Here is a 45,725-nt window from a genome sequence, read left to right as displayed (position 1 = left end):
ACACATTGATGGAATACCTTTCATATCTTGAAGATATAAACCTGGTACATCTTGTCCCCATATTCAGTTATTCATTAAAAAAACAGCAGGTAAATCCCAGGAAAGTTTATTGTATTGACAATGGCCTGCGAAATGCCGTATCATTCATGTTTTCAAAAGATGAGGGCAGACTGGCTGAAAACCTGGTATTCCTTGAACTAAAAAGAAGAAACAAAGAGCCATACTACTGGAAAAACAAAGGTGAAGTTGATTTTATCATCAAGGACAGGGACAGTTCATTGACTGCGATAAATGTTTCATATACTGATGAGATCGATGAAAGGGAAACTAAAGCACTGCTGGAATTTGCAGACGAATTCTTGCCAAAGGTTAAGGAATTGATCTTATTGACAAAAGACCTGGAAAAAACAGAAAACGGAATTAAATTCCTGCCTTTGTGGAAATGGCTTACATGCTGATGTGTTTTATTCATTTCAATTCCACTTCAGCCTTCCCTATCTTCTCAGCCAATTTCGCCAGCACTTTCGTCCTCAACCCGTCAACGAACTTAATACTCCCCACAACCAGGTGCCCGCCGCCATTGATACTGGCCTCGGGAATCTCCTCCTGCAGCTCCCTCACCATCTGCGGAATATTCATCAGCACACCCCGGCTGCGCAGCACAGTAAAATCCGGCCCGTACCCCAGTGTCACAATTGCCTTATCCGAAAACTTGTGGCACAGCCGGTCATGCACCTCACCGCTGGTCTCACCCGGCCGTGGAAATGCTGGAATTAGAACATGAATTCATCAAACTTCCCACTCAGATAGATAGCAGTTCCCTAGCAAAAAGGTAAATTTATAACACTTGAAAACAACTGTAAATTATAATGAAATTAAAGATCATCATAAAAGGTAAAAAAACCCATAATATCGGTTACAGAGTACTTTTAGCAACTAAGGCACTTACTTTCGGGGTAAATAACTTTAACACGTTTAATACAGTTATTGATGGTCTTCAGACGGTCATTACCATGATCGAAGCTGATGATGAAAAAATAGAGGAATTCAAGGCCTTTATACATACTACAAGCCCAAAAAGTGCTGAAGTAGAAAGCATCAATGTTGAAGAATATAAAAATAGTATTCCACCAATTGAACGATTCATGCAGGCTTTCCAGATGGAACAATTGGGTAAGAGTATACCAATTCTATCAGAAATGCGGGATAAACAGGACAGTATGCTAGATAAACAAGACAGTATGCTAGATAAACAAGACAGTATAGTAAAATTACAGAAAGAAACCATTATTACCATCAAAGCAGAAGAGGAAAAAACAAGGGATGTAATATCAAACCGCATAACACAAGATGTTGCAGAACTTAGACATGAGATTGACCATGTAAAATCTATCCTATCAAAAGTAGTAGATAAAGTAGGCATTTCTGAATAAAACAGAATTCAAATCTCCCCAGTATTCACCCCTTCACCCCATCTTAACCTCAGCCTTCCCTATCTTTTCAGCCAGCTTTGCCAGCACCTTCGTCCTCAACCCGCCAACGAACTTGATGCTCCCCACAACCAGGTGCCCGCCGCCGTTGATACTGGCCTCTGGAATCTCCTCTTGCAGCTCCCTTACCATCTGAGGAATATTCATCAGAACACCCCGGCTGCGAAGCACAGTGAAATCCGGGCCGTACCCAAGTGTCACAATTGCCTTATCCGGAAACTTGTGGCACAGCCGGTCATGCACCTCACCGCTGGTCTTGCCCGGCGGAGGGAACGTGAACTTATGCGCAAAATTCTCCACATCCAGCACATGCAGCAGCGCTCCGCTTGGCAGTTTCTGGGTCTTGACCGACGGCAGTGAAGCTTCAAGCTGCCTCTCTATGGCCTCGTTGGCCTGCTTCACCAAAAGCGGCACCAATTCCCTGTGCCTCTTCAGGTTACCCAGGTTCAGGACATCATAGTTAATACCCTTTCCCTCACTGAACCGCAGCCAGAACGCCTCATAATCCAGTGCCAGCGCCATATCCTTCAAATCATCCAGGCTGTACCGCGATGCTACCAGTTCAATATACTTTGTGGCCTCGGGTGCTTCCGAGCGATCACCCACAGCCGAAACCCCTGGCAAGTGTTTTATCTCCTCAGTCACATCAGGATTTATCATCCTGGCAATCTCGGTACCCAGCATGCCAGTAGTAATGCCAAAATCCCCGCCCGCATGGGCCGGGTTCACATGAGCCAGCAGGTACTGGTCTACCACATCGTCGGGATGATGATGGTCCACCACCACCATATCCATACCGTACACCTTGGCCTGCAACATAGCAGGCACATCCTCTTCAGTAGAGCCGTTATCCATTAACAGTACCAGCGGCATTTTCTGCCCGTGCCTCTCATTATCAGACGTGGCAAAGGAAATGTCCCTGGTAATATCCACCATTTCATAGAAAGGTGCCTTACTGGGTGAACGTCTGTAAAAATGATATCCAGCATCCGATCCGCCCACTTCCTGTATCAAAGGTATCACCGCTTTCTCGATAGCAATAGCTGAAGTGATGCCGTCGGCATCTGCATGATGGCGCAATACAATGGGTCGCGAATGAAAAATAGCCCTGCGTATCTCTTTTGCGACCAGGCGCATCTTTGGCCGCAGCGCTTCCAGTATCGGGCTCTCGACCAAGAACTTGGTTTCATGAGGCTCGGAACGCTCATCAAGAGCACTCTCTATCTCCCCCTCAATAGCAGCCGATTCTGCCCCCCACATCTGCCGTATTTCCCTTATCTCGATCTGCAGTTCGCTGTTCCTTACGCTAAGCTCACCCACTACTTTAACGATCATATCTGATTCTATCTCAGGATATGAACGCTGCCCCGCCTTCTCAAAGGCTGCACATGGCACGGTCCCGGTCTCATCTGCCACCGTAAATATTGTCGGGCCGCCTGTCTGCTTTATCTGGATGGCCTCACCTGATATATGCACCAGTTTGCTGATATGATCGCGAAGTCTGGATATCCGGGTGCGGGGGATATCCTTTTCAACCTGGAGCAACTGGTATTCCTTAAGGGTCACAGGCACAAGGTCTATGTTGCCGTTAGATGCAATGTTCTTCACCTGTACAAAGATCGTCTCCCCCACGTCAGGGGTCCTGGTCAGGTGCTTCTCGTGTGCCAGCCCGCGTGTACGCGGGTTCAGGTTCACAAAGGCACCGAAATTGGCCAGGCTGTCCACCACACCCTCATAGGTCATGCCTATCTCCAGATCAGAAGTATCACAGGCAGGACTCAGTTTCTGTACCAGCGGTTTTGTGGCGCAGGAAGCACACATACTACCTTGTGTATCGGCATCAAGGGACTGGCCGCATATTCGGCAGTTGGCCTTTTCACCCCTGCCGCCGCAAACCTCGCATTTCTGCTTCACTGTAATGGTGCCTGAGCCGCCGCACTTCTGGCATTTTCCCCCACCTTCCAGCAGGCTTCCCAGGTCATTTTCTGTCATTTTGGTAAGGTCAAGACTCTTAGGTTTGCCTGATCCCTTGCAGTCAGGACATTCCTGCTCTGAGGTATCAATATATCCTCTGCCCTTGCATGCTTCGCATTGTTTGGTCATCGTACTTGAAACATAATTAAATTATTGTAATCTTTAGTTATTAGAATTATTAAAATTTTCGTTCGATCATATAATCCGCCAAAGCCAGTAATATATCCTTAGCTTCAGTGTCTGGCAAAACGTCCAGTTTTGCCTTACCTTCAGCCACAAATTTTCTGGCAGTGGTCTTGGCATAGTCGACAGAACCCGAATCCTCAAGTGTCTTCAGTGCATGGTCAATCTCTGCCTTGATAGCGTTTCTCTTACCGAACACATCCAGTTCCACATTATTCTCCCTGGCATGAATGGCGATCAGGGTCTGTTTACCTTCCCTCAGGTCGCTACCCCTCATCTTACCCAGTACATCCTCAGGTGTGACCAGGTCAAGCACATCATCAAATATCTGGAAACCCACACCAGCCAGGCGTCCGAAATCCCAGAGTGCATCAGCTTCTTCCTGAGTGCTGCCACCCAGGATCGCACCCAGTTTTGCAGATGCTGCATAGAGTACGGCAGTCTTTTTCTCAACCATTTCCATGTACTCGGATTCGGGGACATGTTTCCTCTTTTCAAAACTAATATCCATCCACTGTCCTTCGCAAATCTCTATACAGGTCATGGACATCACTGTAAGACACTCAACCATGTGGACAGGGTCTGTTTTACACTGGCTCAGGATATGGAATGCCTTGGAATATAACGTATCGCCTGCAAGTATGGCACCTGATAAGCCCCACTTAACATGGACTGACGGCAGTCCCCTTCTTAATTCATCCTGGTCCATGATATCGTCATGTATCAAAGTGAAGTTGTGGACCAGTTCAACAGCAGTTGCAGCCGGAATTACACTGTCCGGATTCCCGCCTACAGCTTCAGTTGCAAGTATAAGGGTTGCAGGCCGCAGTCGTTTTCCGCCGGCATCAAAGAGGTAGCGCATTGCACGGTAAAGTTCGTCAGGACGTCCGATCGGCATTAAATTATGGATAGAACCATTTACCCGTTTTCCACGTTTATCAATCTCCTTGATCAAGTCCATGAAAGTACCTCATTTACCTCATTAATATATTTATTCAATAAGTATCTCTTCGCCATTACGCATAAGGTGGGTATTCTCACCAAAAATGTATCCTGCTTCCTCTGCCATTTCCAAATAATTACTATGCATCATAATGTTACCGTGTGCTGGTATCACGTGCTCGGGATTTATCATCCTTAACAGTTCCCAGTGGTCTTCCCTGTGTGCATGGCCTGAAACATGAACATTATCATATATCCGGGCACCTTTCATCTTCAGTTTGGTCTCAAGTGAATACCGGTTCGCCTGGGTCATTGGATTTGGTATGACATTGGCGGAGAAGATTACCTTATCTCCTTTTTCGATCTTATAATCTGTAGTGTCATTTGATATCCTTGTTAATATGGCACCCGGTTCGCCCTGGTGTCCGGTAATTATTGGCAGGTACTTTTCCTTCCCTTCCATATTAATTCGTTTCAAGGCCTTATCAATGGAATTACGGTGCCCGTATATCTCCAGGTTATCAGGGAATTTCAAATATCCCATTCTTTCGGCAGTACCAACATACCTCTCCATAGAACGGCCCATTAATACAGGTATGCGATCCATCTGCACTGCCGCTTCAATTATGGATTTGATCCTGGCAATATGAGATGAGAACGTGGTAACGATTATTCCGGATTCTGCCTCTTCAGTACCCAGCATCACATCAGAAACCATATCGGCAGCTATTTTTTCAGAAGGTGTTTTACCAGACATGCCCGAGTTAGTACTTTCAGTGAGCATAGCAATAACTCCTTCTTTCCCGATCTGGCGCAGCCGGTCAAAGTCAGGTTTTTCGCCTATAACAGGCGTTCTGTCAAGCTTAAAATCATTAGCATATAGTATGATCCCCTCAGGTGTATGTATGGCCGCAAAAGAAGCATCGATGATACTGTGCTGTACCCGTATCAATTCAATTGAAATATTCGGGCTCACTTTATGTATCTTCCCTGTAGTGAGAGCTTCTACTTTATTCTTTACCTGGTATTTCTTTTCATTCTTTAACTGTTGTTTAATAAGCTCTGATGTATATGGTGTTGAAATGATTGGGGCATCGTACCTGTGGGCCAGTTTTGGTAGGGCACCGATATGGTCAAGATGACCATGTGTACAGACGATTGCCTTTACATTCCCGTCAACCTGTTTCATAACCAGGTCATCAGGGATCACGCCCATTTTAATAAGGTCCCTGGAACTTTTCCTGTCTATCTCGACATCTTCATGTATCTGTACCATGTCAAGCCTAAGTCCCATATCCATTACAACGATCTCATTACCCACTCTTATTGCTGTCATGTTGCGTCCCATTTCATTATAGCCGCCTACAGCTATGATTCCTATATCTGTCATTAAAAATTCTCCATTTAAATATTCATATTTTATACAACTGTTTTTCTCATCTATCTACACGCAAACCGGGTAGTATCAAACCCGCGTTCATTCAAATACTCTTTAGTTTTTCCTGTAATTACTACCTGGGATTGCATAAGCTCCTCAATGGTAGCGCTGCCAGTCAGGAACATGGCAGTCTTCAATTCTTGCAGGAATAAACCAAGCCTGGCCTTCACATCTTCCGGTCCATTTAACGCCGGTACTACCAGCGGCAGTGCTGTAGCACACACACTGGCACCTATTGCCAGGGATTTCGCCATATCTACTCCTGTACGTATTCCTCCGGTTGCGATAACCGGCACTGGAATGTTACTCTCTATCACACTAATGGCTGTGGGTATACCCCAGTCCCAGAACAGGTTACCCAGTTCTTCGCTTTTAGTATCGGACTGCTGCCTGGACCTGTAGACCTCCACACCAGCCCATGTTGTACCGCCCAGGCCCCCTACATCTATGGCAGACACACCGGCATCGCACAACTGTTGCGCAACCTCGCAGCTGATACCTGCTCCCGTCTCCTTGGCTATCACAGGTATCGTAAGGTCGTCACATACCTGTTTAATAAGGCCAAACCCTCCTCTTGCATCTGTATTACCTTCGGGCTGGATTGCCTCCTGCAGGAAGTTCAGGTGTATGGCCATGGCATCTGCATCTATCATTTCGGCAGCCTGCCTGACCCCCTCGACCCCATATTCTTTAAGCTGGGGCAAGCCTATATTTCCGTAAACAAAAGCATCGGGTGCAGTGTCCCTCACTATTCTGAACGAATCCTCCTGTACCGGGTCTTCGATGGCAGCCCTCTGGCTGCCTACACCAATGCCGATTCCCATTTCCTGTGCAGCAAGTGCCAGTGCCTCGTTCACCTTCGCAGTATCGGGATGGCCTCCGGTCATGGAAGCGATCAATAAGGGGAATGCTAACCTTTGACCCAAAAACTCAACAGAAGTATCTATCTCCTGCTTGTTGATCCCTGGCAGTGCATTGTGTACAAGTGTAATTTCCTCGAACCCTGTGCGCCTGAAATTGTGCTCATCCCTGTTTGCTTCCACATTCCGGTTGGCACATAATTCAAGATGTTCGATCTTTCTGTTTGATGTACTCATGTTTCCCTTACCATTATTGTTAAGAACTCACTTATCCTTTTGTATAAGTGTACCAAGTGTCACACCATCCAGGAATGCACGAACATTCCCTGGTATCGATGCATTGAATATACGACTGCTGATACCTGACCTGTCAGCCAGGTCCACCAGTTCGGTTACTTTTCCCAGCATGCCGCCGGTAACATCGGTATGTGAAGACCCGCCAATGTGGATCTTTACCTCATCAAATGATGCAGGTGTTATCACTGGCACTGTACGTCCTTTGTCATCCAGTACACCATCTGTCACACTGGCGATACCGATACTTTCGGCACCCAGCTTTTGAGCAATATACGGGACCACCTGGTCGCCACTTAAAACGGTTGCACCTCTTGTTGCATCCATTACCACATCACCATGAAGTACAGGGACCATACCCCTTTTAAGCATAACAAGGATGTGAGTAGTAAGCATTTCACTGATACGTCCGCAATCAAGCAGGAAACTACTAAAAGGATGTACAGGAACTGCTGGTATTCCAGCCCGGTTCAAGGCATCAACAACCATGTTGTTCAATTTCCTGACACTACGATGTGTCTCGATGACACCTTCCATATCGAATTTTTCAGTGAGGCGGTATTCCCTGGCAAGAGGGTGCCCGAAAGAACCTGCACCATGAATTAATATCAGGTTGCTTTTTTTTGCAGCCTCAACAGCCATGCCCGCAATCTCACCTGCAATACGATCGATCTCACCAGGCAGGGCCTTTGGGGTCTGGCTTGATTTTTCAGTAATAATACTGCCCCCTATCTTCAGTACGGTCAGGTCCTTCATTCAACCTTCACCCCTTCGCGAGTAGGACTTGTAATAATAGCCTCCCCGCCTGCAGAACTTATCGCATCTGCCACTTCATCCGGGTGATCAGTGATAGCGACCATACAGCCCCCTCCTCCTGCACCTGTGGTTTTCGCACCCCATGCACCGGCCTTCCGGGCTGCCCAGACAAGGTTGGAAAGTTCCAGTGAACCTACACCAAGTGCATCGAGCAGACCGTGGTTGATATTCATAAGACTTCCCAGTGCAATATGATCCCTGTCTTCAATTAATACTTCACCGTAACCCGAGAGGCTGCCAATTGTCCTGATGATCGGGTCAATTGTTACAGGGTAATCCTCCTTGAGTGACCTGACATTCGCCACCAGTTCCCTGGTAGATGAAAAACTGCCAGTATAACCAATTACAATGGGACACTCAGGTAGTGATAATTTGTTCCTGCCAGGTAAGCTCACCACACCGCCCATTGTGGACACAAAGGTATCGGTAGGACTTGCCGCACCCTGTACCTTGCCTTCAATTGCATGCCCGATAGCAGCAATCTCATCAAGGGTATGGCCAGTATCGAATTGAACAGACATTGCACGCAGTGTAGCAATGATCACCGCAGCCGACGAACCAAGACCAGAACCCACAGCTAAGTCGGATGTTATATCGACTTTTACGCCATCCGTAATGTATTGTTCCATTTCCCTGATACACTGAGTAACATAGGGGTGTATTACAGTATCAAGGCCGGTCGTACCCAGGCTTGAACTTATAACGTGCCTGCCGGATGGCTGTACACTCACCCGTGTTCGCAGGTTCACTGCACATGCAATGGCCTTCTCACCATATACCACTGCATGTTCGCCAAAAAAATAGATCTTCCCGGGCGCGCTACAGGTAGTTATTGTCATACTAAAATATCATCACTCAATAATGATGCCCGCATATCCCACTACAGCAGATGTGTCGCCAGTTACGTCACCACTGGTAGTATAGTCGAGCAGGGTACCCTTTGAGGCACCCAGTGCTTTAGATGCCGTAAGCATTGCCGAGATGGGACCGTACCCGCAGACTGATGCATTTTTTTCTGCCAGGCGCCTGTAGAACCCATCAACATCCAGTTCCAGGACTGGTTCGATAAGATATTTGTCAGTCTCCTTTGCCACACTATCTTCCACGTAATGGCTAAAGTCACTGGAAGCAATGATAACGATCCTGTTATCACTATCCTTTATAGCCTGTGCCAACTGGTCCCCTACTTCTATGGCAGTCTCCCGGTCCTGCAATCCCATGCATATGGGGACAATACTAAACCCTTGGGAAAAACGATACTGCAGAAAGGGGAGCTGGACCTCAATGGAATGTTCATACTGGTGTGCGCTCTCATCCAGGTCGATTATTCCGCCAAGAAGTTGTTTCACCAGTTCTTTGTTGGCAGGCACATCCCCTAAGGGAGTATTCCATGTTTCCCGGGATACAGCTACTACAGAGCCCAGCCCCGTATGGTTCGGACCCAGCAGCACGTATGTGTCAGCTTCAGGTAAAGCATTATAGACATTAGCGGCAGTTGTACCGGAATAAGGATAGCCTGCATGGGGTACCACAGCTCCGGTAACGTCCCTTACACCTCCGGTTATATTAGTAAAACACCTTTTTAGTTCCCTTTTCAGGTATTTTGGAATACCTGGGTAGAACTGTCCTGATACAGCTGTTCTCCTCAAATCCTGCACCACCTCACATAGTATGTTATTGAAATTACTTATAGCTCTGTTTCAAAATCCTCTAACTTGTAATTAAAGGGGATGCTTTTTAATGCAGTGGTCTGCTTTGCTATCAGGTAATATACCAGTGAAAGGGCCTTTCGCCCTTTATTGTTAGTAGGAATTATCAAGTCAACGTTAGAGGTTGAGTTGTTAGTATCACACAGTGCAACAACCGGAATGCCGATACTCACTGCCTCCTTGATCGCCTGGCTATCTCCATGTGGGTCTGTTACCACCACAATATCCGGTTCCGTATATAAATCCAGGCTCGGATTTGTAAGTGTCCCTGGTATGAACCGGCCTACTATGGCCTTAGCACCGATGGTCTTTGCCAGCATCTTGACAGGATGATGCCCGTACTGTCTTGCAGACACGATCAATATCTTAGTGGGATCATATTTTGCAAGCATTGCTGCTACCAATCGTATTCTTTCATCTGTGGACTGTATGTCCAGCACATAAAGCCCATCTGTCCTTACCCTGTAGACAAACTTCATCATATCCTTTGTCTTCTGCTGGGTACCGATATGGATACCGGCTGCAAGGAATTCGTCCAGAGGGACTATGGAATCGTAACCGGCGTCTTTTACTACTTCAATATCACTTTCCATTTTTACACCTTTGAAATTATATTATACTCATCATCATTATCATTCAATTACTACTTTGTTGCATTATTATCATTTAATATCCTAATTTGATTTCGCTTCGTTCAACCGTTTGACCGTTACCGGGATTGTTCCCATTTTAAGTTCCCGTAATGCAATCTCTATAGGCTCGCCTGAATCATCTTCCAGAAGCACAGGTGCCCCCATTGATATCTGCAAAGCACGTGCGCCTATGATGCGTGCACGTTCATAACGGGTTAATTTATCTTCGTTCAATTGTTTCACCTCAAAAATAAATAGGAGTGACTGCATACTTTGAATGACAGCATAAAACTGATACGTTTAACTGATACGCTCAACTAATACGCTCAACTAATACGTTTAACTAATACCTTACACTAATACCTTACACTAATACATTTGCTCCCGGAGTCCCTCCGGGAATGGTTACATATTCTGTACATTGCATGTTGATTTTCCTTTTGAGGGTTTTGGATAATTATGGAAACCTGAATGGGGTTGCTGAGATTCGAACTCAGGTTGCGGCGTCCCGAACGCCGTAGGATGGTCCAGGCTACCCTACAACCCCTACTGGTATGGGGCGAAGGTTTCCACCAGTTTTATGTGGGAGAGCAGCATCCTGCGGCAGCAATATCTATCGATACCAAGGTCGTCCAGGACTTTTCCCGGATTCTCGAATTCTGACACGCGTCTCTCATACTCTTCCCATGAACTGGCAATGACCTTCCCACATGTGAAACATCTTACCGGAATCATTTTAATGGCTCATCTATATGATTTCTGGGACTTGGCTCTTGCACCTGGTCCACCGAACTTCTTTGTTTCCTTCTGTCTTGAATCATTGACCAGAAGGCTCCTGTCATAAGCAAGCATTGCGTCCTTCACTGCCAGGTCCCCGGTCCATTCAACGATACCCTTTCCAATGGCAGTCCTGACTGCATTTGCCTGACCCATGATACCCCCGCCACGTACATTTACATCAATGTCGATCTTTGAGGTTACATTATCACTCATAAAGGCTACAGCTTCCAGTATCTTGAGTCTTGCTATTTCTGGTTCGTATATTTCTATGGGTTTTTTGTTAACCCTTATGCGGCCTACGCCTTCTGTGATCTTGGCCCTGGCAATGGCAGTCTTATTTTTTCCTGATGTATTGATGATCTTGACCATTCATCTTCCTCCTGATTAGGATTTAGCACCCAGTCGTTTGCTAAGTTCCTCAAGCCTGATATACTTGACAGAGCTCAATTTATTCATATTAGCTTCAGCAATGGATACTTTCTCTTCACTGCTCATTGCATCTGGCACCCCGATAAAGGTTTTCAGTCTTGACATGGCATCCTTGCCTCTTGCTCTTTTATATGGCAGCATACCTCGTATTGTTCTTTTTATTATGTGGTCAGAGCGTCTCGGGAAGTATGGCCCGAATTCTCTATTGCCCCTGTCAACGGCCTGTTTGTATTCACCAAATGTGGCAATCTTTGAACCGGAAATTACAGCTTTCTCGGCATTTACGATGAATATCTCTTCACCTTCAAGAAGCCTTTTGGCTACAACACTGGAAAGCCTGCCCAGTATCATTCCATTTGCGTCTATAATTGTCATTTCACCGCACCTCACTGCATTATCTTCACACCGGAACCATTGGGGTTCTCTTTAACCAGGTCCTCGATGTTAAGGCAGGACCCCCCTTTATTCGTGATCTTTTCCTTTGCACTTTCGCTAAAGTCCAGTGCAGCTACTATTACCTTATGTTCGATGTTACCGGAACTCAATACTTTTCCCGGCACGATAACAGTTTCATCTTCACTGGAATATCTGTTGATCTTGCTAAGGTTCACTTCAGAATAATTCCTTGTGGGGCGTTCAAGACGCCTTGCAATGTCCCGCCATATATTCACTTTATTTTCGCGGGATAAGGCCTTGAGGTCGCTGATAAGGCCTACTATGCGTGGATTTGTTTTTCTGATTATTTTGCTCAATTGTTGTTCCTCCGTATGACCCTGAAAAGGGCCTGACTCACGCAGATTCGCTGCGTTCGGGTCTGTACGGCCCATACGCCATAGGATATTCAAATCCCTACGGTCAGGTTATTTGGAAATTAAAACCAAATTAACTCTGATGCATCTGTGAGTTATATTAATTACTTAATACTACGACGGCTTCATATTACTTGTCAATATAAATAATTTGTTATGTATGGGGTTTTTTCAGTTGAAACCCAAGTTTAATAAATATTGCAATTTTTTTACAAATAAACTTTTTTATATAATCCCATTCAATTCTATAGATGGATTGATCATCAATTCCATCAAAACCCCGACAAACCCTTTATAGTACCCACACACCATGCGCACAAAGCACCCCATACACACCACCCTGAGCACAGAGGCCATGAGCGTCCTCAAACGCTATGAGCAAGAGCTGGGCGCCAAGAACATCGTGCTGGAGCGTGCACTGCTGGGCATGGACAAACTCCGCTTTAATGAAAAAGTCGATACCCAGACTATTAGCAAGGTCATTAAAAGAGTAAAAACAGGGATATACGGTTTTGATGACCTCGTAGAGGGTGTGGCATACCAGAGGGCTTTATTGTTGTAGCAACAGGCACACCAGGCACAGGCAAGACCACATTTTCCATGCAGTTCCTGCTTGAAGGGATAAAGAAAAATGAAAAATGCATTTTTTTCTCGTTCGAAGAAAAGGTCGAGCAGCTTATTAAACAGTCCGTTCGTTATGGGTAGGACATTGGAAAATACCTGGAGAAGGGGTATCTGGAGATATTTGGATTCACCATGCTCTCAACTGAAGAGATTATTGAGATAATTGACACCTTCAAACCAAAACGAATTGTCTTTGATTCGCTGAATATTTTTTCTGATATTACAGACATAAGAAAATCTTCAGAGTTGCGGAATATTATCAAAGTGATCAAAGAGAAAAAGATCACATGCCTTGCAATCACAGAAAAAAAACACGGTCTTGAGGTAAAGGAATTTGATGATTTTGATTTTATGGCTGATGGTATTCTTTTCTTTGATAAAAAATTAACAAATGAACTGGATGTGCAAAAAACCTATTTTGTTGAAATCCAGAAAATGCGATTAACGAAGATCAATGAGACCTCTCAGCATTTTATTTTTACAGACAAGGGAATTGAAATTAAAAGTCCGGGCGGTCTTGCAAAGGCGTTAAAAAAACATTCATCGGTCTATAGCCCCTAAACGATTTTGCATTAAATTTCACTCTGGAATTTTTACTCAGAGCATGAAATTAATCTCGAAAAAATACGATATATACCCCAACCTAATTCCTCCATACCGCACCCGCTTTCCTTCACAACTCACCTCCTCCCCACAGACATAATATACATCGCCCGCTCATCATCCTCCATGTGCAACAGCCTATCTGCCGCATCATCATCAAAGGCCCCTATAACCACAGTCCCCATACCCAGCCAGACCGCCTGCAGGTAAACATTTTACGCCGCATGTCTCACATCTCCATATGTACATACCATACGTTCCTTCCATAGTATCCTTTCCAGTGTCACCAGCATGCGCATGCACTTCCAACGGCCAACTGCGCTCGCACATGTTGATGAGAGGACAGCGGGAAGCCTGGCCAATCCTTGGGCATTTTAGGCGCCTGGATTGCTGTTCGAATCCGCGTTGTCCAACTTGAAGTTTTTGTTTGGCTGTGGTTTGCTTATAAAGAAAATGCTCACTTTTTTCGCATTTTCTAAGCCTACGGGAAAGTATATACTTTACTACACGTTGAAAAAAATTAGGGATTTGGCGGGCTGGAAGGGATTTGAACCCCTGGCCGATGGATTAAGAGTCCATCGCTCTGCCTGTCTAAGCTACCAGCCCGTACTGAAGCTTTCTCATAATTATATTATCATGATATATACGTTTCGTAGACGGTGCATGAAACATTGCTATACGCTATAAAAAATGTAGAAAACGAACTTTTCACAGAAACTTATTAATAACTAATTTATACATCAATATGGAATATATAGCAAACAAAAAATCGGAAAATTAGTGATATGAACAAAGACCTTCTTATGTGGGATGAAACACTTTTCAAGGATCCGGACTTATTTGAGCTTGACCACATACCGGAATACTTCGTCCACCGTGAGTCCCAGATGCAGGCACTCATGTACTGTGTCCGGCCTGCTATGCGCGGCGCAAGACCCGTCAATGCTTTCTGTATAGGTCCTCCTGGCACTGGCAAGACCACGGCAATACACAAACTATTCGAGGAGATCGAGAAATCCACACCAAAGGTAATTCCCGTTCATATCAACTGCCAGACCAATTCCACCCGGTTTACTGTCTACTCACGGATATATAAAAAACTGTTCAATATAGCCCCCCCGTCCTCAGGTGTCTCATTCCAGAAGATCAATGAAAAAATAACCAGTCATCTGGCAGATGAAAAAAAGATACTGGTTGCCGTCCTGGATGATATCAACTACCTTATGCATGAAGGTGAACATGACAAAGTGCTCTATTCGCTGCTGCGCGCCCATGAAACAAATCCCGGTGCCCGCATAGGTGTGATCAACATATTAAGCGATACCGGCATAGGATTTCATTTTGATCCGAAAGTGGAATCAGTCCTCCTGGCAGAAGAGATAAAGTTCCCCAGATATACAGGCGATGAGATACGGGACATCCTTAAAAACAGGAACAAACTGGGGTTCTACAATGACGTGGTCGGCACCGATGTGCTGGAAAAAGTTGTGGAATATACAGAATTGCTTGGCGATCTGAGGGTAGGTATTGACCTGTTCAAACGCTCAGGTCTCAATGCCGAAAGGCGGGCATCCCGTACCATCGAACTTGAAGATGTGGACAAAGCCTACGAGACCTCAAGGCTGGTGCACCTCACATACCTGTTAAAGTCATTAAAAAATGAAGAGAAAACCCTGCTGGAACTTATATGCAAGCACGCCGAGATCAAAACCGGTGAACTGTATAACGAGTTCCACGATAATACAGGCCTTGGTTATACCAGGTATTACGAGACCCTGGAAAAACTGTCAGCCTTAAAATTAATAAATGCCAGTTTCACAGGGAAAGGTACCAGGGGCAGAAGTCGCATCATCACCCTGCGGTACAGTGCAGACGAAATAACAAAAAGACTGTCATAAACATGACCTGTTTGGACATGTCCGGTATTTCCACTGGAAACTATACTAAATAATAAATCAGTGTGAAAAAAATGTGCAATTATTTTTTAAACTCAGTATAATTGCACTTACCGCAGGTCAGTCTATCCTTATGATCGGCAAGAAAGAACCCGTCACCGCAGCGGGGACAGGACTGTCTTAACCTCTTTATCGAATTATCTGAAACCTCGTAATAATTATGTACGGCCATTGTGATCACCTTATCTAATTTTACTCAACGGGTTCTTCTTCTGTCGGTTCTTCGCTTGCTGCTTCTTCTGCTATCGGTTCTTCAGCAACAGCTTCTTCTCCGGTTGATTCTTCCGGTGATTCGGCGGGTTCTTCTTCGCCTACTTCTTCTGCTGATACTATCGGTTCTTCAGCATCAGCTTCTTCCCCGGTTGATTCTTCCGGTGGTTCGGCGGGTTCTTCCTCAGCCTGCTTCTCGGTCTCTTCAATAGGTTTTAGCTCGTTTCGTTTCAGGATATATTTATTCTCTATTTCATTTGCCCTGTCCACATCTGAATATATTTTTGCATATCCAGTGGTACTTTGGGTGCCATATTCTGTCCTGATCTTATTAACGATCACCAGTTCATGCCGGGAGTTGAGTTGCGCAACCAATTTATTCTTGATCTCATCCCTGGAAGGGGTTGCACCAGTATGGGATATGTTGAACGTAATCTCTTTACGGTCTAATAATGTGTTTTCCCAGTCTTTTGTAATATTAATCTCCAAATTGAATCCTCCGTTTCGATATCATAAATATCTTGCTTTCCTTAATTATATCATGAAATATGTATTTTTCTGTCCTTTAACATCTTCAATGGTTTATATCTTTAATCACACTTCATCTTATCAAGCATATCATTTATCCGGTCCTTAACCTCTGGTGTGACAGTGACCATAATGCCCCCTTCATCAGGCAACCCGTAGATCACCACAGATGACACGGGTGCAAGCACTATAGCCGGTAGTGCTGCCAGGTCTTCTTCGCCATGAACCATGATCTGCACCGGGACATCCGCATCCATTGCATCAGATAAAGCCGATACCAGTTCGGGTTCTACGAAGCTTGGCGGGTTTGTAACATTTACATCACGAAAATTCGAGTGCCTGATACCTTCAATTATGTCAACACCAGCAGGCTTCCTGTGTGTTTTTTCATCGATAACAGATATATCTGGCACTGTCCCACACTGGAGTAGGTTGAAAGTGGAAATATCTCCTATGGCAATAAGTTTGGCAGGGCTGCCCATATCAACGAGCATCTGCCTGGTAGTATCTCCTTCATCCCCGCGATACAGGACCCCGAACTGCTTACGCATCTCGACACGCATGGAATCAGGAAGGCAGAATCTCTTGCCAAGGATGGTTTCGGGCATATGGTCACTACCGTACCTTCAGCACATATTTTCCGCGAATGTTGATATTAAGCTTTTTAGCAATGCAGGAGCGGGATGGATCAATGATCACTACAAATCCACTCCAGTCAGTGCTTAATGAATTAGAACCACAAACGCTACAGGTCGAACCGGTTACAATCCTGTGGCACTCACGGCAGGCTTGTTCGGTCAAGTCTACTTAGCCTCCGCAGACTCTTCTTTCTCTTTGACCGTCATGTTCTCTTTGATCCACTCGATTCTACCAAGTGCAGGCTGCCGCATGGTCAGGCCGATCTTACTGTCCCGCGGCTCACGTTCGTTTATGCTTAATGCAACGACCCTGGCACGCACATGGTCTCCTTCAGACAGTGACCTGTTGCTTTCCTTTGTTACAAGACGGGCATTCTTGGAATCAAATGAAATATATTCATCAGTTATCTGGCTCACATGGACAAGCCCGTCCATAGGTCCTATACCTATAAAAGAGCCGAACTCAACAATCTCAACAACACTGCCTTCTATGATCTCCTGCAGTTCAAGCTTAAAAACTATAGCGTCAAAAGTAGCATCATAATAAACTGCACCATCACCGGCAAGAATATGACCGTCACCTACTTCAACCACATCTATAATGGCAACAATGGCACCTAATGTCTTATCGATCTCCCCTTCCAACTTATCGATCAAAGCAATCCGGACTGCATTTTTAACATCATCCCCCAGCAGTTCAGGAGCAATGCGCACTGTATCTGCCAGTCTCACCTTATTGTACATTCAATAATCCTCTGATTTCTATAGTTAATGTGTTTAGTTAATTATGTTTATGGATCTAAAATATGTATCACAACGAACATCTTACATTATTTCAAGATGATCCTTTCCGCGTAAGTACACTATTGTGATGTCCTTACTACATAATCTTTTCTTAAGTTCCGCATCATTGGTAAAAACCGCTGCCTTCTCTTCCATGGCTAATTTCACTATTGCGTCATCTGCATTCCCTTCTGTAATTATCTCACTGCAATCCCGGGCCAGTCCGAGACCAACGTTCGCAGACATTTTATCTTTACCCCTGGCAAACTTCTTTATACCATTCAGTTCCCTGGTCACTGATGAAGGAACAATAAAATCCTTGAAACCAAGACGCCCAAGTTCCTTGAAGATATCCAGACCGAACTGGACCGGGACCATGAATGCATTAGTATCTATTATAACTTTCATATTATATCATCAGGTTCATTCGTTTATGATACCGGAACCGATGAGTCTCCACCTGGCACCGACCCTTCTGCTGATCGCCACATTGTCTTCAAAATCTGCGCAGACCGGTCTTTTCAGTTTGACCTCAACAATATCCTTACGTACACTGGTCACTACGCCAACTGTGGTGGCAGTGCCTATATTGAGCATAAGCGGTTCATTGGAATGAATCGGTTCTATTACCAGTTCATCGGCTGAACCTACAACACGTTCTAACAACCTTACTTTCATGAGGAATTTATCCCGTGTAGGGGGCAGAGTATCAGGCTTGCCTGCCACTTGACCTACAAGACTATCACTTTTTGTGATCGATGGATCAAGTTTGGTTCCTACGCCTACCAAACCGCCTGGCGTGGCCTCTTCTACTTTTTCACTACCTGCCATAATGTTGATAATAGTGGTCAGGATGGATTCCCACCTGACTGTCCCTCCCGATTCTACCTTCCGGCCAGGTCTTATTTCAATATTATCACCGGATTTAAGGGTTCCCAAACTCAGGGTCCCGCCTATAACGCCGCCCGTTATCTTGCCGGGTTTGGAGCCTGGTTTATTAACGTCAAAGGAACGGGCAATAAGCATCCTGGCAGGTTTATCCAGTATCTGTTCCGGGGCGGGGATATGTTCTTCTATAGCCTGTATCAGTATGTCCATATTAACACTCTGCTGGGCAGAAACGGGAATGACAGGCGCACCTTCTGCCACTGTACCTTTTACAAAATCCAATATCTGATGATAGTTCTCTATCACATCGTCCTTGCTTACAAGGTCGATCTTATTCTGGACTATTACAATGTTATTGATCCCGATTATGTCCAGTGCCATCAGGTGTTCCTTGGTCTGGGGTTGCGGGCATTGTTCATTGGCCGCAATTACCAGGACAGCACCGTTCATTATGGCAGCACCTGAGAGCATTGTGGCCATAAGGGTCTCGTGACCGGGTGAGTCTACAAATGATATGGTCCTGATTGGTTCTGTATTTTTACCGCAGTGTTCACATTTTTCAGCAACTGTATAACTATCGGGATGCAGGCATTTCGGGCATTTCATGAATGTGGCATCTGCATAGCCTAAACGGATTGAGATGCCGCGCTTTATTTCCTCACTGTGCTTGTCTGTCCATACGCCGGACAGGGCACTTACAAGGGTGGTCTTGCCGTGGTCAACATGGCCCACGATGCCGATGTTAACGGAAGGTTGTTTCAATTATATGTTTCCTCCAATGATAAATAATTGGGAATGATGATGCCTTATAGTGGTACTCTTCATATTTAATAACTTACATTGTGCTCAATATTCACCATTCGTATGTGTGTAATATGTCATCTGACCTGATTGCAGCTTTTTGTCGACCCAGGCTTTTACGTACTTCTTTACCATGAACCTGCCGGATGGTATCAGTAATATGAACCCTGTAATATCGGTCAGTATACCTGGTGTGAGTAGCAGGATCGACCCAATAAGCACGAGCATGCCGTCGAACAGGACATCCCCGGGCATGTGCCCATAGGATAATTCAGTCCGGATGCGCTGCCATACACCCAGTCCCTGGTGTTTTGCCAGGGCGGCCCCGGCTATGCCTGTTATGACTACAATGCCCAGGGTAGGTAAGGCTCCGATGCTTTTCCCGAGTTCGATGAGTATGTAGAGTTCTACAAAGGGTACTATTACGAACAGGGCCAGTAAGGTTAAGAACATGGTGTGGTGTTTCCTTATATGTGGGTTTATAGTGGATTGGTGTGTATTTGTGGTTCAAGGATAATAAATCCGGCGGCACTTATATGCCTTAATGATTGCCAGATGGGCGGGTAGAATGCAGGGGATATTACTTAATCAAGAAGGATAACTGCCTTTGAATGGGTTGTGATATATGGCTGATAGTATGTATGCCCGCAGGGCGGATGTTCTGGTCCACCAGATCAATCTTTGCATTAATCACGTCACTGCTTATCATATTCCAAGCCTGGCCTTCCTTGCTGTATCATATACTTCGTAATATGGTTTGAAATCATAATATTGTGTAAGGGACGATGTTTCAAATTCTATGCGTTTTTTCTCGTCCCTTGAATAGATAGGTTTTCCATGTTTTATTACCTGACTTTTAAACCTGATGGTAGAGCCGTTAAGGATCCTGAGGTCTACCACTTTTTTTTCAGATAGTGCCTTTTCAATCTTTATTGCAAGTCTGGAGGGATATAGGGGGTCCTCTTCTAAGAGGGATGGGTCCTTTAAATGGACGGCAATGTCTATATCGCTTTTTTTGTGCATTGTGTTCTTTGCATGTGACCCGAAAAGGTAGGCAAAGAGGATGTCAGGTTCTTTTTCCAGTATTTTTGAGATGTTTTCCACATGTGTATATTGTAAAACAGTCTTTATAAAATCTTTGAACATTTCATGTATTTGATTTTAGACTATTCATTTACTTCATATATTATTCATCATTTATTCCGTACTACTGTGAAATGTTGTAACCAAGGCCCCTGGATGGCCTGCCAATTATAGAGCTAAATAAGATCACAGCTATACTGGCAATGAAGATATTCTCCTTCAACCTGGTTGCATGTTTGAAAAAAGATATGAGAAATCAGTAATATTTTTTCTCATTTCTCTCTCCTGTGGGTACACTTTTTAAATATGTAAAAGCAATCCGAATCTGTATATTTAATATCTTTTTAATCCATTCATTATGCATCGACTCATACACAAACGCTGCCCATATACTTTATTATTATTTTAGTATTTTTAAGAAAAACTGACATCATATAGTTCAAAAGTGCCGTTAGTGATGGTCCAGACATCATATACTCCAGGAACATCTCCAAACTCATCAAATACCTTATGTCCTGATGGTCCATTATAATCAATCTGCCTCATGGCCGACTTGATGGCAGTGGCGTTGGTTGTACTGCCCGCCTGTTCCATTGCCATCGCAATAGTTTTAATCATATCATAACCCTCTGCGGCATAGATACCTGGATCTTTATGATATTTAGCATTATAATCTGCCTTAAAGTTACTATATTTTGGATCAGTGGCAGGATAAGTGATCAATATGCCTTCGGCAGCATCTCCCACCAGTTCAATGAATTTATCGGATTTGTGCGTTTCCGAACATAACCATTGTGTTTCAAGTCCAAGTTCCGTTGACTGTTTAAAGATTATGGACGCTTCCTTCACATAACTCACTAACATCACTGCAGGAGGATGTTCTGCTTTCAGGTTAGTAAGTTCTGATCTGAAATCTGTCCTGCTTTCGTCGTGTGGTACCTGAATTAATACCGTGCCTCCCAGGGCTTCGAATTCATCGACAAAAACATCCTTTAATCCAACACCATATTCATTATTGATATACATGACACCCATTTCAGTATAGCCCAAATCTCTGGCAAGTTGTGCCATGACCTTTCCCTGAAAGCTATCAGATACAAGGACCCTGAAGAAATAGCCGTCCTGCCACTGAGAAAGTTTGGGTGACGTGGATATGGAGATTAATACAACCTCCTTTTCCTGGGCCAACGGTGCTATTGCCAGGGTATTAGTACTTACAACAGCGCCCAGTATGACAGGGGCTTTATCCATGTCCGCAAGTTTATGTAAGGCACTTACCGTATCAGCAGCTTCACCCCTGTTATCATCGCATGTGAATATAATCTGCTTCTCGTTTATACCACCTGCAGCATTTATCTCTTCAACCGCCAGTTCTGCGCCATCTTTAACATTTTGACCGTACACTCCCAAATCGCCGGTTAACGGAAGTATACCCCCAATATTTACGGTTTTTTCTTTTTCAGGCTCTTCCACACATCCGGATAATACAATAAACAGTACCATTATGGAAATGATTATCGAAATTGAAAAAACATTCTTTATTGTCATAACAATCCCCCTTTACTTTAAATTCCTTTGTGATGTTTACTATTTAAAATTATCTGATAATGCCAGTATCTTGATATAAATTCTTTAACTTTCTAATGTTTTATGTACTATTGTAGTAATATAGAAGCCATCTGACAATTACTAGCAAGAACCAATTTCTCACTCCTTTTCCGAGATAAAGGGTGAATTAACCTTCTTTTTCTTACGATTTTAAATTATTGAAATGATGTCAACCACCAAGGTAAAGCTTCTTGATTTGTGAATTTGCCAGCAATTCCCCACTTTCTCCCTGGAACTTGTTTTTTCCCATATCCAGAACATACCCCCGGTGGGATATTTTTAATGCTTTATAGGCATTTTGTTCAACAATCAGAATTGGTATACCACCCTGGTTAATTTCGGCGATTTTATCAAATAAAGCTTTTTTATATTTAGGTGAAAGACCCATTGATGGTTCATCCAGTAATAACAATGCTGGTTCAAGCATGAGTGCTATTCCTATTGCCAGTATCTTGCGCTCGCCACCACTTAAGTAACATGCTCGAATATCTCTTCTGTCATATAGGGATGGGAACCGAGAAAAAACCAGTTCTTTACCCTTTTCCACCATATTAGGTCTGGTATATGCTCCCATTGCAAGGTTTTCTTCAACAGTGAGAGAAGGAAATACATTTTTATCCTGAGGAACAAAGGAAATTCCCTTCCTGATTAAACGGTGAGGATCAATTCCTTTTATCTGTTCACCTGCAAAAAAAATAGTACCACCTTTAGGCTTGAGCAGACCAAAAATTGTCTTAAGTACCGTACTCTTACCTGCACCGTTGGGTCCTATTATGCATACAATTTCGCCATTATCCACTTCCATATCCACACCATGGAGGATTTCCAGATTTCCATAACCTGAAATCACTTCCCTCAATTCCAGCAGCATACTACACGCCCAGATAGGCTTCAATTACCCGTTCATTTGTTTTTACTTCATCAGGCGTACCCATGGCAATATTTTTACCATGATCAAGTACATACACCCTATCACATAACCTACTAACAACACTCATATTGTGCTCAATGATCAAAAACGTAATGTTTCTATCTCTCATTTCCTTAATCGATTCAATAATCTTATTGACAAGGACAGGATTTATACCTCCTGTGGGTTCATCAAGTAATAGAATCTCAGGATCTGTCATGAGCGCCCTGGCAAGTTCGAGGAGTTTTTGCTGACCGAAACTTATGCTGCTTGCATATTCATTTCTCAACTGAACAAGATTAAAAAACTCCAGCAGATCCATTGCTTTTTTATAATTCTCATAATCTTGCTGTTTGACACCTAATCCAAACCAGGCACTCCAGATATTTTCACCTTTCTGGGCTTTAGAAGCGATTAGCATATTCTCCATCAAGGTCATTTTTTTAAAAAGATTCGGCAATTGGAAAGTTCGACTTATTCCCATATTGATTATATCATAGGGCGCCATACTTTCGATATGTGTTTCATTATAACTTATTTCACCATTGTCTGCCGGATAATAACCTGTGATCACATTAAACAGCGTACTCTTGCCTGAACCATTAGGGCCGATAAGACCACATATCTCTTTTTTCTCAACATTAATAGTGCAATTGTCCAGTGCTGTAAGTCCACCGAATCTCTTTGTCACATTTAAGACGCTAAGCATTATGTTCAGCCTCTGATTTATGTATGAATCTTTTTTCTCCCAGTAGTCCCTGGGGTCTAATTATAATAAGAACAATAAGTATTAGCCCGATTATAAGCTGCCGGACAGGACCATAGATGTCTGAAGACATACCCGAAAATCGTAAAAGTTCGGGGACCAGTATCAAGATAGCAGCTCCAAGGATGGAACCTTTATTGTTGCCCATACCACCCAGAACCACCATTACCAGTACACTAATGAGTGGTGTTATGCCAAAATCCTTTGGACTTATATACTGGATATAGTGAGCGTACAGACTTCCTGCTAACCCTGCAAAGAAGGAGCAGATCATCATTGTCTGGAGTTTGAATTTAAAGGTATTTTTGCCTAAATTTATTGCTGCGGTCTCATTTTCACGGATGCCCTTAAGCACACGTCCAAAGGGTGATTTAATCAACCGTTCCATGAATAAATAAGTAAACAGGACAAATATCAGGGCAAAGATTGTAAAAGATTCATAGCTACTAAAACTGATCCCAAATATTTCCGGTCTAACTATATTGCTAATACCAAACTGCCCGTGGGTGAGCCAGCGCTCATTATGGGAAACAAGTCTTATAATCTCGGCAAAACCAAGCGTGGCAATAGCAAAATAATCGCCTCTGAGCCTTAATGCAGGAATACCAATAAGCAGTATGAATATTACCGCAGCTAAACCGCTACAGATGAGACCAATGATATATGGCACGCCCATGTCCACTGTCAGCAGCGCAGACGTATATGCACCAATACCGAACATAGCAACATGCGATAGATTGAATAACTTACCATAGCCAAGCTGGATATTAAAACTGATTGCCAGAATTGAATATATCAGAATCAGTATAATGACATGCAGGCAATATGATTCGATCAACCGATCCTCTCCTTATAGCCAAATATGCCTTCAGGTTTAAGCAGAAGCACCAATATCATGATGGTAAACGCCACAGCATCCTTATATTGGGAAGGAAGAGCAATGAGTGCAAAGTTTTCGGTAAGTCCTATCACCATTCCGCCAATGAGTGCACCGCGGATATTACCTACTGAACCAATTATTATGGCGGCAAGTGCTTTAATCAGAATTAACAGCCCCATACCTATCTGCAGGTTGGTATTGATTCCGATAAGTATGCCTCCAATTGCAGCAAATGATGAACTGATTATCCACAGCACCATTAATACCCGGTCATTATCTATTCCTACCACTCTTGCCATTTCCTCATTGTCAGAGGTAGCACGAAGTGCTGTTCCGATACGGGTAAAATTAAGAAAGGCAAAGAGGAGGAACATTGTTATTGCTGCTGTGAATATCATCACTATCTGAACAAGTGTAATACTGGCGCCAAAGAATTCTATGGGTGTTGCCGGCGGCAGGTCAAAAACTTTTATATCACGCCCCCAGCAGAGCTGTGCCAGGCTTTGTAGTACTATTGAAACACCAATGGAAGCTATTAAGAGACTCAGGCTGTCTACCTTCTGATTTCGAAGAGGTTTGAAGACCATAATATCCGTGGTCAAACCTATAAGTACGACCAGAAGTAAAGCGATAGAAATGGCTATGGGAAGGGATAATTCCATAGATATCAGGGCAAAAGTAAAATAGGCACCGATCATCACAAGTTCACCATGTGAAAAGTTAATGAAATGCAATATGCCAAAGACCATAGTAAGACCTATTGCCACCAATGCATAAGTGCTCCCTGCAATAATCCCGTTTACAATCAACTGTGCAACTACACTCATGTGTTTCTCCAGTATAGTTCTGATTGAAAATGTTTGATTGTCTAGATATTTATGTTGTATTGTCAATTAACATTTCGGTTGTATCCCAACATTGGCTAAAGTTTGCCTTTGGAAGTAATTATATTGCTATCATACTTTATATAATTTAAGTTCTAATTCTTCATCATCGGTAAAACAGTTGCATATTAACCTCAAAGTTATGGTGTTAAATATCTATATGATTACTATCTTATAATTTCACATGCTCCCCCCACATCTCAAAGGCTACATCCAGATCGCCACCGCAGGCGTCCTGTTCGGTCTTATCGGTATCTTCGTAAAACTTACCACCCAGATGCCCCTTGGCTCTATCATTTTTTATCGGCTTCTGTTCGGTCTCTTTGCCATTGCTCTATTCTTCGCATGCTGCCGCCGCCTAAGCGAACTTCGGCTCGGCCAAAAAAAACAGTATATCCTCCTGCTGGGCCTGATGCAGGCAGGCACCATGCTCTCCTACTTCTTATCGGTAAAATATACATCAGTCTCAATTGCAGCACTACTACTCTACACAGCTCCTGTCTACGTCATCCTGCTCTCCCCCTTCCTGCTTAAAGAGTACATCAACCGCAGGAGCATCTTTGCACTGGCCATATCTATTACCGGGGTCATCCTGGTCATCCGGCCAGATACACTTTTCCAAGATGTGGATCACACCTACCTCATCGGGCTTGCCGCCGGGCTGGTGTCAGGCCTGTTATACGGTGGGATGATAATTACCTCAAGATACCTGAAGGACTACTACACAGGTACGACCCAGGGTGCATGGGCACTGCTCATAACCTTGCTGATCTTCTCCCCATATTCGGTTGCTATCACAGCAGAAGTACTGCTGGACAACCTGGCCGTACTTGTCCTGTTCGGCCTCATATCTACTGCCCTGGCCCTGGTGCTCTATCTTAGCGGCCTCATGCAGGTACGGGCACAAAACGCCAGCATCGTAGCACTGCTGGAGCCGGCCAGTGCCGTGGTCTTTGCCTACCTCATCCTCAGCGAACCTGTCACCACATCCATGCTGGCAGGCGGGGCACTGATATTACTTGGTGCCGTAATTATTTCCAGGGAGCGACCAGTGGAAATTGCTCATGAGTGAAAATATCTATCCTGGTTGAAATTGAAAAATCAAGAATGAGAAAAATAGGGATGTAACCACAACCCTATGTTTGTTCCGATCCTCCTTTATTCTCGCCACCGAGGTAGTTCTGGCATCATTTCATCAGCCATTTTTTCGGCTTCCTCTCTCGTTTTACCCATAAACTGCATCGCTGCATTTACACTTCCTTCCCTCACCTGTTCTTTAGTCGCCAACTCACTGCTTTGCTGGTCCTGACAGTGGATGCAATACCTATCATCAAATTTGGATGCCGTCTTTTCATCAAGTGGCATCCCGCAACTTTCACATTGTTTCATTTTTGCGTCTTCATCACATTCCCAGAGTCCAAAGGCGTTATTTTCCGTGTCAATACAAACCGCAGCATATCCTATACCGGGTATAGTCGTCTTGGGAACAACTACTTTACCGCCGAGTTTTTCAACTTTGGCAATATGCTCATCCACTGACGGAACATCAACATAGTTGACAATTGTATCTTGTGGTTCTTCTCTTTTTACCAATCCGCCACCAAGACCTTCCTCATCGTTTTCAGCAGTAGTGGTAATCGCATAGTAATCTATTGGTCCTGGAAATTTTTCAATATTCCAGTCAAATAATTCTGCGTAGAACTTCTTCGCTCGTTTCATGTCATCTGCCGGTACTATAAAATGGGTTATTGTTGACATTATTATTTACCCCCTTTTATAACGTAACTTCGTCCTTTAAATAACTTTGTTTTACAAAGGCGGGGGTTCGGAATTTTATTTAACGTTGTGCATCTACATGAAAATTAAGACCACGGGAGCTAATTTGGAAAAACGAAGCGGAGTCGTATAGCTGCTATTGTGCGAAGGAGTGAGCCATTATTTTTCAGCAATAACCAGCATCTCAAAATCTTCAGTTGTAAGTTTATCATTCCTTGAAAAGGCTCCGAGTTTTGCTCCATAAATATCAATCTTTTTAAATTCGAGTGATTTTAATAGCCATGTAATTTCAGAAGGCACATAATATCTTTCATTACATTCCAATTCTTTCTTATTTCCAAAATCATCTTCTACAGTTGTAATATTGAAATCCCGAAATGTCATTAAATCAAAAGTATTCTTACTATTGGTTGCATTTCCCTCTTCTGTTGTTGATGCACAAAATTCCTCAACTGAATGAAACAACGGGAATAATCCATTAAGTGTTGTAAAAATCAGCTTGCCGGCAGCCTTTAAAGAACTGGCTGCATTTCGGAGGATTTTATAATTCAGTTCATCTGTTTCCATTAATGGAAACGCTCCTTCGCAGAGCATTATTGCCAAATCATATTCATTCTTAAATGGCAAATTCCTTGCATCATGTTTTTGAAAATCTATTTGCAGGTTTTGAGCTTTTGCTTTTGCTTTTGCTTGCTCCAATTGTGATTCTGACAAATCAATTCCTATAACCTTGTATCCCCTTTCTGTTAATTCGATCGAGTGTCTGCCAGTTCCACATCCTATATCAATAATGCTTAGCGATTTATTATAATTAATTTCTTTTTCGATGAAATCACACTCACCAATTGTGCCTTGTGTAAAGTTTTCATTATCATATTTTTTACCATAGTCTTCAAATAGTGTTTCATACCATTGTTTCATTTTATTTCTCCATGTCTTAGCTTGCTCTTTCGCATAACTCTGGTATATCTGAGTTCGTATATCCTTACAATTTAGCAGTATATCGGATACTATCTATTTCTTCTCTTATTATTTTATAAAACCGTTTGTTAGCATATTGTTCTTTCCAGGGTGAATGCCCGCATTTTTTAATAAGGTAAAACCGAAAATCTTTTATAACATTCTTTAAAGGTGTATGTATTCCTTCTGCAGGATGTGGATCGTAATCTCCATGGATTGCAACAACAGGACATTTAATTTGTTTTCCAAATTCCAAAAGTGATCCTGTTTTTCTTAATTTTGATGCTTCGTTCCATACTAATTGAAATGTATTTCCTTCAGCCAAAATTCTATCATGCTCTTCTGTTTCAATTTCGATTGTTTTGAAATTGTCTGTTTTTGATACCAGTTCGCCAAGCCTGATAATTTTTTTTTCCTGTTCTTCTGTTTCAGGAGAATTCAATTCATCTGTAATAAATTGGAAATCTTTGTTTTCTTTAGAGTTCAAACGGCTGAATCTTTTTTCTTTTAGACTTTTGACGTATTTCTCTTCAAATGGACCACTGCCGACGAGAATTAGTTTATTTGTCAAAGAAGGATATCTTGCTGTTATGATATATGCTAACCATGCTCCCCAGGAATGTCCAATTAACGTAATGGGTAAGTCTCCAAAGGCCTTTAAGACACCGTATAATTCCAATACTTGCCCTTCGAGAGATGTTTTGGTCTGGATTGGTTCTAATACACCATAATTCTTTGATAATTCTCTTGCAATTGCAGCAACACTACCTGGTGCTCCAGGTCCGCCATGAATTACAGCAACTTGAAATGGTTCTTTTCCATAATATCTAACATTTATCATTCTGGAGTGCACCCATCAGTGAGGAGCTCTACGGCAGACTGGCCGGGGACGGTATGGGCTGGACCTGCGGGATGGCCCGCACTGCCGGGGCTGTGGGTACAGGTGCCTTCTCAAGCACAAGCCGGACTGTTATCTTCTCCTGTCCCCTGAACATCTCAACCTCAATAGGATCACCCACATTATACTTGTTAATAACTTTTATCATGTCCTGGACATTGTTTATCTGGATGTGGTCCATATTGATGAGGATGTCAGCCATCTCAATACCCGCCTTATCAGCCTCACTGCCGCTCACCACGTTGGTAACAACCACACCCTTGTCAGTGGGCAGGTTGTAGAAGTTCATGATTTTCTGGTTAATGTCCACTGCATTAATGCTTATCCACGGGCGCACTATCTCTCCATGCTCTCGCAGTTGTTCAGCAATCCACAATGAGGGCTGGATGGGCAGGGCAAATCCTATACCCTGGGCAAAAGGTATAATTGCACTATTCACACCGATCACCACGCCCTGGCTGTTAATCAGGGGAACGCCACTGTTACCTGGGTTGATGGCCGCATCGGTCTGTATCAGCCCCTCCATGAATGTCATCTCGGTCTGGATGGACCGGTCGATAGCGCTTACCACTCCTGCGGTAACGGTAGGCCCGCCCACAAGCCCCAGCGGACTGCCTATTGCAATAGCCATTTGTCCTATCTTTAAGTTGTTATTCTTTGCCATTTCAGGTACCGGCAGGTCAACGGCCGCAATATTGATCACTGCCAGGTCCATCATTGTGTCCATCCCGCGAAGCTGTGCAGGGAAGGACCTCCCGTCCTCCAGTGTCACTTTGATATCAGAGGAGCCCAGCACCACATGGGCATTGGTCAGGATGCAGCCTTCCGAATCGATTATGAATCCTGAGCCCACGCCCGGTACCGGATGCACATGGAGGTGGGCATCCTTTATCAGCTTGACCTCGCTGATGTTTACCACACTGGGTATAACCTTCTCTACGGCACTGGTTACTGTTTCATCAAATCCCATCATAAAACCAATCCTGAATAATCTATAAAATAACACTGATTCTACGAATATATAATATTATTTTAAAATCTGTGTGTGAAGATACAGAAAAAAAAGATTACTCCACTGGTTGAAAGAAAAAAAGAAAAAAGAGAACTACATTCCCATGTAGCTCTCAGGTCCCGGCATAGCGGGCATTGCCGATGACTCTTCCGGTATATCTGCCACAAGGGCCTCTGTGGTCAGCACCAGGCTGGCTATACTTGCAGCATTCTGCAATGCGCTGCGTACCACCTTCACAGGGTCGATAATGCCAGCTTCAACCATATCCTTATACTCATCTGTCTTGGCATCATACCCTATATTGTGATTAGTCTCTGACTTTATGTGTTCCACCACTACTGACCCTTCCTTACCGGCATTAGTGGCTATCTGTTTCAGCGGCTCCTCAATGGCATTCCTGATAATGTTCAGCCCGATCTCCTGGTCGCCCTCAAGGGATAGGTCATCCAGTGCCCTGGCAGCCCTGATCAATGCAATTCCGCCGCCTGCAACCACGCCTTCCTCTATGGCAGCCTTGGTAGCGTTCAATGCATCATCGATACGCATCTTCTTATCCTTAAGCTCTGTCTCAGTAGCAGCACCAACATTGATCACAGCCACACCACCTGCCAGCTTACCAAGGCGCTTCCTGAGGTTCTTGATCTTATATTCCGAATCTTCCAGCTTGATCTGGCCCTCAATGATGGATACCCTTCTCTCAATATCATCCTTTGAGCCCTGACCTTCGATAATGATGGTCTTCTCCTTGTTCACCCTGACCTTGCGGGCACTGCCCAGGTCAGACAGTGTGGTATTTTCAAGTTTCATACCTTTTTCTTCGCTGATAACCTTTGCACCTGTTACCGCTGCAATGTCCTCCATCATCTCTTTGCGTTCATCGCCAAAACCAGGCGCTTTTACCGCGCATACTTTAAGCGTGCCGCGAATAATGTTCAGTACAGTAGTAGCCAGTGCTTCACCTTCAACATCTTCTGCAATGATCAACAGCGGTTTATTCTCCTTGACCACTGCTTCCAGGACGGGAAGAAAGTCCTTCATTGCACTGATCGTCTTATCAAATAAGAGTATCTTCGGCTCTTCAAGCACGGCCTCCATCTTCTCAGTATCCGTAGACATGTACGGGGAAATATAGCCCTTATCGAACTGCATACCTTCCACCACTTCCAGGTATGTATCCATGGATTTTGCCTCTTCAACGGTAATTACACCATTGGCACCCACTTTATCCATGGCATCAGAGATCAGGTTCCCGATCACTTCATCATTGTTAGCCGAGATCGTAGCAACCTGTGTGACCTTATCCTTACCTTTTACTTCCTCACTCTTGGATTTAATATTTTCAACCACAGTCTCAGTGGCTTTGTCTATGCCTCGTTTTATTTCAATTGGATTGGCTCCTACAGTGATGTTCCTCATGCCCTTGTGGAGGATAGCCTGTGCCAGCAGAGTGGCTGTGGTTGTACCATCACCGGCCACATCCTGGGTTTTGGTGGCCACTTCCTTGACCAGTTTGGCGCCCATGTCTTCATACGGGTCTTCCAGGTCTATTTCCTTAGCTATGGTGACACCGTCATTTGTAATAGTGGGACTGCCAAAAGTTGATGATAACACCACGTTCCTGCCCTTCGGACCCAGTGTGATCTTTACAGTATTGGCAAGCTGGTCCACTCCCCTCATCAGGGCATGCCTTGCCTCATCATCGAAAATTAATTGTTTTGCCATTTATTTTCACCTACTCAAGCTTTGCGATTATATCGCTTATGTTGATTATGAGGTATTCTTCCCCGTCTATTTCCAGATCTTCTGTACTATATCCTGTGTATATTATCAGGTCACCTTTCTGTACAGGCAGTTCTTTATCATCATCGGCAGTGCCTATTTCCACGACTACTCCTTGTTTTTTCTGTTCTTTCGCAGTCTCTGGAATGTAGATCCCACCAGCAGTCTTTTCTTCTTCTTTCATTGGTTTAATTAAAACTCTTTCGCCGATTGGTTTTATATTCATAGATTTACCTCTATCAAAAATTTGTTATAGAATAATATTACGAAGTGCATCTTCATTGTTTGCACTTCTATAAGTACATTACGATACGTTCACCTATAAAGCACACAGTTATTTTTCCCAAAGAAAAAGTTCAACATCACCTACAATACGGCCATTGTAAATAACAGGTATCTTACTTTAACCTTTATTGTGGAGTGCTTCAAACCAGATAAGAGACTCCCTTCTCCTATTACCCCGGAGATATACTACTCCACAAGTATAATTTGGAACTTTATATGACTGCCAGAGAGCTCACAGAGAGCACAGAGTGGAGTTTGGGGCGGAAAAAGCATCTCTATGTTTTCTGTGCTCTCTGTGGCAGAAAGTTACAAAAAATAGATACTGTTTAGTATAAAACCTGAACATACACCCTGTATCACTGCTGCATGGAAGAACAACCTATTAGATACATTAAAGTCAAACTCCTGCATGAAACCTCCCCCCTGCATGCCTGATGCAGCCATTTGATCAGCCGCATTTGCCATTTCAGTAGGGAATAGGCTCATTCTTTAATCTCTTGAAGTCTTCGATATAACGCGCCAGGCGGGTGAGTTCATCGTCTTTCAAAGCTATTCTACTTCTTACTGTATCGAGTTTATTTTCAAGTTATTTAATTCTGACATTCATCAGGTACACCAGGAAAACCGCAATGATCAAGACTAATAAAAGAACTCCTATAATCAAGTTACCCGAATCCATTTTATTTACTCTCGAACAGGACTCTTGCAATCCTTCCTACAAACCCCTCCTCGTTTTCTTCCTCACCTTCCGCGGGTTCAAGGAAATCAGTGTCTGAGACATAAGCTGCTAATCGTTTGAATGCGACGGCTGCAGGAGAGTTTGGTGTTTTGATGACGATTGGTGTTTTAAACGTGGCAGATCGCCGTACATTTGAATCTTCTGGCACCATTTCAATGACATCTACATTTAAAAGGTCTGCTACTTTTTGCTTGTTTATTTCTGTTCGCCCCAGTCCCGCCCGGTTAAGGATAGCCCCGCCAATCTCCCCACCAAGCATTTCGGTTAAGACCTTGGTCTTCAAGGCGTCAGCCATGGATGATAATTCGGGATTAACAACCAGAATAACTTTATCTGCAATGGCCAGAGGTATCACACCATCCTTACTGATACCTGCCGGGGCATCGATCAACATGAAATCCATATCTTCGATAAGTGTGGTCATTACTTCCTGCAGCTTTTCAGGGTCTGAGTTCTGGAATCCCTGGAGTGAGATGCCGCAGGGTATGACATATACGCCACCGGGACCTTCATATACTGCTTCCTTCACGTCTGCTTTTCCACTCAATACTTCGTGCAGGGTGACAGGACTTTTTTCAAGGCCCAGCAAAAGGCCAAGGTTTGCCATACCTATATCTGCATCGATTATAACTGTTTTTTTACCAAGAAGCGCAAGTGCCGTTCCCAGGTTGACGGTGGTTGTAGTTTTTCCGGTACCACCTTTTCCAGATGCAATCGTATACACTTTTGCGATCATTATATATTCCTCCTTTATGATTAACAGAAAATAAATATTACATACTAAATATTATATACGAATAATAAAATATATTTTATTCAAATATTATTGTTTTCCACATATATTTCATTGCCTAATACTTAAATTATCCAATTATCTTGTTATTAATATTCAACATCTGTTGTTTAGGATTAACAAAATAATCAATAATAGTTAGTAAATATCTTAATATTTATTCTTTGTTCACCTCTCAAATTACCAATATCATTATACTAATGATAATGATGATATTAATATATTAGTGATTCCAATATATATAAGTATCGTCGTGTATTGCGAGTCCTTTAAATTTGTTCTGATCTTTTGAACAATAAAGAACCGCAGATACACACAGATGAACGCAGATTTCACATGCAGTATCAGCATTTATCAACGGTTAATATAACTGATTAATAAGTGTAACCAGAATAAATTAAAAAGTCACTCTATTAAAATCTTAATCTGACCGGTATTTTCTGCAGTTAACTTGATGCAACTGGTACGAAATCAAATCCTTACCAAAATCTTACAGACCGATAATATCCAGCAATTCCCTGAAATCTGACAGAATATAATCGGGTTGGGCAGCTAGTATGACCTCCTCTGCATCCTTGGTCCCATAACCTGCCAGCGCCGTAACCATACCAGCCGCCTTTGCACCTTTTATGTCTCGCTCAACACTGTCTCCCACGAACAGCACTTCTTTTGAGGATAGTTTCAATTGCCCAAGCGCATATTCGAATGGAAGTCCTCCCGTTTTCGGTGCACCACTATCATCCCTGGTGATCACATGGTCAAAGAAATGCTGCAGTCTAATGGCACACAGTCGCTGCCATCCCTTAAGCCTGGGCGCATCGGTCAATATACCAATAACAAGCCCCGACTTTATAAGTTTGATAAGGGTAGGCACCACATTGGGATATGGCTCCAGGAAAGAGGGCTTAGTGCGCAGGTATGCATTAACGCCAGCCGCCAGGATGCGCTCATCCACCTGGCCGAACCTTCGTTTCAGGAATTCACTGAATGCGTTGTCTGATTCGATCCCCACCTCATAGTACGTTTCGAAAATACTTCTGAAAGCTTCATCAGGGTCCATGTCAAGCCCCTGGTCGATCATGGCCCTTATGGCCATGTTCACTGCCATATGCTTCATTTCAGAAAAATCCAGCAATGTATTGTCCAGGTCGAACAGGACAGCCTTTATTAACATACTGGATTACTGTATTTCAGGAAACATAAATAAATATTCATTCAAGAACAAATGCTATTACAGATGAATTTAATAATAATATTAATTAGCAAGGATTTGTAAATATGAGGATCGCATGGGGAATTACAGGTGCCGGACATTACCTGTCAGAGAGTTATGAAGTATTCAGGAAACTTAAACAACGAAATCCTGACCTGAAAGTATCGATATTCATATCAGGGGCGGGAGAAGAGGTCCTGAAAATGTACGGCTTGCTCGGATCACTGGATAGTATAGCCCCGGGTGGGTATATGGAAGAGATTTTCCTTGAAAAGGACCAGGGCAAAAGTTATCCAAAGGTCGGAAGGTTCCTTATGGATAAATACGACCATCTCATAATATCGCCTGCCACATCAAATACTGTTGCAAAAATAACCCACGGCATTGCAGACACCCTTGTCACCAACGCAGTGACCCAGGCAGTAAAAGGCAGTGTCCCGGTACATATAGTACCGGTGGATATTGCAGGCGTGGTACGCTCGGAACTGCCATATAATATTGACAGGGATCTATGCCAAAATTGTGAGGATTGTCCTCCTAAGAACGAATGTCCCAACCAGGCTTTTACTGATGAGCCGCAGATAGACCTGTTATTGTGTGACGGTTGTGGTAATTGTATTGATATCTGCACGTATGGGGCAATAAAGGGCGGGGAAGTGGAACTCAGGATTCGGGATATTGACAGCAGGAACGTTCAGATACTCAGGGGATTGGATGAGATAACAGTACTTGATGACCCATATGCCATATTAGAATTAATTTTGTGAAAAACCGGTTCTTTTTTAAATCCGATATGATAAATAGCATAAAAACTGTTTGTAGGCAGAATTAGGAAATAATAATATATCCATTTCAAAAAGTATGGCAAAATGCAAAATTAATATAGACACAGATTTCATAGATTACACTGATTTTTACAACAACTATTAATCAGTGTAATCAGTGTAATCTATGTCTCAAAATTTAGAGCAATATGATCAATTACCATTTAATTTGAAAGGGCTACATAACAATGTTACCTGATATACTGTTATTTATCATTGCTTTCCCTATAATTGTATATTCCAGTGATTTTTTTACAGAGAATGCTGTTAAACTTGCCAGGTCTTTCGGGGTTTCACAATTTCTTATAGGTATAACCATAGTAGGGATAGGGACATCCCTGCCAGAGATCGTTGTGACCGACTATGCATCCTTTTCAGGTGTATCAGGCATTGTGATTGGCAATGTTGTAGGTTCCAATATCACAAATATTGCGCTTGTACTTGGTTTATCTTTTTTTATAAGAAATACTGTCATCTCTGATGACCACATGTTCAAGGAAAGTATCATTCATTTACTTGTGATTAGTTTTGGTATAATCCTAATTCTAACCGATGACAGCATAAGCAGGCTTGAAGGTGTGATACTAACAGGGGTATATATCGTATATATATTATATTCAATAAAATCCCATAAAAAACCTAATGAATCAAAGAACAACGATGATTTCAATATCAAAATAATTTTTTACACGTTGGCCGGACTGGTCGGTGTGCTCATTGGCAGCAAATTGCTGGTTGATTCAGCTGTCAACCTGGCAGACCAAATGGGGATTTCAAGTGCGGTTATCGGTCTTACCGTAATTGCACTGGGGACGTCCCTGCCTGAACTGGCAGTGTCCATTTCTGCAGCACGTCGTGGATTTACCATGTTGATACTTGGAAATGTGATCGGGTCCAATATCACAAACATTGTGCTGGCAATGGGGACCGCTTCAATGATAAGGGAAGTGGTGGTTGAAGACGCCTTCCTGTTCAGGTTCAACCTCGCATATATGCTGTTGTTATCGCTGATTCTGATCCTTGTTGTCAGGAAAAAGGAGATATCCCGCTTGTGGGGTGCCCTATATCTATTGATGTATGTGTTCTTTATATATTCAATTTATACCATCTGATGACCCGGCTTACCCAGAATTGATGACCCAGTAGTTCAGGAATTACATAATGGATTGATCGGTTATTATCCGGAATAATACATAGATCACAAGTATTATAACTCCTCCCAGCCCTGCCATTCTTATTAAGTGAAACAGGATATTTTGTTTTAGTACCTTACCTGAATATATCCCCAGCAAGGCCAGGGCAGTAATACTTGATCCGATGGATACCTCCAGGTGGCGGGTTTCAAGAAAAATAAAAGGCAATATGGGTATCAGTGAACCAACAAAACTTGCACCGCCCATTACAAGGGAACTGATCAGGACATTTTTTACTGTCAGCTTCTTTATCTTGGTATTGTCAAGGCTTCTGAGTAGGGGTTTTTCGAGCCTGGAAAGTTTATCATATTCTTTTGCACTCCTTGTTACATAAGACCCTGTGCAGTTTGCAAGCGCAAGCGCTACTGCTCCTCCAAGTGCAACATTGATAATAAATGATGTATCACCAAAAACCGATGCACCGATTATAACACCCTGGACTGTCAGGATTCCCACAAAGCTTCCCAGGATAATGTGTATTCCATTTTCAATTTTGAGATCCATGTTCTACAATATTAGTAATGATATTCTGATGATGATCTGATAATATTTTAATGATATTCTAATGGTAATCCAACAATATTCCGATAATAGATATCAGTACATAATACTTAAAGTATGGTAATCACATTACCTGATACGATTATGGATGGACTGAAATTCCCAATATATGAAAACTTCCTTTTTAAAGTATTCGCTTATATTGACCACGGTTCTGTAAGAGTGAAAACTTCGGGTCCTTTGCGCTTCCTGATGAATCGCTTTACCGGCCCCCTGGTAAGCATCTTTGAAGGGGAAGTTCCTGTAAGGGTCACTAATGATGCACTGTTTTTTTCTACCTGGATACCTCCCATTCCTTCCCTGGCATTTGACAGGCTGGTGCACAGTCAAATAAAGAATATGATGGCCCGGACCTTTTGGAAACTTGGCATGCCTGCGTCCACCAACCCGGAACAAGTGACTATTTCCATCACAGAAGAGTGTCCGAACAGGTGCATCCACTGTGCCCTTCCGGATACCAAGAATAAGACAAGTCTATCTGTTCCTGCTATCAAGGATATTATTGACCAGTCTGTGGATATGGGGGCCACCCAGATAATTTTTGACGGCGGTGAGCCCATGATATATGAAGGACTTGAGGAACTTGTCTCCTATGTCCCGGATGGGGCCATAGCAACTGTATTCACATCCGGTTCAGGTCTCACAAAAGAAAAAGCCCTGGCGCTGGCAGAAGCTGGCATGTTTAGTGTAAATGTCAGTCTTGACAGCCCTAAGGAGGGCGAACATGACAGGATTCGAGGCAGGGAGGGTGTATTTAGTGAAGCTATGAATGCCATAAGTTACAGCCTGTATGCAGGAATGCTGGTAGACATTTATGTGGTGGTGGCACCCCATAACATCCATGATCTGGATGAGTTCTACGATCTGGCCGAATCGATGGGGGTGCATGAGCTATCTTTCTATGAGATAGTACCTACAGGAAGGTGGATAGACCATAAAAAGGATATACTCTCACCTGAACACCATCAACTGCTGGATGAGTTCGTTGAACGAAGAAGCGGCGGGGCAGTGAAGGTGTTCTGTATACCCCATGTCATGAGTACTACCGGCTGTTTTGCAGGCCGGCGCTGGCTGCATGTGACACCACAAGGTGATGTCCTGCCCTGTGCCTGTATCCCGATAACATACGGCAATGTAAATGATGAGCCGCTAAAAGACCTCTGGCGGCGGATCCAGAAAACCGGGATTTACCGCTCTCCTGACTGCCTTATGAGGGATGAAAAATTCAGGGCAGAGTATATTGAAGGACGGGATTGAACGGCAGACTTTTTTATTTATTCTGGATGAAAAAGATCATGCCAAAGAAAATCAACCACAGAGAGCACATAGAACACAGAGCGTTATTGATTCTCTGTGCTCTCTGTGCTCTCTGTGCCCTCTGTGGTTATAAACCGTTTCAGGAAATAATAAAAAGTCACTTAAACGGCAGAGCAATCTTTATGAGCACAGCCGCTGTTGGTGAGGCAAATGATATTTGAGAAGATACATACCATCCCAACTTCGGAAGAACTTCTGGACAAGGCCTTTCGCAAAGCCAGTCGTGCCCGGAAAGGGAAGACGGTCAGAAGTGAATTTTCCCGCCGCCGGGCTGAAGAGTCCATGTTGTTGACCGCAGCCAACATACTATCGGATAACCTTGCAAATGTGGTGCGGCAGTTTCCAAGTTTTGAAAATATCCCTGAATTCTACAGGGAATTAGCAGACATACTGGTGGGTGTGGATGCATTAAGGACCAATATTGCATCAGTGCAGTGGGCTGGTGAGAAGATACATGAAATTGCACGGCTGCACGTGGGAAAGATGCGGCACAGCGATGACCCTGTGTCTGTTCGTAAGGCTGCTTACGGCAGGATATCTTCTATCACAAGGGATGTGGATAAGAATCTCAGGTTACTGAATGATGCAAGGAATAAACTGAGAAAACTACCTGATGTAGGTATTGAACCTACAGTTGTTATCGCTGGTTATCCTAATGTGGGAAAATCCAGTTTCGTTGCCCTGGTGTCAAGTGCAACTCCAGAGGTTGCCACCTATCCTTTCACCACCAAGGGGCTGGCTGTGGGGCATTTCAAAGTGGGAATTACCAGGTGCCAGATAGTGGACACACCGGGTCTGCTGGACAGGCCGCTGGGACAGCGTAATGAAATTGAACTGCAGGCCATCTCGGCATTGAGGCACCTTGGCGATGTGCTGTTGTTCATTATTGACCCATCTGGTACATGTGGGTATGAGCCGGATGAGCAGATGAGGCTTCTGGATGAAGTGAGGGAGCATATTGATATGCCCTTACTTGTGGCAGCCAATAAGGTTGACCTGCTGGTAGCGGCTGATAAAGTTAACCTGCTGGTGGCAGACAGTAAATTTAACAATCCGGATAAAATGTCAGGGAGTGAATTCGATGCGGTCATGTCAACCCTGACAGGTGAAGGTGTGGACGATGTGATGGGTCGGCTGGTGTCTATGATGGATATTGGGAAGTATGACGGCACAATTGAACAATAATTAAAACTAACTAGTGTCGAGTCAATCATACAATATCGCTAGATATATGATCTGACACTGTTTCATTTCCCAGTTATTTTTAAGACGCAGATTTACGCAGATTTAAGGTTGCATCTGCGTAAATCAGTATAAATCTGCGTCTAGTGTGATTATTGAATAATTTGATTTTAGAATTGTGCCTTATGCCCTTCATAATCTGACACTTGAAGGTTGACTTGACACTAGTTGAGCAGTATGAACTTTACTGGGCACGCCTGTGCGCTATGTGGTTCAAAAACAGTAATCAAGTCCGACAGCAGGGCTTATTCAAGAATTAACACCCAACTCGTACGGATTCTTGAAGGAGAGTTCCTATAAGTTCACTGACAACTATAACTTAAATTTTATATTTTGCATATTGGCAACACCATGTCTTTTCTTTAAAAAAATATACATGCCACTAATCAAATATCAAATCCTTTTCCTTAATCTCCATATTATCCCTCAGTTCCATACTTCCAATAAGTTCCTTTACCTCATCAGGTGTCAGCAGACTAAACTTCCACAACGCCCTCAATATCGAATGTAGATATAACACTTCAATCTCCTCTGAAACAGCAAACTCCAGAGCCTTAGTATCATTAGACGAAAACATATACCCCCTACTCCGGGCAATAATTACAGCCTCAAGTTCTCCACTGTGAACAGTCTTGGCCTTGAGCAGTTTCAATTTAAACTCCTCAACCTCCCCACCTGTCAATTGCACAAGTTCAAACCGTCCGGAATTGAATACCTGATCAGGAAAATCATATCCATATTCCTTTGGTACTTTCAATTCCCTGTAAACAGAAGGAGTAATCAGCAAGCGGTCTTTTGAAAATAATCTTTCAAGGTATAAAATAGCATCAGCCTTGGCAAAGATGGATAATATATCAGTATCAAAAACGATATTCATCATCGGCTTTTTTCCATCTGCTTTATCTGTCTGTTCATCTCTTCCTTAGATGGAGCATTCACTACTGTTTTAATTCTCCTTGCCTTTAGAATCTCACTGAACTCAAAAATAGAAAGACCTGCCAGTTCAGCTGCCCTGCCAAGACTGACATCTTTTGAGCGGTACATTTCAACAGCAGCGTTTATCTTCAAATCTCCCCTGCTAGACAGCATATATTTAATAGCTTCCTCTATGAAACTATCTTTGCTGTTGAAATATCCGCCCTTCACAAGGGCTTTTATTTCGGTTTCAATTATATTTGGCAAGCTGGTAGTTGACATACATTATAGTTTATTAGTTTCATACATTTAAGTATTATCGCTTGATGCGGTAAATGTTTTTAATCGGCCGGAGGCAGGATGCAACGGTACGGACGGTGGGTCAGCACAATTTTAGGTGAGAAAAGCAAAGACCTATTTTAGGGGAATTAAAATGCGATTTCCTTGGACCTTTTACAAATGATGAATGAAAAATCGGAGATCGTTTGAAATCCTTTGATTTAAATTTTTCCATCAAATAAAACCTATTTTACTTAGAATAGCTTTATCAATGGTTTTAATAAATTTATAAATCTTATCTCCAAATCCCAATACATTTAACCAATCATTATCTCCATGATCTCACTTTCCGCAGGTATCTGTAAATTTTAAATAATTTCTCATGATAGTGGTTTACATATTTCTAAAATATTATATTTATATTGTGAATACCTAAAAGATATGTTTTGAATATATGATTTGCCAATTTCGGCAGAAAATATACATGCATTTTTTCAAACCATTTATCTAAATATACAGAAAACCACAATCATTAGGCATCATTCAATGTTTAAAAAAAAGATTTGTTTTCAAAGTATACCTGCGGAATATAAGATGATCCAAACCAGCTCTGCTATATGGGCTTGAATTTATATATGCTCCCTCTTTGATTTCGTAAAAGTTTCTAAAAATCGTTTGGCAACTGGAATAATTATTTGCACCTTCTATTGACTTGAACCGTCGATTGTTGTTATAATTCGCTTCCATTGTTGAATACCAACTTTCTAATTTGTTGTTAGTTTTAGGTATTCGAACATCATCCATGAAATGAGTTAGATGGGGAAAATATGCCTTAGTTTTCATTATTAGTTTATCGATTGCTTCATCTTTACCCAATTCACACTCCATAAGGGAATATAGCTTTTTATCAGCAATTATTCTGCTTTTTGAAGAAAGGATGTAATATATTTCACCCTTCAGCTTTTGATATTTTGTAGGAAGTTCTTTCTTTTTGCCATAATTGAGGCCAGCTGCTATTCGAATGTCATCATCTACAATATCATTAAAATGACCGACACACAACTGATGCTGTACATCTGGAAAATTATTTTTTACAATATCTGGATACTTCGGGTCACAATCCGTAACGATTGCAAGTATAGGCTTATCTTCTAAGGCATCGATAAGAAATGACCCAATCGTTTTACTTTTTTTATTTTTCTTAACGTCTTCTTTGATAGCATAACCATAAATAACATCAAGGACTGACATTTTAACTACATTCTTAACGGTTTTACGTAATATTTTTTCGTCGTAACATACAATTCTGCTGAATTTAATGCCGCTATCGGTCAGTTCTTTGGTTTTTTCGTTAGATTTTATTCCAGTAGCTTGTATCAAGTACCAGAGACGGGAAATATCTATTTCAAGACCAAAGGTGTTTTTCAACCTTCTTTTTGCTTTCCTAAGGGATGATCCATCTTCAATTGTTAGTTCAAGTAGATAACGCTGCCCATCTTTCGTTATTCTGCCATAAGGTATTTTAAGATATTCCAAGCTTGGCAAAAAAACTGTTCGGCACTCTGAACAAATATGCATTTGACGGATAATTTTAGCCTTATCTCCAGTGATGGTTTCCAATATGTTACTGGTCCAACCGTTTTCAGTTATGTATTTAGTTCCATGTATTGGACATGCCGGGTTCGATAGTGCTAACCTACCTTTTGAATTGATCTCATAATCGCCATCAATCTCAAGAGTAGTTGATTTTTTGTTTTGGTCTGGGTTTTTGACCAGTCTCATCAATAAAATTATCTAACACTGACTGAGCAGCTTTCACTTTTGTGGTTAAACTATCGATGATATTAAGCATATTGAGTTAGTATTTGTCAATAAAATATATAAATTTTTCAATTGAACTAAATTGTTATAGTACTTTTTTTGCTTGTGGACTGGGAATAAGGGTTGATATTTAAAAATAAGTAAACATAAATTATTGTTTTTCAAAACAGCTTGATTTTAACTGAGTATAACCAAATCAAATGATTATAAATTATTATAAAATTTTGAAATAAAAATGTTGTACTGCATTGATTAGGTTAATATTTTATATAAAGTTAATCTGTGTATTACTGTTTGTATCGGGTTGAAAATCAAAGACTTTCCAACGAACTCAAATTCTCTACTCACCTTCGCTGCCCTTCCTGCACTCGACCGACCGCCCATCCCTGGCACTGCGGACCTGGTGCGGGTGCTCATGCGCAGAGCGTGGGCCGGGAAGTGGTGTGTGCGTACTGTGGCCTCAGGTGTTGGTGGGTGCTGCCGGCGGGGGCATGGCTGTTGAAATATACAATTAATGATATACTGCACCGCAAAGGACGCAAAGTTAAGGTAACATTGTCTTTGCGAACTTTGCGGTGAAACACTTAGCAGCAAGCTTCAATTTCCGTATATCTGCGGTTAATATTGAAATGATTGCCAGCTCCCATCCATTCTCACACCCTTTTGCTGTCCCAACATCTGTACTGTACCCTGCCACTGCAGCCCGTCAGGGCGGTAGTGTGGCAGCCAGACCTTGCGAATTCTTATGAACTTCGAACGGCAGATAAACGTAGAAATAGCCAACAAAATTAGATTACACTCAAATTTATTTTGTTTAAGGTCTTGTGGATATACAAAGCGCAGCGGCGGCGGGAATAACATCATTGAAAAGAAATGTAAACCTTTCAATTTCAAGTTATTCATTCTTTGGATGGGATATCTTCTCTCAATAACGCTCTGAAACCTGCCTGTATGAAATGCTCATCTGACGTTAACGCATTCGTCAAATTTTGGTCCTCCATTACAATAAATGAGATACAATCTGTTAATCCCCATTCCTTATCTTCCCGTCTGTGATAGAAATCTATAGCTTGACCCAACAATTCACTATCAACAGGAATAACACTGACGTTATAGGTAGTGTATAGACTTTCAATAAAAGCAATTGCCATAGAACGGTTAGAGCGTGCCAGAGAATTACCAATTTCAATAATTACTGTTTCTGTTATACACACTTCATCTGCAATGCTGGTTTTTGGAAGTATCGCTTTGGCCTTTTCGTGATATTTATCATTTTGATTGAGCAATGCCAGCACATATGCAGTGTCCATAAAAAATCGGCTTGTATTCATACTACCTTTTTTTCTGCTTTGGTATGCCGTACAGGTAATGGTCATGTTCTTCAGACCAATCCTCTGGTCCTTCAATTTTTCCGGAAAATTCATCGAGTACTTCCCAAATGCTCTGCTTTGCCGAAGAATCTTCATCTTCAATGGTTATACGATAACGAACATTGGGTTTCAGATCAACTGGCTCATCCGGTCTTAGCACTTTACCATCAAAGTGAGCATGTACTGTTTTTGTTTTGGCTGAATTCATAATTCTATTTGTTTATCTCATGATACTAATATCTTTGTCAAACCTTTTGATAAATACTATTCTCACGGGCAGATTACCTACTCAAAACTTTATGGCAGGTTAATTCCTGAAGAGAAACTGAATCAGGAGCAAGCGGAGCTGGTACGCAAGATGACAGACAAGAAGATCAGAAACTGGAAGTTGTATCTTATGAATATAATTTTATAATGTCAAGCCCTGGTTGAAATAACGAATAAAGGAGGAAGTAGAACCTGCTTCCTCCAGAAGGATATGTCCTGCTTATTCTTGGATATTTTCGATTTCAATAATTCTCAGATACCACACTAGCTTTCAAATCATGCTCACCAGTGGCCGATCGATAAGTGAGACCGCTGACTGATAAGTAATTATTGCTAGTGTCGAGTCAACCATATAATATTGCAACATATATGATCTTACACGGTTATATTTTCCAGTAATTTTCACGACGCTGATTAACGCTGATTTAAGGTTGCATCTACGTTCGTATTGATCTGCTGTCTGCCCCCCCATCCTTACACTCTCACACCGCCCGCCCATCCCTGGCGCCGCGTACCGGGTGTGGGTGCTCATGCGCAGAGCATGGGTCGGCACTCCCGCCGCCATACTGTGGCCTCGGGTGTTGGTGGGTGCTGCCAGCAGTGGGTATGGCTGTTAAAATATAAAACAAAAGTGATTTATAAGATAACCCTGCGACCGCAGCCCGTCAGGGCCGCAGTGTGGCAGCCACCCTTGTAGATTAGTGTGAGATTCGAACCGCATGGAACGTTATGTACCATCCTGTAATTGTTGATAAATAATATGTGCACACATACCGTTGCACTAATTATTCAGTGCAAATTCTTCATTACCATGTTTTCCAGTTCAAACCATTGATCCTGTTAAAATGATTGACATTTCTTGTTACTCACTTTCCGCAGGTATCTGTAAATTTTAAATAATTTCTCATGATAGTGGTTTACATATTTCTAAAATATTATATTTATATTGTGAATACCTAAAAGA

Annotated in this window: 52 protein-coding genes, 2 tRNA genes and 2 pseudogenes; 10 read left to right on the top strand and 46 right to left on the bottom strand. The window is 42.7% G+C overall.

Features of this window, described 5'->3' with window-relative positions; translation table 11 throughout:
* The coding region (locus HF974_02070; GenBank protein MBC2697127.1) for an ATP-binding protein at positions 1-458 on the top strand (458 nt) is incomplete at its 5' end.
* Between the two features lie 10 nt (positions 459-468).
* Here the strand turns inward: HF974_02070 and HF974_02065 are convergent.
* A pseudogene (locus HF974_02065) lies at positions 469-765 on the bottom strand (phosphoesterase).
* A gap of 104 nt (positions 766-869) precedes the next feature.
* On the opposite strand from HF974_02065, the gene HF974_02060 reads away from it, so the two are divergent.
* Positions 870-1,433, top strand: coding sequence for a hypothetical protein (locus tag HF974_02060; protein MBC2697126.1), 564 nt, complete (start codon positions 870-872; stop codon positions 1,431-1,433).
* 33 nt (positions 1,434-1,466) lie between these two features.
* Here HF974_02060 and HF974_02055 read toward each other — a convergent pair whose 3' ends face one another.
* The 14 genes from HF974_02055 to HF974_01990 all read right to left on the bottom strand — a co-directional run bounded on the left by HF974_02055 (position 1,467) and on the right by HF974_01990 (position 12,299).
* Positions 1,467-3,593, bottom strand: a complete 2,127-nt coding sequence (locus HF974_02055) for a DHH family phosphoesterase (protein MBC2697125.1) — start codon at positions 3,591-3,593, stop codon at positions 1,467-1,469.
* A 49-nt stretch (positions 3,594-3,642) separates the two neighbouring features.
* Positions 3,643-4,608 carry a polyprenyl synthetase family protein gene (locus HF974_02050; GenBank protein MBC2697124.1) on the bottom strand — a complete coding sequence of 322 codons (966 nt, stop codon included), beginning with the start codon at positions 4,606-4,608 and terminating at the stop codon, positions 3,643-3,645.
* A 30-nt stretch (positions 4,609-4,638) separates the two neighbouring features.
* Positions 4,639-5,979, bottom strand: coding sequence for an RNase J family beta-CASP ribonuclease (locus HF974_02045; protein ID MBC2697123.1), 1,341 nt, complete (start codon positions 5,977-5,979; stop codon positions 4,639-4,641).
* Positions 5,980-6,029: 50 nt separating this feature from the next.
* Positions 6,030-7,124: a type 2 isopentenyl-diphosphate Delta-isomerase gene (locus HF974_02040; protein MBC2697122.1), complete on the bottom strand. Its 1,095-nt coding sequence runs from the start codon at positions 7,122-7,124 to the stop codon at positions 6,030-6,032.
* Positions 7,125-7,151: 27 nt separating this feature from the next.
* Entirely contained in the window at positions 7,152-7,937 is a 786-nt protein-coding gene (locus tag HF974_02035; GenBank protein ID MBC2697121.1) for an isopentenyl phosphate kinase family protein, read from the bottom strand.
* Positions 7,934-8,830 (bottom strand): mevalonate kinase, encoded by an 897-nt coding sequence (locus HF974_02030; GenBank protein MBC2697120.1) that lies wholly within the window; start codon positions 8,828-8,830, stop codon positions 7,934-7,936. The genes HF974_02035 and HF974_02030 overlap by 4 nt, the downstream gene beginning before the upstream one ends.
* Before the next feature lie 18 nt (positions 8,831-8,848).
* The gene (locus HF974_02025) at positions 8,849-9,646 is read right to left on the bottom strand and encodes an MEMO1 family protein (GenBank protein ID MBC2697119.1); all 798 of its coding nucleotides are present in this window, start codon (positions 9,644-9,646) and stop codon (positions 8,849-8,851) included.
* A gap of 38 nt (positions 9,647-9,684) precedes the next feature.
* On the bottom strand, positions 9,685-10,299 hold the full coding sequence (locus HF974_02020) for a 30S ribosomal protein S2 (GenBank protein MBC2697118.1): 615 nt from the start codon (positions 10,297-10,299) through the stop codon (positions 9,685-9,687).
* A gap of 81 nt (positions 10,300-10,380) precedes the next feature.
* Positions 10,381-10,608, bottom strand: a complete 228-nt coding sequence (locus HF974_02015; protein MBC2697117.1) for a DNA-directed RNA polymerase subunit K — start codon at positions 10,606-10,608, stop codon at positions 10,381-10,383.
* 202 nt (positions 10,609-10,810) lie between these two features.
* Positions 10,811-10,885, bottom strand: a tRNA-Pro gene (locus HF974_02010).
* Positions 10,885-11,073 carry a DNA-directed RNA polymerase subunit N gene (locus HF974_02005; protein ID MBC2697116.1) on the bottom strand — a complete coding sequence of 63 codons (189 nt, stop codon included), beginning with the start codon at positions 11,071-11,073 and terminating at the stop codon, positions 10,885-10,887. The genes HF974_02010 and HF974_02005 overlap by 1 nt, the downstream gene beginning before the upstream one ends.
* Positions 11,074-11,082: 9 nt before the next feature.
* The gene (locus HF974_02000) at positions 11,083-11,487 is read right to left on the bottom strand and encodes a 30S ribosomal protein S9 (GenBank protein ID MBC2697115.1); all 405 of its coding nucleotides are present in this window, start codon (positions 11,485-11,487) and stop codon (positions 11,083-11,085) included.
* 15 nt (positions 11,488-11,502) lie between these two features.
* Positions 11,503-11,922, bottom strand: a complete 420-nt coding sequence (locus tag HF974_01995) for a 50S ribosomal protein L13 (protein ID MBC2697114.1) — start codon at positions 11,920-11,922, stop codon at positions 11,503-11,505.
* Positions 11,923-11,933: 11 nt separating this feature from the next.
* Positions 11,934-12,299 (bottom strand): 50S ribosomal protein L18e, encoded by a 366-nt coding sequence (locus tag HF974_01990; GenBank protein MBC2697113.1) that lies wholly within the window; start codon positions 12,297-12,299, stop codon positions 11,934-11,936.
* Positions 12,300-12,666: 367 nt separating this feature from the next.
* On the opposite strand from HF974_01990, the pseudogene HF974_01985 reads away from it, so the two are divergent.
* A pseudogene (locus HF974_01985) lies at positions 12,667-13,541 on the top strand (circadian clock protein KaiC).
* Positions 13,542-13,660: 119 nt separating this feature from the next.
* Here the strand turns inward: HF974_01985 and HF974_01980 are convergent.
* A complete protein-coding gene (locus HF974_01980; protein ID MBC2697112.1) occupies positions 13,661-13,768 on the bottom strand; it encodes a hypothetical protein in 108 nt (35 codons plus the stop codon).
* A 344-nt stretch (positions 13,769-14,112) separates the two neighbouring features.
* Positions 14,113-14,189: transfer RNA gene (locus tag HF974_01975), tRNA-Lys, on the bottom strand.
* A gap of 179 nt (positions 14,190-14,368) precedes the next feature.
* Between HF974_01975 and HF974_01970 the strand changes: the two genes are divergently transcribed.
* Complete coding sequence (locus HF974_01970; protein MBC2697111.1) at positions 14,369-15,481, top strand: ORC1-type DNA replication protein; 1,113 nt, start codon at positions 14,369-14,371, stop codon at positions 15,479-15,481.
* 79 nt (positions 15,482-15,560) lie between these two features.
* Here the strand turns inward: HF974_01970 and HF974_01965 are convergent, their stop codons facing one another.
* The 14 genes from HF974_01965 to HF974_01900 form a co-directional block, all read right to left on the bottom strand.
* On the bottom strand, positions 15,561-15,710 hold the full coding sequence (locus HF974_01965; protein ID MBC2697110.1) for a 30S ribosomal protein S27ae: 150 nt from the start codon (positions 15,708-15,710) through the stop codon (positions 15,561-15,563).
* Between the two features lie 20 nt (positions 15,711-15,730).
* Positions 15,731-16,237 (bottom strand): hypothetical protein, encoded by a 507-nt coding sequence (locus HF974_01960; GenBank protein MBC2697109.1) that lies wholly within the window; start codon positions 16,235-16,237, stop codon positions 15,731-15,733.
* A 101-nt stretch (positions 16,238-16,338) separates the two neighbouring features.
* Positions 16,339-16,884, bottom strand: coding sequence for a DUF359 domain-containing protein (locus HF974_01955; GenBank protein ID MBC2697108.1), 546 nt, complete (start codon positions 16,882-16,884; stop codon positions 16,339-16,341).
* A gap of 7 nt (positions 16,885-16,891) precedes the next feature.
* A complete protein-coding gene (locus HF974_01950; GenBank protein MBC2697107.1) occupies positions 16,892-17,077 on the bottom strand; it encodes a DNA-directed RNA polymerase, subunit E'' in 186 nt (61 codons plus the stop codon).
* Between the two features lie 2 nt (positions 17,078-17,079).
* Positions 17,080-17,658: a DNA-directed RNA polymerase gene (locus tag HF974_01945; GenBank protein MBC2697106.1), complete on the bottom strand. Its 579-nt coding sequence runs from the start codon at positions 17,656-17,658 to the stop codon at positions 17,080-17,082.
* An 81-nt stretch (positions 17,659-17,739) separates the two neighbouring features.
* On the bottom strand, positions 17,740-18,105 hold the full coding sequence (locus HF974_01940) for a DNA-binding protein (protein MBC2697105.1): 366 nt from the start codon (positions 18,103-18,105) through the stop codon (positions 17,740-17,742).
* Positions 18,106-18,120: 15 nt separating this feature from the next.
* Positions 18,121-19,347, bottom strand: a complete 1,227-nt coding sequence (locus tag HF974_01935; GenBank protein ID MBC2697104.1) for a translation initiation factor IF-2 subunit gamma — start codon at positions 19,345-19,347, stop codon at positions 18,121-18,123.
* A gap of 84 nt (positions 19,348-19,431) precedes the next feature.
* The gene (gene fxsA, locus HF974_01930; protein ID MBC2697103.1) at positions 19,432-19,839 is read right to left on the bottom strand and encodes a membrane protein FxsA; all 408 of its coding nucleotides are present in this window, start codon (positions 19,837-19,839) and stop codon (positions 19,432-19,434) included.
* Positions 19,840-20,091: 252 nt separating this feature from the next.
* Complete coding sequence (locus tag HF974_01925; GenBank protein ID MBC2697102.1) at positions 20,092-20,490, bottom strand: nucleotidyltransferase domain-containing protein; 399 nt, start codon at positions 20,488-20,490, stop codon at positions 20,092-20,094.
* Positions 20,491-20,883: 393 nt separating this feature from the next.
* Entirely contained in the window at positions 20,884-22,017 is a 1,134-nt protein-coding gene (locus HF974_01920) for an ABC transporter substrate-binding protein (GenBank protein MBC2697101.1), read from the bottom strand.
* A 229-nt stretch (positions 22,018-22,246) separates the two neighbouring features.
* Positions 22,247-22,948, bottom strand: coding sequence for an ABC transporter ATP-binding protein (locus tag HF974_01915; protein ID MBC2697100.1), 702 nt, complete (start codon positions 22,946-22,948; stop codon positions 22,247-22,249).
* Position 22,949: 1 nt separating this feature from the next.
* Positions 22,950-23,696 carry an ABC transporter ATP-binding protein gene (locus HF974_01910; protein ID MBC2697099.1) on the bottom strand — a complete coding sequence of 249 codons (747 nt, stop codon included), beginning with the start codon at positions 23,694-23,696 and terminating at the stop codon, positions 22,950-22,952.
* Positions 23,689-24,591, bottom strand: coding sequence for a branched-chain amino acid ABC transporter permease (locus HF974_01905; GenBank protein MBC2697098.1), 903 nt, complete (start codon positions 24,589-24,591; stop codon positions 23,689-23,691). Before HF974_01905 ends, HF974_01910 begins: the two co-directional genes overlap by 8 nt.
* Positions 24,588-25,460: a branched-chain amino acid ABC transporter permease gene (locus HF974_01900; GenBank protein ID MBC2697097.1), complete on the bottom strand. Its 873-nt coding sequence runs from the start codon at positions 25,458-25,460 to the stop codon at positions 24,588-24,590. The genes HF974_01905 and HF974_01900 overlap by 4 nt, the downstream gene beginning before the upstream one ends.
* Positions 25,461-25,701: 241 nt before the next feature.
* Between HF974_01900 and HF974_01895 the strand changes: the two genes are divergently transcribed.
* On the top strand, positions 25,702-26,589 hold the full coding sequence (locus HF974_01895) for a DMT family transporter (GenBank protein ID MBC2697096.1): 888 nt from the start codon (positions 25,702-25,704) through the stop codon (positions 26,587-26,589).
* Between the two features lie 86 nt (positions 26,590-26,675).
* On the opposite strand, the gene HF974_01890 is transcribed toward HF974_01895, so the two are convergent.
* The 9 genes from HF974_01890 to HF974_01850 all read right to left on the bottom strand — a co-directional run bounded on the left by HF974_01890 (position 26,676) and on the right by HF974_01850 (position 34,933).
* Positions 26,676-27,275 (bottom strand): hypothetical protein, encoded by a 600-nt coding sequence (locus HF974_01890; GenBank protein ID MBC2697095.1) that lies wholly within the window; start codon positions 27,273-27,275, stop codon positions 26,676-26,678.
* 177 nt (positions 27,276-27,452) lie between these two features.
* Positions 27,453-28,214, bottom strand: coding sequence for a class I SAM-dependent methyltransferase (locus HF974_01885; GenBank protein MBC2697094.1), 762 nt, complete (start codon positions 28,212-28,214; stop codon positions 27,453-27,455).
* A 64-nt stretch (positions 28,215-28,278) separates the two neighbouring features.
* Positions 28,279-29,094 (bottom strand): alpha/beta hydrolase, encoded by an 816-nt coding sequence (locus tag HF974_01880; protein ID MBC2697093.1) that lies wholly within the window; start codon positions 29,092-29,094, stop codon positions 28,279-28,281.
* 28 nt (positions 29,095-29,122) lie between these two features.
* A complete protein-coding gene (locus HF974_01875) occupies positions 29,123-30,124 on the bottom strand; it encodes a PDZ domain-containing protein (GenBank protein MBC2697092.1) in 1,002 nt (333 codons plus the stop codon).
* A 132-nt stretch (positions 30,125-30,256) separates the two neighbouring features.
* Entirely contained in the window at positions 30,257-31,885 is a 1,629-nt protein-coding gene (gene groL / locus HF974_01870) for a chaperonin GroEL (GenBank protein MBC2697091.1), read from the bottom strand.
* A 10-nt stretch (positions 31,886-31,895) separates the two neighbouring features.
* Positions 31,896-32,168, bottom strand: coding sequence for a co-chaperone GroES (locus HF974_01865; GenBank protein ID MBC2697090.1), 273 nt, complete (start codon positions 32,166-32,168; stop codon positions 31,896-31,898).
* A 365-nt stretch (positions 32,169-32,533) separates the two neighbouring features.
* The gene (locus HF974_01860; protein MBC2697089.1) at positions 32,534-32,713 is read right to left on the bottom strand and encodes a hypothetical protein; all 180 of its coding nucleotides are present in this window, start codon (positions 32,711-32,713) and stop codon (positions 32,534-32,536) included.
* A gap of 194 nt (positions 32,714-32,907) precedes the next feature.
* Complete coding sequence (locus HF974_01855) at positions 32,908-33,699, bottom strand: AAA family ATPase (GenBank protein MBC2697088.1); 792 nt, start codon at positions 33,697-33,699, stop codon at positions 32,908-32,910.
* A gap of 550 nt (positions 33,700-34,249) precedes the next feature.
* Positions 34,250-34,933, bottom strand: a complete 684-nt coding sequence (locus HF974_01850) for an HAD-IA family hydrolase (protein MBC2697087.1) — start codon at positions 34,931-34,933, stop codon at positions 34,250-34,252.
* Between the two features lie 104 nt (positions 34,934-35,037).
* On the opposite strand from HF974_01850, the gene HF974_01845 reads away from it, so the two are divergent.
* Together HF974_01845 and HF974_01840 are read left to right on the top strand one after the other, a co-directional pair.
* Positions 35,038-35,739, top strand: a complete 702-nt coding sequence (locus HF974_01845; GenBank protein MBC2697086.1) for a dihydromethanopterin reductase (acceptor) — start codon at positions 35,038-35,040, stop codon at positions 35,737-35,739.
* Positions 35,740-35,984: 245 nt separating this feature from the next.
* Entirely contained in the window at positions 35,985-36,908 is a 924-nt protein-coding gene (locus HF974_01840) for a calcium/sodium antiporter (GenBank protein ID MBC2697085.1), read from the top strand.
* Positions 36,909-36,950: 42 nt separating this feature from the next.
* On the opposite strand, the gene HF974_01835 is transcribed toward HF974_01840, so the two are convergent.
* Positions 36,951-37,493: a hypothetical protein gene (locus tag HF974_01835; GenBank protein MBC2697084.1), complete on the bottom strand. Its 543-nt coding sequence runs from the start codon at positions 37,491-37,493 to the stop codon at positions 36,951-36,953.
* Positions 37,494-37,607: 114 nt separating this feature from the next.
* Between HF974_01835 and HF974_01830 the strand changes: the two genes are divergently transcribed.
* From HF974_01830 to HF974_01820, 3 genes are read left to right on the top strand one after another with little or no spacing between them, the layout of a single operon-like run.
* Positions 37,608-38,807 (top strand): radical SAM protein, encoded by a 1,200-nt coding sequence (locus tag HF974_01830; GenBank protein ID MBC2697083.1) that lies wholly within the window; start codon positions 37,608-37,610, stop codon positions 38,805-38,807.
* Positions 38,804-39,028 (top strand): hypothetical protein, encoded by a 225-nt coding sequence (locus tag HF974_01825; GenBank protein ID MBC2697082.1) that lies wholly within the window; start codon positions 38,804-38,806, stop codon positions 39,026-39,028. The genes HF974_01830 and HF974_01825 overlap by 4 nt, the downstream gene beginning before the upstream one ends.
* Positions 39,018-40,052: an NOG1 family protein gene (locus HF974_01820; protein MBC2697081.1), complete on the top strand. Its 1,035-nt coding sequence runs from the start codon at positions 39,018-39,020 to the stop codon at positions 40,050-40,052. Before HF974_01825 ends, HF974_01820 begins: the two co-directional genes overlap by 11 nt.
* Positions 40,053-40,491: 439 nt before the next feature.
* Here the strand turns inward: HF974_01820 and HF974_01815 are convergent, their stop codons facing one another.
* From HF974_01815 to HF974_01795, 5 genes are all read right to left on the bottom strand, one after another.
* Positions 40,492-40,989, bottom strand: coding sequence for a hypothetical protein (locus HF974_01815; GenBank protein MBC2697080.1), 498 nt, complete (start codon positions 40,987-40,989; stop codon positions 40,492-40,494).
* The gene (locus HF974_01810) at positions 40,986-41,291 is read right to left on the bottom strand and encodes a UPF0175 family protein (GenBank protein MBC2697079.1); all 306 of its coding nucleotides are present in this window, start codon (positions 41,289-41,291) and stop codon (positions 40,986-40,988) included. Before HF974_01810 ends, HF974_01815 begins: the two co-directional genes overlap by 4 nt.
* A 555-nt stretch (positions 41,292-41,846) precedes the next feature.
* Positions 41,847-43,085, bottom strand: a complete 1,239-nt coding sequence (locus HF974_01805; GenBank protein MBC2697078.1) for a hypothetical protein — start codon at positions 43,083-43,085, stop codon at positions 41,847-41,849.
* 938 nt (positions 43,086-44,023) lie between these two features.
* Positions 44,024-44,455 carry a type II toxin-antitoxin system VapC family toxin gene (locus tag HF974_01800; GenBank protein MBC2697077.1) on the bottom strand — a complete coding sequence of 144 codons (432 nt, stop codon included), beginning with the start codon at positions 44,453-44,455 and terminating at the stop codon, positions 44,024-44,026.
* 1 nt (position 44,456) lies between these two features.
* On the bottom strand, positions 44,457-44,702 hold the full coding sequence (locus HF974_01795) for a DUF104 domain-containing protein (GenBank protein MBC2697076.1): 246 nt from the start codon (positions 44,700-44,702) through the stop codon (positions 44,457-44,459).
* Between the last annotated feature and the right edge of the window lie 1,023 nt (positions 44,703-45,725).

Source organism: ANME-2 cluster archaeon, assembly GCA_014237145.1.
Lineage (GTDB): Archaea > Halobacteriota > Methanosarcinia > Methanosarcinales > Methanocomedenaceae > Methanocomedens_A.
This window is presented reverse-complemented; position numbering and strand designations above follow the sequence as displayed.

Coding starts and splice junctions, on each gene's coding strand:
- HF974_02055 (MBC2697125.1), bottom strand. CDS start 3,593: ATGACCAAACAATGCGAAGCATGCAAGGGCAGAGGATATATTGATACC.
- HF974_01795 (MBC2697076.1), bottom strand. CDS start 44,702: ATGAATTCAGCCAAAACAAAAACAGTACATGCTCACTTTGATGGTAAA.
- HF974_01980 (MBC2697112.1), bottom strand. CDS start 13,768: ATGGGGACTGTGGTTATAGGGGCCTTTGATGATGATGCGGCAGATAGG.
- HF974_01875 (MBC2697092.1), bottom strand. CDS start 30,124: ATGATGGGATTTGATGAAACAGTAACCAGTGCCGTAGAGAAGGTTATA.
- HF974_01910 (MBC2697099.1), bottom strand. CDS start 23,696: ATGCTTAGCGTCTTAAATGTGACAAAGAGATTCGGTGGACTTACAGCA.
- HF974_01800 (MBC2697077.1), bottom strand. CDS start 44,455: ATGAATACAAGCCGATTTTTTATGGACACTGCATATGTGCTGGCATTG.
- HF974_01840 (MBC2697085.1), top strand. CDS start 35,985: ATGTTACCTGATATACTGTTATTTATCATTGCTTTCCCTATAATTGTA.
- HF974_02050 (MBC2697124.1), bottom strand. CDS start 4,608: ATGGACTTGATCAAGGAGATTGATAAACGTGGAAAACGGGTAAATGGT.
- HF974_01965 (MBC2697110.1), bottom strand. CDS start 15,710: ATGGCCGTACATAATTATTACGAGGTTTCAGATAATTCGATAAAGAGG.
- HF974_01940 (MBC2697105.1), bottom strand. CDS start 18,105: ATGAAAGTTATAATAGATACTAATGCATTCATGGTCCCGGTCCAGTTC.
- HF974_01860 (MBC2697089.1), bottom strand. CDS start 32,713: ATGAGCCTATTCCCTACTGAAATGGCAAATGCGGCTGATCAAATGGCT.
- HF974_01865 (MBC2697090.1), bottom strand. CDS start 32,168: ATGAATATAAAACCAATCGGCGAAAGAGTTTTAATTAAACCAATGAAA.
- HF974_01880 (MBC2697093.1), bottom strand. CDS start 29,094: ATGATAAATGTTAGATATTATGGAAAAGAACCATTTCAAGTTGCTGTA.
- HF974_01835 (MBC2697084.1), bottom strand. CDS start 37,493: ATGGATCTCAAAATTGAAAATGGAATACACATTATCCTGGGAAGCTTT.
- HF974_02005 (MBC2697116.1), bottom strand. CDS start 11,073: ATGATTCCGGTAAGATGTTTCACATGTGGGAAGGTCATTGCCAGTTCA.
- HF974_01945 (MBC2697106.1), bottom strand. CDS start 17,658: ATGTACAATAAGGTGAGACTGGCAGATACAGTGCGCATTGCTCCTGAA.
- HF974_02040 (MBC2697122.1), bottom strand. CDS start 7,124: ATGAGTACATCAAACAGAAAGATCGAACATCTTGAATTATGTGCCAAC.
- HF974_02020 (MBC2697118.1), bottom strand. CDS start 10,299: ATGGAAAGTGATATTGAAGTAGTAAAAGACGCCGGTTACGATTCCATA.
- HF974_02060 (MBC2697126.1), top strand. CDS start 870: ATGAAATTAAAGATCATCATAAAAGGTAAAAAAACCCATAATATCGGT.
- HF974_01885 (MBC2697094.1), bottom strand. CDS start 28,214: ATGAAACAATGGTATGAAACACTATTTGAAGACTATGGTAAAAAATAT.
- HF974_01920 (MBC2697101.1), bottom strand. CDS start 22,017: ATGACAATAAAGAATGTTTTTTCAATTTCGATAATCATTTCCATAATG.
- HF974_02035 (MBC2697121.1), bottom strand. CDS start 7,937: ATGAAGGACCTGACCGTACTGAAGATAGGGGGCAGTATTATTACTGAA.
- HF974_01805 (MBC2697078.1), bottom strand. CDS start 43,085: ATGAGACTGGTCAAAAACCCAGACCAAAACAAAAAATCAACTACTCTT.
- HF974_01830 (MBC2697083.1), top strand. CDS start 37,608: ATGGTAATCACATTACCTGATACGATTATGGATGGACTGAAATTCCCA.
- HF974_02000 (MBC2697115.1), bottom strand. CDS start 11,487: ATGGTCAAGATCATCAATACATCAGGAAAAAATAAGACTGCCATTGCC.
- HF974_01900 (MBC2697097.1), bottom strand. CDS start 25,460: ATGAGTGTAGTTGCACAGTTGATTGTAAACGGGATTATTGCAGGGAGC.
- groL (MBC2697091.1), bottom strand. CDS start 31,885: ATGGCAAAACAATTAATTTTCGATGATGAGGCAAGGCATGCCCTGATG.
- HF974_01890 (MBC2697095.1), bottom strand. CDS start 27,275: ATGTCAACAATAACCCATTTTATAGTACCGGCAGATGACATGAAACGA.
- HF974_01845 (MBC2697086.1), top strand. CDS start 35,038: ATGAGGATCGCATGGGGAATTACAGGTGCCGGACATTACCTGTCAGAG.
- HF974_01895 (MBC2697096.1), top strand. CDS start 25,702: ATGCTCCCCCCACATCTCAAAGGCTACATCCAGATCGCCACCGCAGGC.
- fxsA (MBC2697103.1), bottom strand. CDS start 19,839: ATGTTCTTAACCTTACTGGCCCTGTTCGTAATAGTACCCTTTGTAGAA.
- HF974_01995 (MBC2697114.1), bottom strand. CDS start 11,922: ATGACAATTATAGACGCAAATGGAATGATACTGGGCAGGCTTTCCAGT.
- HF974_01955 (MBC2697108.1), bottom strand. CDS start 16,884: ATGCCCGAAACCATCCTTGGCAAGAGATTCTGCCTTCCTGATTCCATG.
- HF974_01820 (MBC2697081.1), top strand. CDS start 39,018: ATGATATTTGAGAAGATACATACCATCCCAACTTCGGAAGAACTTCTG.
- HF974_01915 (MBC2697100.1), bottom strand. CDS start 22,948: ATGCTGCTGGAATTGAGGGAAGTGATTTCAGGTTATGGAAATCTGGAA.
- HF974_01850 (MBC2697087.1), bottom strand. CDS start 34,933: ATGTTAATAAAGGCTGTCCTGTTCGACCTGGACAATACATTGCTGGAT.
- HF974_01815 (MBC2697080.1), bottom strand. CDS start 40,989: ATGATGAATATCGTTTTTGATACTGATATATTATCCATCTTTGCCAAG.
- HF974_01970 (MBC2697111.1), top strand. CDS start 14,369: ATGAACAAAGACCTTCTTATGTGGGATGAAACACTTTTCAAGGATCCG.
- HF974_02045 (MBC2697123.1), bottom strand. CDS start 5,979: ATGACAGATATAGGAATCATAGCTGTAGGCGGCTATAATGAAATGGGA.
- HF974_02015 (MBC2697117.1), bottom strand. CDS start 10,608: ATGCAGTCACTCCTATTTATTTTTGAGGTGAAACAATTGAACGAAGAT.